The sequence below is a fragment of the Variovorax sp. VaC1 genome (assembly GCF_043658315.1).
In the GTDB taxonomy this organism is placed as follows: Bacteria; Pseudomonadota; Gammaproteobacteria; order Burkholderiales; family Burkholderiaceae_C; genus Variovorax.
Window position 1 is genome coordinate 1 of the sequence record NZ_JBIGLT010000006.1, and the last position, 57,146, is coordinate 57,146.

General features: G+C 65.3%; 50 protein-coding genes and 1 tRNA gene (1 of these 51 running past the window's edge). 11 read left to right on the forward strand and 40 right to left on the reverse strand.

What is annotated here, in order from left to right:
• Positions 1-45: 45 nt before the first annotated feature.
• The 5 genes from ACGLHS_RS22965 to ACGLHS_RS22985 all read left to right on the forward strand — a co-directional run bounded on the left by ACGLHS_RS22965 (position 46) and on the right by ACGLHS_RS22985 (position 11,806).
• A complete protein-coding gene (locus ACGLHS_RS22965; RefSeq protein ID WP_394483563.1) occupies positions 46-7,230 on the forward strand; it encodes an amino acid adenylation domain-containing protein in 7,185 nt (2,394 codons plus the stop codon).
• A 34-nt stretch (positions 7,231-7,264) separates the two neighbouring features.
• Complete coding sequence (locus ACGLHS_RS22970) at positions 7,265-9,106, forward strand: ABCB family ABC transporter ATP-binding protein/permease (RefSeq protein ID WP_394483565.1); 1,842 nt, start codon at positions 7,265-7,267, stop codon at positions 9,104-9,106.
• An 11-nt stretch (positions 9,107-9,117) separates the two neighbouring features.
• On the forward strand, positions 9,118-10,197 hold the full coding sequence (locus ACGLHS_RS22975) for a PLP-dependent cysteine synthase family protein (protein ID WP_394483567.1): 1,080 nt from the start codon (positions 9,118-9,120) through the stop codon (positions 10,195-10,197).
• Entirely contained in the window at positions 10,197-11,261 is a 1,065-nt protein-coding gene (locus ACGLHS_RS22980; protein WP_394483569.1) for a lipocalin-like domain-containing protein, read from the forward strand. The genes ACGLHS_RS22975 and ACGLHS_RS22980 overlap by 1 nt, the downstream gene beginning before the upstream one ends.
• A gap of 92 nt (positions 11,262-11,353) precedes the next feature.
• Positions 11,354-11,806, forward strand: coding sequence for a hypothetical protein (locus tag ACGLHS_RS22985; RefSeq protein ID WP_394483571.1), 453 nt, complete (start codon positions 11,354-11,356; stop codon positions 11,804-11,806).
• A gap of 147 nt (positions 11,807-11,953) precedes the next feature.
• Here the strand turns inward: ACGLHS_RS22985 and ACGLHS_RS22990 are convergent, their stop codons facing one another.
• The 8 genes from ACGLHS_RS22990 to ACGLHS_RS23025 form a co-directional block, all read right to left on the reverse strand.
• Entirely contained in the window at positions 11,954-12,565 is a 612-nt protein-coding gene (locus tag ACGLHS_RS22990) for a hypothetical protein (protein WP_394483573.1), read from the reverse strand.
• 184 nt (positions 12,566-12,749) lie between these two features.
• A complete protein-coding gene (locus ACGLHS_RS22995) occupies positions 12,750-13,736 on the reverse strand; it encodes a branched-chain amino acid ABC transporter permease (RefSeq protein WP_176801072.1) in 987 nt (328 codons plus the stop codon).
• Between the two features lie 10 nt (positions 13,737-13,746).
• Positions 13,747-14,622, reverse strand: coding sequence for a branched-chain amino acid ABC transporter permease (locus tag ACGLHS_RS23000; RefSeq protein ID WP_394483575.1), 876 nt, complete (start codon positions 14,620-14,622; stop codon positions 13,747-13,749).
• A 45-nt stretch (positions 14,623-14,667) separates the two neighbouring features.
• The gene (locus ACGLHS_RS23005) at positions 14,668-15,816 is read right to left on the reverse strand and encodes an ABC transporter substrate-binding protein (RefSeq protein WP_256327269.1); all 1,149 of its coding nucleotides are present in this window, start codon (positions 15,814-15,816) and stop codon (positions 14,668-14,670) included.
• A gap of 106 nt (positions 15,817-15,922) precedes the next feature.
• Positions 15,923-17,119: an ABC transporter substrate-binding protein gene (locus ACGLHS_RS23010; protein WP_093239321.1), complete on the reverse strand. Its 1,197-nt coding sequence runs from the start codon at positions 17,117-17,119 to the stop codon at positions 15,923-15,925.
• Between the two features lie 69 nt (positions 17,120-17,188).
• A complete protein-coding gene (locus ACGLHS_RS23015) occupies positions 17,189-17,896 on the reverse strand; it encodes an ABC transporter ATP-binding protein (RefSeq protein ID WP_093239319.1) in 708 nt (235 codons plus the stop codon).
• A complete protein-coding gene (locus tag ACGLHS_RS23020) occupies positions 17,896-18,666 on the reverse strand; it encodes an ABC transporter ATP-binding protein (RefSeq protein ID WP_093239318.1) in 771 nt (256 codons plus the stop codon). Before ACGLHS_RS23020 ends, ACGLHS_RS23015 begins: the two co-directional genes overlap by 1 nt.
• A 149-nt stretch (positions 18,667-18,815) precedes the next feature.
• Positions 18,816-19,049, reverse strand: coding sequence for a hypothetical protein (locus ACGLHS_RS23025; protein WP_394483578.1), 234 nt, complete (start codon positions 19,047-19,049; stop codon positions 18,816-18,818).
• Positions 19,050-19,094: 45 nt separating this feature from the next.
• Between ACGLHS_RS23025 and ACGLHS_RS23030 the strand changes: the two genes are divergently transcribed.
• From ACGLHS_RS23030 to ACGLHS_RS23040, 3 genes are all read left to right on the forward strand, one after another.
• Positions 19,095-20,345 carry a YbiU family protein gene (locus tag ACGLHS_RS23030; RefSeq protein ID WP_394483580.1) on the forward strand — a complete coding sequence of 417 codons (1,251 nt, stop codon included), beginning with the start codon at positions 19,095-19,097 and terminating at the stop codon, positions 20,343-20,345.
• Between the two features lie 15 nt (positions 20,346-20,360).
• On the forward strand, positions 20,361-21,569 hold the full coding sequence (locus tag ACGLHS_RS23035) for an AGE family epimerase/isomerase (RefSeq protein ID WP_394483582.1): 1,209 nt from the start codon (positions 20,361-20,363) through the stop codon (positions 21,567-21,569).
• Between the two features lie 120 nt (positions 21,570-21,689).
• A complete protein-coding gene (locus ACGLHS_RS23040) occupies positions 21,690-22,334 on the forward strand; it encodes a cysteine hydrolase family protein (RefSeq protein ID WP_394483584.1) in 645 nt (214 codons plus the stop codon).
• A 26-nt stretch (positions 22,335-22,360) separates the two neighbouring features.
• Here the strand turns inward: ACGLHS_RS23040 and ACGLHS_RS23045 are convergent, their stop codons facing one another.
• The 5 genes from ACGLHS_RS23045 to ACGLHS_RS23065 form a co-directional block, all read right to left on the reverse strand.
• Positions 22,361-23,275, reverse strand: a complete 915-nt coding sequence (locus ACGLHS_RS23045; RefSeq protein WP_394483586.1) for a LysR family transcriptional regulator — start codon at positions 23,273-23,275, stop codon at positions 22,361-22,363.
• A gap of 98 nt (positions 23,276-23,373) precedes the next feature.
• Positions 23,374-24,936, reverse strand: coding sequence for a DHA2 family efflux MFS transporter permease subunit (locus ACGLHS_RS23050; protein WP_093239310.1), 1,563 nt, complete (start codon positions 24,934-24,936; stop codon positions 23,374-23,376).
• A 59-nt stretch (positions 24,937-24,995) separates the two neighbouring features.
• Positions 24,996-26,342 carry an efflux RND transporter periplasmic adaptor subunit gene (locus tag ACGLHS_RS23055; RefSeq protein WP_093239309.1) on the reverse strand — a complete coding sequence of 449 codons (1,347 nt, stop codon included), beginning with the start codon at positions 26,340-26,342 and terminating at the stop codon, positions 24,996-24,998.
• 43 nt (positions 26,343-26,385) lie between these two features.
• Complete coding sequence (locus ACGLHS_RS23060; RefSeq protein WP_394483589.1) at positions 26,386-27,861, reverse strand: efflux transporter outer membrane subunit; 1,476 nt, start codon at positions 27,859-27,861, stop codon at positions 26,386-26,388.
• Entirely contained in the window at positions 27,854-28,390 is a 537-nt protein-coding gene (locus ACGLHS_RS23065) for a MarR family winged helix-turn-helix transcriptional regulator (RefSeq protein WP_093239306.1), read from the reverse strand. Before ACGLHS_RS23065 ends, ACGLHS_RS23060 begins: the two co-directional genes overlap by 8 nt.
• A 76-nt stretch (positions 28,391-28,466) precedes the next feature.
• Here ACGLHS_RS23065 and ACGLHS_RS23070 point away from each other — a divergent pair, with 76 nt between their 5' ends.
• Positions 28,467-30,251 (forward strand): ABC transporter transmembrane domain-containing protein, encoded by a 1,785-nt coding sequence (locus ACGLHS_RS23070; protein WP_394483591.1) that lies wholly within the window; start codon positions 28,467-28,469, stop codon positions 30,249-30,251.
• A gap of 39 nt (positions 30,252-30,290) precedes the next feature.
• Here the strand turns inward: ACGLHS_RS23070 and ACGLHS_RS23075 are convergent, their stop codons facing one another.
• The 26 genes from ACGLHS_RS23075 to ACGLHS_RS23200 all read right to left on the reverse strand — a co-directional run bounded on the left by ACGLHS_RS23075 (position 30,291) and on the right by ACGLHS_RS23200 (position 55,260).
• The gene (locus ACGLHS_RS23075) at positions 30,291-30,752 is read right to left on the reverse strand and encodes a DUF1178 family protein (RefSeq protein WP_394483593.1); all 462 of its coding nucleotides are present in this window, start codon (positions 30,750-30,752) and stop codon (positions 30,291-30,293) included.
• 7 nt (positions 30,753-30,759) lie between these two features.
• Complete coding sequence (locus tag ACGLHS_RS23080; protein ID WP_394483595.1) at positions 30,760-31,377, reverse strand: NUDIX domain-containing protein; 618 nt, start codon at positions 31,375-31,377, stop codon at positions 30,760-30,762.
• A 5-nt stretch (positions 31,378-31,382) separates the two neighbouring features.
• Positions 31,383-31,688, reverse strand: a complete 306-nt coding sequence (locus ACGLHS_RS23085) for a DUF2818 family protein (RefSeq protein ID WP_093239300.1) — start codon at positions 31,686-31,688, stop codon at positions 31,383-31,385.
• 13 nt (positions 31,689-31,701) lie between these two features.
• A complete protein-coding gene (gene nuoN / locus ACGLHS_RS23090) occupies positions 31,702-33,189 on the reverse strand; it encodes an NADH-quinone oxidoreductase subunit NuoN (protein ID WP_093239298.1) in 1,488 nt (495 codons plus the stop codon).
• 24 nt (positions 33,190-33,213) lie between these two features.
• Entirely contained in the window at positions 33,214-34,689 is a 1,476-nt protein-coding gene (locus ACGLHS_RS23095) for an NADH-quinone oxidoreductase subunit M (RefSeq protein WP_093239297.1), read from the reverse strand.
• Between the two features lie 25 nt (positions 34,690-34,714).
• The gene (gene nuoL / locus ACGLHS_RS23100) at positions 34,715-36,748 is read right to left on the reverse strand and encodes an NADH-quinone oxidoreductase subunit L (RefSeq protein WP_093239295.1); all 2,034 of its coding nucleotides are present in this window, start codon (positions 36,746-36,748) and stop codon (positions 34,715-34,717) included.
• Between the two features lie 7 nt (positions 36,749-36,755).
• A complete protein-coding gene (gene nuoK / locus ACGLHS_RS23105; RefSeq protein ID WP_019653383.1) occupies positions 36,756-37,064 on the reverse strand; it encodes an NADH-quinone oxidoreductase subunit NuoK in 309 nt (102 codons plus the stop codon).
• A complete protein-coding gene (locus tag ACGLHS_RS23110; protein WP_394483599.1) occupies positions 37,061-37,717 on the reverse strand; it encodes an NADH-quinone oxidoreductase subunit J in 657 nt (218 codons plus the stop codon). Before ACGLHS_RS23110 ends, nuoK begins: the two co-directional genes overlap by 4 nt.
• Before the next feature lie 38 nt (positions 37,718-37,755).
• Positions 37,756-38,277 carry an NADH-quinone oxidoreductase subunit NuoI gene (gene nuoI / locus ACGLHS_RS23115; RefSeq protein WP_093239292.1) on the reverse strand — a complete coding sequence of 174 codons (522 nt, stop codon included), beginning with the start codon at positions 38,275-38,277 and terminating at the stop codon, positions 37,756-37,758.
• Between the two features lie 17 nt (positions 38,278-38,294).
• Positions 38,295-39,374, reverse strand: coding sequence for an NADH-quinone oxidoreductase subunit NuoH (nuoH, locus tag ACGLHS_RS23120; protein ID WP_371126624.1), 1,080 nt, complete (start codon positions 39,372-39,374; stop codon positions 38,295-38,297).
• The gene (gene nuoG / locus ACGLHS_RS23125; RefSeq protein ID WP_394483602.1) at positions 39,371-41,533 is read right to left on the reverse strand and encodes an NADH-quinone oxidoreductase subunit NuoG; all 2,163 of its coding nucleotides are present in this window, start codon (positions 41,531-41,533) and stop codon (positions 39,371-39,373) included. Before nuoG ends, nuoH begins: the two co-directional genes overlap by 4 nt.
• A gap of 20 nt (positions 41,534-41,553) precedes the next feature.
• Positions 41,554-42,894, reverse strand: a complete 1,341-nt coding sequence (gene nuoF, locus ACGLHS_RS23130; RefSeq protein ID WP_394483604.1) for an NADH-quinone oxidoreductase subunit NuoF — start codon at positions 42,892-42,894, stop codon at positions 41,554-41,556.
• Positions 42,894-43,448: an NADH-quinone oxidoreductase subunit NuoE gene (nuoE, locus tag ACGLHS_RS23135; protein ID WP_394483606.1), complete on the reverse strand. Its 555-nt coding sequence runs from the start codon at positions 43,446-43,448 to the stop codon at positions 42,894-42,896. The genes nuoF and nuoE overlap by 1 nt, the downstream gene beginning before the upstream one ends.
• A 10-nt stretch (positions 43,449-43,458) precedes the next feature.
• A complete protein-coding gene (locus ACGLHS_RS23140; protein ID WP_093239286.1) occupies positions 43,459-44,712 on the reverse strand; it encodes an NADH-quinone oxidoreductase subunit D in 1,254 nt (417 codons plus the stop codon).
• A gap of 1 nt (position 44,713) precedes the next feature.
• Positions 44,714-45,325 carry an NADH-quinone oxidoreductase subunit C gene (locus ACGLHS_RS23145; protein WP_093239284.1) on the reverse strand — a complete coding sequence of 204 codons (612 nt, stop codon included), beginning with the start codon at positions 45,323-45,325 and terminating at the stop codon, positions 44,714-44,716.
• A 13-nt stretch (positions 45,326-45,338) separates the two neighbouring features.
• Entirely contained in the window at positions 45,339-45,818 is a 480-nt protein-coding gene (locus ACGLHS_RS23150; RefSeq protein WP_007837763.1) for an NADH-quinone oxidoreductase subunit B family protein, read from the reverse strand.
• Positions 45,819-45,833: 15 nt separating this feature from the next.
• Positions 45,834-46,193 carry an NADH-quinone oxidoreductase subunit A gene (locus tag ACGLHS_RS23155; RefSeq protein ID WP_055805154.1) on the reverse strand — a complete coding sequence of 120 codons (360 nt, stop codon included), beginning with the start codon at positions 46,191-46,193 and terminating at the stop codon, positions 45,834-45,836.
• A gap of 67 nt (positions 46,194-46,260) precedes the next feature.
• Positions 46,261-46,345, reverse strand: a tRNA-Leu gene (locus ACGLHS_RS23160).
• Between the two features lie 119 nt (positions 46,346-46,464).
• The gene (secG, locus tag ACGLHS_RS23165; protein ID WP_394483609.1) at positions 46,465-46,875 is read right to left on the reverse strand and encodes a preprotein translocase subunit SecG; all 411 of its coding nucleotides are present in this window, start codon (positions 46,873-46,875) and stop codon (positions 46,465-46,467) included.
• Positions 46,876-46,912: 37 nt separating this feature from the next.
• Positions 46,913-47,677, reverse strand: a complete 765-nt coding sequence (tpiA, locus tag ACGLHS_RS23170) for a triose-phosphate isomerase (RefSeq protein WP_394483611.1) — start codon at positions 47,675-47,677, stop codon at positions 46,913-46,915.
• 13 nt (positions 47,678-47,690) lie between these two features.
• Positions 47,691-48,689, reverse strand: coding sequence for an NAD(P)H-quinone oxidoreductase (locus tag ACGLHS_RS23175; protein WP_394483613.1), 999 nt, complete (start codon positions 48,687-48,689; stop codon positions 47,691-47,693).
• 89 nt (positions 48,690-48,778) lie between these two features.
• Entirely contained in the window at positions 48,779-51,103 is a 2,325-nt protein-coding gene (gene pnp, locus ACGLHS_RS23180) for a polyribonucleotide nucleotidyltransferase (RefSeq protein WP_394483615.1), read from the reverse strand.
• Positions 51,104-51,308: 205 nt separating this feature from the next.
• On the reverse strand, positions 51,309-51,575 hold the full coding sequence (rpsO, locus tag ACGLHS_RS23185; protein ID WP_093239278.1) for a 30S ribosomal protein S15: 267 nt from the start codon (positions 51,573-51,575) through the stop codon (positions 51,309-51,311).
• A 197-nt stretch (positions 51,576-51,772) separates the two neighbouring features.
• Positions 51,773-52,696, reverse strand: coding sequence for a DMT family transporter (locus ACGLHS_RS23190; RefSeq protein WP_394483617.1), 924 nt, complete (start codon positions 52,694-52,696; stop codon positions 51,773-51,775).
• An 86-nt stretch (positions 52,697-52,782) separates the two neighbouring features.
• The gene (locus ACGLHS_RS23195; RefSeq protein WP_394483619.1) at positions 52,783-53,952 is read right to left on the reverse strand and encodes a pyridoxal phosphate-dependent aminotransferase; all 1,170 of its coding nucleotides are present in this window, start codon (positions 53,950-53,952) and stop codon (positions 52,783-52,785) included.
• Between the two features lie 24 nt (positions 53,953-53,976).
• Positions 53,977-55,260, reverse strand: coding sequence for a branched-chain amino acid ABC transporter substrate-binding protein (locus tag ACGLHS_RS23200; protein WP_394483621.1), 1,284 nt, complete (start codon positions 55,258-55,260; stop codon positions 53,977-53,979).
• A gap of 124 nt (positions 55,261-55,384) precedes the next feature.
• Here ACGLHS_RS23200 and ACGLHS_RS23205 point away from each other — a divergent pair, with 124 nt between their 5' ends.
• Together ACGLHS_RS23205 and ACGLHS_RS23210 are read left to right on the forward strand one after the other, a co-directional pair.
• Positions 55,385-55,756, forward strand: coding sequence for an Hsp20/alpha crystallin family protein (locus ACGLHS_RS23205; protein WP_394483623.1), 372 nt, complete (start codon positions 55,385-55,387; stop codon positions 55,754-55,756).
• A gap of 188 nt (positions 55,757-55,944) precedes the next feature.
• On the forward strand, positions 55,945-56,703 hold the full coding sequence (locus tag ACGLHS_RS23210) for an alpha/beta hydrolase-fold protein (RefSeq protein WP_093239270.1): 759 nt from the start codon (positions 55,945-55,947) through the stop codon (positions 56,701-56,703).
• Here the strand turns inward: ACGLHS_RS23210 and tsaD are convergent.
• Positions 56,642-57,146 carry the 3' portion of a tRNA (adenosine(37)-N6)-threonylcarbamoyltransferase complex transferase subunit TsaD gene (gene tsaD, locus ACGLHS_RS23215; protein ID WP_394483626.1) on the reverse strand. Its footprint extends 554 nt past the window's final position, so only the last 505 of its 1,059 coding nucleotides appear in the window; its start codon lies beyond the right edge, outside the window; its stop codon occupies positions 56,642-56,644. The genes ACGLHS_RS23210 and tsaD overlap by 62 nt on opposite strands.

Genomic DNA, 57,146 nt, shown 5'->3' on the forward strand with positions numbered 1-57,146 from the left:
TTTGCAGAGGACGACATCAGCGACCTGGCCCACACGTGGTTCCGGGTGCTGCAGACCTTGGTCTCGCATGCCCAGCAGGCCGGCGCCGGCGGCTTCACGCCGTCCGACTTCCCGCTGCTGGCCATCGATCAGGCCGGGATCGAGCAACTGGAGGAAGCCTGCGACCCACTGGAGGAGGCGCTGCCGCTGTCGCCCCTGCAGCAGGGCTTGCTGTTCCATGCCCTGTTCGATGAACGGGAGGCGCACGCCTATGTCTTGCAGCAGGGCTTCGAGCTCACGGGAGCGCTGGACACGGCAGCGCTGCGCGCTGCCGCCACCGCGCTGCTGCAGCGCCATGCCAACTTGCGTGCGGCCTTCTTGCAGCATGACCTTCGCGAGCCCGTGCAGGTCATCCCGCGCCAGGTCACGCTGCCCTGGCAGGAGATCGATCTCTCGTCGCTCGAGCCCGAGGCACGCGAGGCCGCGCTCAGGCTGTGGCTGCAGGAGGATCGGGTGCGTCCGTTCGATCCCGCCCAGGCCCCGCTGCTGCGCTTTGCGCTCGTGCGCCTGGCACCGCAGCGCGCGCGCTTCGTCTTTACCAGCCACCACATCCTGCTGGATGGCTGGTCGATGCCGATCCTGCGCAAGGAGTTGTTCTCGCTGTATGCGAGCAAGGGGGATGCGCGCGCGCTGGCTCCGCTGGCGCCTTATCGCAATTACCTGTCGTGGCTCAGGCAGCAGGACCGCGCGGGCGCCGAGCACGCCTGGCGCACGGCCTTCGCGGGCCTGCAGGAGCCCACCCGGCTGGTCACGACCGCGGCCTCCTCATCGGGCAGGCAGGAGATGCTCTCGCTGAGCCTGCCCCAGGCCCTGGGCGAGGCGCTGGCGCGCCAGGCCCGCCAGCACAGCCTGACGATGAACACGCTGATGCAGGGCGCCTGGGGGGCGCTGCTCGCGCGGCTCACGAGCCGCCAGGATGTGGTCTTCGGCATCACGGTCTCCGGGCGTGCGCCGGAGTTGCCAGGCGTGGAGGGCATGGTGGGGCTGTTCATCAACACCTTGCCGGTGCGCATGCAGTTCGAGCCCTGGGAGCCGATCGCGCAGGTGCTCGCGCGGCTGCAGGACGAGCAGTCTTCCCTGATCGCTCACCAGCACCTGGGCCTGACGGATATCCAGCGCCTGACGGGCTTCAGCGCGCTGTTCGATTCGCTGCTGGTCTACGAGAACTACCCGGTGGACCCGGCTGCGCGTCAGCCTTCGTACAACGGCCTGGTCATCGAGCATGCGGGCTCCAGCGGCGGCGACACCACGCACTATCCGCTGAGCATCACCATCGTGCCGGGCGCGCAACTGCAGTTGCGGGTGGGGTATCGGCCGGACCTGTGGGACCGCGCTGCGGTCGAGCAGTTGGTGGCCCGGCTGCAGCAGGTGCTCCAGGCCATCGCAGCCGATCCCTCGCAGCCCATCGGGAGCATCCAGATCCTGCAGCCCCAGGAGCGCGAGCAGATCCTGCTCGCATGGAACGACACCGCGCACCCCGTGCCCGAAGCGACCCTGCCCGCGCTCTTCGAGCAGCAGGTGGCGCGCGCGCCAGACGCCACCGCCCTGGTCTTCGAGGACACCTCACTGACCTACGGCGAACTCAATGCCCGCGCCAACCAGCTGGCCCATCACCTGATCGCCCAGGGCGTCGGCCCCGAGAGCTTCGTGGCCCTGGCCCTGCCTCGCTCCCTGGACCTGGTGGTCAGCCTCCTGGCCATCCTGAAGGCCGGCGCCGCCTACGTCCCCCTGGATGTGGACTACCCCAAGGACCGCCTGACGTTCATGCTGCAGGATGCCGCGCCGGTCTGCATGATCAGCAACCGCGCCACCGCAGCGGTGCTGCCTCCGGGCGTGCCCACCCTGTGCCTGGACGAGCCCGCCCTCATCGCGCAGCTGGCCTCGGCGCCCCTTGCCAACCCTACCGACCACGACCGCGTCCGGCCACTGCGCCCCGCCAACCCCGCTTACGTCATCTATACCTCCGGCTCCACCGGCAAGCCAAAGGGCGTGGTGGTTCCACAGCAGAACGTCGTGCGACTCCTCGGTGCAACGGAGCAATGGTTTGGATTCGGTCCGCAGGACGTATGGACCCTGTTCCATTCGCACGCCTTCGACTTCTCAGTCTGGGAGCTCTGGGGCGCTCTGCTTCGCGGCGGGCAGTTGATCGTCGTTCCGAGTTTGATCAGCCGTTCCCCCGCAGAGTTCTTGAGCCTGCTCGTGCGCAAGCAGGTGACCGTCCTCAATCAGACACCATCGGCATTCCATCAACTGGCGCAGGCCGAGCGGGAGCACCCGGAGCTGCAGGCCGGCCTGGCTTTGCGCTGCGTGATTTTCGGCGGCGAAGCGCTTGAACTCCGGCTCCTGAAGGACTGGTATGAGAGACACGGCGATGAAGCACCGTCACTCATCAACATGTACGGCATCACAGAAACGACCGTTCATGTCACCTACGCCGCGTTGAGCAAGGCGCTCGTGGGCAGCGACGCCAACAGCCTCATCGGCCGCGGCATTCCGGATCTGCAGACCTACGTTCTGGACGCGGCACTGCAGCCGGCGCCCGTAGGCGTGACGGGTGAGCTGTACATCGCAGGCGCGGGCCTGGCGCGCGGCTATCTGAACAGGCCCGCCCTGAGCGCCGAGCGCTTCGTGGCCAACCCCTTCGGCCCACCGGGCAGCCGCATGTACCGCTCCGGCGACCTGGCGCGCTGGCGAACCGACGGCGTGCTCGACTTCCTCGGACGCGCCGACCAGCAGGTCAAGATCCGGGGGTTCCGCATCGAACTCGGCGAGATCGAGGCAGCCCTGTCCCGGCAGCCTGGTGTCGCTCAGACCGCCGTCATCGCGCGCGAGGACGCACCAGGAAACAAGCAACTGGTGGGCTACGTCGTGGCTGCCACCGGACAGAGCATCGACACCGCAGCCCTGCGCCGCGCGCTGTCCACCGATCTGCCCGACCACATGGTCCCCGCAGCCATCGTCGTACTCGATGCCCTGCCCCTGACACCCAACGGCAAGCTCGACCGCAAGGCCCTGCCCGCACCCGACTTCACGCCGCGCAGCATTCGCGCCCCGCGCACTCCGCAGGAAGAAATCCTGGCCAACCTCTTCGCCGAGGTCCTGCGCCTGCCCCAGGTGGGTATCGACGACAACTTCTTCGACCTGGGCGGCCACTCGCTGCTGGTCACCAGGCTCGTGAGCCGCATCCGCTCTGCACTGGGCGTGGAGCTCGCCATCCGCGTGCTGTTTGAAGCGCCCACGGTCGCACAGTTGGGCCACAGGCTCGTCGGTGCGCAGTCTGCCCGTGCGGTCCTGCAGCCGATGGCGAGGCCCGAACTTATTCCAGTGTCGCTTTCCCAACGACGGCTCTGGCTCCTGTACCAGATCGACGGCCCCACGCCCACCTACAACGTGGCCATGGCCTTGCGGCTGAAGGGGCGGGTTGACGATTCAGCGCTGGCACTGGCCTTGGGCGACCTGGTCGACCGTCACGAAAGCCTGCGCACCGTCTTCAGGGACACGGACGACGCAACACCCTTGCAGCAGATTCTTGCGCCCGAAGACGCGCATCTTGCGATGCAGGTAGAAACGGCGTCCGAAGCCACGCTGGCGCAACGACTCGCCGAGGCAACCGCGCATTGCTTCCAGCTGGGCAGCGAGATTCCGTTTCGCGCCTGGTTGTTCCACCTTGATGCGGATCAGCACGTGCTGTTGCTGCTGTGCCATCACATCGCCAGCGACGGATGGTCGCTCGCACCGCTGGCACGCGATTTGTCCCTGGCCTACGCCGCGCGTGGCCAGGGACAGCCACCGGCATGGACACCCTTGCCGGTGCAGTACGCCGACTACACGCTCTGGCAGCACGAACTGCTGGGCAGCGAACGCAATCCCGACAGCGTCATCACCAAGCAACTGCGCTATTGGCAACGCAGCCTCGCCGGCCTGCCCGAGCAGTTGGAACTCCCGACCGACAGGCCGCGCCCCACGGTGTCCAGCCACCACGGCGAGAGCGTCGCGTTCCGGCTCGACGCGGGCCTGCATCAGGAGCTGCTGACCCTTGCACGCGAGGGGCAGGCCAGTCTGTTCATGGTGCTTCAGGCTGCACTGGCCACCTTGTTCACCCGCCTGGGCGCAGGCACCGACATCCCGCTGGGCAGCCCGATCGCTGGGCGCACGGATGAAGCGCTCGACGACCTGGTGGGCTTCTTCCTGAACACCCTGGTGCTGCGCACCGATACTTCCGGCAACCCGAGCTTTCGCGAGTTGCTGGCACGCGTGCGCGAGACCAACCTGAGTGCCTACGCACACCAGGACCTGCCGTTCGAGCGGCTGGTGGAGGTGCTCAACCCCGCGCGTTCCATGGCTCGCCATCCCCTGTTCCAGGTCTCGCTGGTGCTGCAGAACAATGCCCGCGCCAGCTTCGCATTGCCGGGACTGGAGATCAGCGCCCAACCCATCGGCCTGAACACCGCCAAGTTCGACCTGTCGTTCGAGCTGTGGGAACAGCGTGCCAAGGACGGCTCGCCGCAAGGCATTTCGGGCCGGCTCGAGTTCGCCACCGACCTGTTCGACCGCGCCACTGTCGAATTGCTCGGCGCCCGGTTGCGGTACGTTCTTGCTGCCGTTGCACAGGACCCCGCCCAGCCCATCGGGCAGATCGGAATCCTGCAGCCCGGGGAGCGTGAGCAGATCCTCCAGGGATGGAACGACACCGCGCACCCCGTGCCCCTCGCTACCCTGCCCGCGCTCTTCGAACAGCAAACGGCACGTGCGCCGGACGCGATCGCACTCGTGTTCGACGACGCCTCGCTCAGCTACGGCGAGCTCAACACACGCGCCAATCGCCTCGCCCACCATCTGATCGCGCAAGGCGTGGGACCGGAGAGCTTCGTGGCGCTCGCACTGCCGCGCTCACCGGGAATGATTACGGCGATCCTGGCGATCCTCAAGGCTGGCGCCGCTTACCTGCCGCTGGACGTGGACTACCCCAAAGAGCGCCTGGCCTTCATGCTGGAAGACGCGGCGCCCGTCTGCACGATCACCGACATCGCCACCGCGCAATTGCTGCCGACGGGCGTGCCCAGCCTGTGCCTCGACGACCCGTCCCTCGCGGCCGAGTTGGCCCGGTCATCCGGGCTCGACGTCAGCGATGCCGGGCGCCTAGCGCCGCTCGCCGTGCTCAACCCGGCCTACGTCATCTATACCTCGGGCTCCACCGGCAGGCCGAAGGGCGTGGTCACCACCCACGAAGATGTCGCCCATCTGGCGCTCAATTCCCGTTGGCAGGGGAACGGCCCGGCCAGGGTCCTTCAGCACTCGACGCACACCTTCGACGCGTCCACCTTCGAGCTGTGGATGCCTCTCTTGAGTGGAGGGCAGGTCATCCTCGCGCCTGCGCGAGAGCTCGACATTCCCACGCTGCGAGACTTGATCGCCCATCAGCGCATCAACACCCTGTGGCTCACCGCAGGCCTGTTCCATCTCTTCGCCGAAGAAGATCCAAGCTGCTTCGAAGGATTGCAGCATCTGCTCGCGGGGGGCGATGTGTTGCTCCCCACGGCCGTCCGGCGGGTGCTTGCGCGTTGCCCGTCCCTCACGCTGACGAACGGCTACGGACCGACGGAGACGACCACCTTCGCCACGCTGCATTCCCTTCGCCATCCGCTCCAGGCAGATCGGGGCATCCCGATCGGCTCTGCGCTGGGCAACACCCAGCTCTACGTGCTGGACGCACAGCTGAACCCGGTCCCCGCGGGCGTACCGGGTGAGTTGTATATCGCAGGCACCGGGCTGGCGCGCGGCTATCTGAACAGAGCCGGCCTGAGCGCCGAGCGCTTCGTGGCCAACCCCTTCGGCGCGCCGGGCAGCCGCATGTACCGCAGCGGCGATCTCGCGCGATGGCGCACCGACCGGGTACTCGACTTCCTTGGGCGCGCCGATCAGCAGGTCAAGATCCGCGGGTTCCGCATCGAGCTCGGCGACGTCGAGACGGCCCTGACTGGCTTGCCCGACATTGCCCAGGCCGTCGTCATAGCCCGTGAGGAGCAGCCCGGGCACAAGCAGCTCGTGGGCTATGTCGTGGCACAGGATGCCCAGCGCGTGGAGGCGCAGGCCGTGCGCCGCACACTGGCAGATCGGTTGCCCGACTACATGGTGCCCGCGGCCATCGTGGTGCTGGACAGCCTGCCGCTCACACCCAACGGCAAGCTCGACCGCAAGGCACTTCCAGCGCCGGACTTCACATCCCGGAGCGTTCGAGCCCCTCGCACGCCACAGGAAGAGACTCTGGTGGCGCTTTTCGCGGAAGTCCTGCGCCTGCCCCAGGTGGGCATCGACGACAACTTCTTCGACCTGGGCGGCCACTCGCTGCTGGCCACCAAGCTCGTTGGCCGCATCCGCTCGGCACTGGGCATCGAGCTGGCCATCCGGACGCTGTTCGAGAGTCCCACCGTCGACCAGTTGAGCGAAAGCATCAACTCGAGCCGCCAGTCGAACTCCTTCGATGTGATGATTCCGCTGCGCCTGACCGGCCACCTGCCGCCGCTCTTCTGCATTCATCCGGCAGCCGGACTCAGTTGGGGGTTTTCGTCGCTCATCAAGCACCTGGGGAAAGACCGTCCGGTCTACGGACTTCAGGCACGCGGATTCACGGAATTCGATCGCATGCCAAAAACGATCGAGGAAATGGCGGCCGACTACCTCGACCAGATCATGAAGGTCCAACCGACGGGCCCCTACAACATATTGGGCTGGTCATTCGGCGGCTATGTGGCCTACGAGATCATTCACATCCTTTCGAAGAAGAAGGAAGCCAACAACAGGCTCATTCTTCTGGACACGTATCCGCCCACGGATCGCACGCACGTGCAGTCCTCGCCGGAAAAAAGAGCGAGGACCTACAACGAATACAGGAAATTCTTCGTGAACCAGGCAACCTATTCCAAGGATCAGGGAGAGGAATCGGTCGAAAAGATGTGGCAGGTCGTCAAGAACAACATCTCGATGTTCGACAGGTACAGGCCGCCGACGATCAACGAGAACCTCACCCTCTTTGTTGCCGCCAAGACATTCCGCCTTCCCAATCCTGACGCATGGTCTCCCTACGTGAGCGGGCAAATAAACATCCACGAAATTCCATGCCCTCACGGAACAATGACAGCGCCGGAATCGATGGCTCAGATCGGCCGGATTCTGACCACGCATCTGGACTGAGTTCGGGCAGGCGACTTTCCAACAGCCAGGCAGCATGAACCGCAGCGACCCCATCCCCTCGCTCTCCACCGCCGCGCGAGACAGGCAGCCCGTGCAGAGCAAGGACTCCGAATGGCATGTGCTGCGCCGGCTTTTTCCGTACCTGTGGCACTACAAATGGCGTGTGGTGGCGGCGCTTACGCTGATGGTGGGTTCCAGGCTCGCCAACATCGGCGTCATCGTCGTTTTCAAGATACTCATCGACACCGTCACCCCCCACCTGAACAAGACGCAGAGCATGCTGGTGGTGCCGGTTGCTCTGCTCACGATCTACGGGGTGCTGCGGTTTTCGAGTTCGCTGTTCAACGAGTTGCGCGAACTGGTGTTCGCGAAGGCCACCGAGGGCGCAGCGCGCAGCATCGCGCTGGAGGTGTTCGAACACCTGTATGCGCTATCGCTGCGCTTTCACCTCGAAAGGCGCACCGGCGGCATGACGCGCGACATAGAGCGCGGGACACGCGCGGTGCGCTCGCTGATCGCCATGTCGCTCTACAGCATCGTGCCCACGATCATCGAATTGGCCTTGGTGCTGGCCATCCTCGGCGTGAAGTTCGGCGTGCTCTTTCTGCTGATCGCGGCGATGTCGCTGGCGCTCTACATGGTCTTCACCAAGGTGGTGACCGATTGGCGCACGCAGTTTCGCAAGGTCATGAACGAGATCGACTCGAAGACGCACAGCCACGCGATCGATTCGCTGCTCAACTACGAGACGGTCAAGTATTTCAACAACGAAGCCCTTGAGGCGCGCCGCTACAAGGACGGGTTGGGGCAACTGAGCGAGGCGGCGCTGAAGAGCCAGATCTCCTTGAGCCTGCTCAATGCCGGGCAGCAGTTTCTCATTACCGTGGGCATGTCGCTCATTCTTTGGCGCGCGGCCGCGGGCGTGGTCGAGGGCCATCTGACGCTGGGCGACCTGGTGATGGTCAACGCCTTCATGATCCAACTGTTCATTCCACTCAATCTGCTGGGTGCGGTCTACCGCGAGATCAAGCAGAGCCTGACGGATCTGGACCGGATGTTCGTGCTGCTCGGCACGAAGTGCGAGGTACTGGATGCCCCGGATGCGCATGCACTCTCGGGCAGCAACTCCGAGGTGCGTTTTGACGACGTGAGCTTTGGGTACGACCCGAGTCATCCGCTTCTCAGGCACATGAGCTTTGAGATTCCCGCCGGCAAGACCGTGGCGGTGGTCGGTGCATCGGGCGCGGGCAAGTCGACACTGGCGCGGCTCCTGTACCGCTTCTACGATGTTCAGGAAGGCCGCATCACCATCGGTGGCGAAGACATCCGGCAGGTCACGCAGTCGAGCTTGCGGCAGGCCATCGGCATCGTGCCGCAAGACACCGTGCTGTTCAACGACACGGTGGCCTACAACATCGCCTACGGCCGCCCGGACGCCAGCCACGACGAGGTGGTGGCTGCAGCCACGGCGGCGCGCATCCACGACTTCATCATGGCCACGCCCAAGGGCTACGAAACCCCCGTGGGCGAGCGCGGCCTCAAATTGTCGGGGGGCGAAAAACAGCGCCTCGCCATCGCACGCACCTTGCTGAAGAACCCGCCGCTGCTGATCTTCGACGAGGCCACGTCGGCGCTGGACTCCGCCAACGAGCGCGCCATCCAGGCCGAACTGGCCAGCGCCTTGCGCGGCAGAACCACGCTCGTGATCGCACACAGGCTCTCGACTGTCGTGGACGCACACGAGATCCTCGTGATGAACGCAGGCAGCATCGTGGAGCGCGGCACCCATGCCCAGTTGCTTGCCAAAGGCGGGGACTATGCCCACATGTGGGCGCTGCAGAAAGAGGGGCGTGTACCCGCCGAAAAGGGCGAATAGACTGGCACGCTATGCAGCAAACGCCCTCTTCTTCCTCCTTCAGCAGCGGCTGGCTCGGTGGTGCGATCCGCCGCATCGAGGCCGACTACCAGCGCAGTGCCGACACGCACCTCATCCCGCTGCCGCTGCCCGCGCTCGCCGCGCAGGGCATCGACCTGTACCTGAAGGACGAATCGACGCACCCGACCGGCAGCCTCAAGCACCGGCTCGCGCGCTCGCTGTTTCTCTATGCGCTGTGCAACGGCTGGGTGCGCGAAGGCACGACCATCGTCGAGGCGTCCAGCGGCTCGACGGCCGTGAGCGAGGCCTACTTCGCGCGGCTGCTGGGCCTGCCCTTCATCGCGGTGATGCCGCGCACCACCTCGCCCGAGAAGATCGCGCAGATCGCCTTCTATGGCGCGAGCTGCCACTTCGTCGACCATGCGGCGCAGGTCTATGAAGAAGCGCGCGCGCTGGCCGAGCGCACCGGTGGCCACTACATGGACCAGTTCACGTATGCCGAGCGCGCGACCGACTGGCGCGGCAACAACAACATCGCCGAGAGCATGTTCCAGCAGATGGCGCGCGAGCGGCATCCGGTGCCGCGGTGGATCGTGGTGGGCGCCGGCACCGGCGGCACCAGCGCCACCATCGGGCGCTACCTGCGCTTTCGCGGCCACGACACGCAGGTGTGCGTGGCCGACCCCGAAGGCTCGGTGTTCTCGGCCTACCACCGCACGGGCGACGCCGCGCTCACCGCCGCGGGCTCGCGCATCGAAGGCATCGGCCGTCCGCGCGTGGAGCCCAGCTTCATCCGCACGCTGGTCGATCGCATGATCGAGGTGCCGAACCTCGACTCGGTGGCGGCGATGCATGCGCTGTCGGCACTGCTCGGGCGCAAGGTCGGCCCGTCGACCGGCACCAACTTCATCGGCATGCTCGCCGTGGCGCAGGAGATGCGCGCGGCCGGCCAGCAAGGCTCGATTCTTTCGCTGCTGTGCGATGCGGGCGAGCGCTACCTGCCGAGCTACCACGATGCGGCGTGGGTGCGAAACGCCTTCGGCGACCTCGGCCCGGTGCAGCAGCGCGTCGACGCGTTGGTTGCTGCCTGATGCCCGCGTCTTTCACGCTGTCGCGGCGCGGCCTGCTGCTGGCCGCGCTGTGCGCGGGGCCGGCCGCCTGGGCCTTGCCTGCGCGCACGCTGCAGTTTCCGCGCGACTTCGGCAGCCACCCCGACCTGAACACCGAGTGGTGGTACATCACCGGCCACGCGAAGACCACGGCCGGACGCGAGTTCGGTTTTCAGGTCACCTTCTTCCGCTCACGCATCGAGGCCACGCAGGACATGCGCTCGGCCTTCGCGGCCAAGAACCTCGTGTTCGCGCACGCGGCCATCACCGACCTCGAAGGCCGCGTGCTGCTGCACGACCAGCGCATCGCACGCGCGGGCTTCGGCGTTGCGTCGGCGAGCGAGGCCGACACCGACGTGCGCATCCGCGACTGGTCGCTGGCGCGCAAGGACGGCGGCTATTCGGCGCGCATCCCCGCTGGCGAGTTCACGCTCGACCTGCGCTTCACGCCGACGCAACCGGTGCTGCTGCAAGGCAATGCCGGCCTCTCGCGCAAGGGCCCTGACGAAGCACAGGCCAGCTACTACTACAGCGAGCCGCAGCTCAAGGCGCAGGGCAAGCTGATGCTCAAGGGCCAGGCCTTCGAGGTCGACGGCGCGGCCTGGCTCGACCACGAATGGAGCGAGGCGTTGATGCACCCCGAGGCCGTGGGCTGGGACTGGATCGGCATGAACCTCGACGACGGCAGCGCCCTCACCGCCTTCCACCTGCGCCGCGCCGACGGCAGTGCGCTGTGGGGCGGCGGCTCGTTCCGTCCGCGTGACGGTGCGGCGCGCATCTTCAAGAACGACGAGGTGCGCTTCGAGGCCCTCAATGCGTGGACCAGTCCGCGCACGCAGGCCAAGTACCCGACGCAATGGCGCGTGCAAACGCCTTCGGGCAACTTCGAGGTGCGCGCGCTGCTCGACGACCAGGAACTCGACAGCCGCGGATCGACGGGCGGCGTGTACTGGGAAGGCCTCAGCGACCTGCTCGATGCGCAGGGCCGCCGCGTGGGGCGCGGTTACCTCGAAATGACCGGTTACGCCGCCCCCCTTCGCCTGTAACGGTTGTAGCGCAACGCAAGCCCCGACAACCGGCCACGGGCCGCGTGCGTTGGGAGTCGTGCATTGCATGACTTGAAAAAGAGAGGACCCCCATGACGATTCGAATCACCGCACTGGCACTGGCCGGCGCCTGTTCACTGCTGGCCGTTCCGATGGCCGCGAACGCGCAGGTCTCGGTCAACATCAACGTACCCGGCCTGGTCATGACGGCACCGCCGCCGCCACGCTACGAGCCCGCGCCGCCACCGCGCGGCGGCTTCGTCTGGGTGCCCGGCCGCTGGGCCTGGGACGGCCGCGCCTATGCATGGCAGCGAGGCAGCTGGCAGCCCGAGCGCGTGGGCTACGCCTACGCACCGGGCCGCTGGGTGGAAGACCGCGGCGGCTGGCGCTGGGCCGATGGCGACTGGCGCCGGCGCGAAGAGCGCCGCGAGCGCGAATGGAACGACGACCACCGCCGCCATGACCGCGGCGACGATCGCCGTGGACATGATCGCGACCGGGGCGACTTCTGCCCGCCCGGCCAGGCGAAAAAGGGCAACTGCTGACAGCAATGAAAAAGGGAGCCAGACGGCTCCCTTTTTTTGCGTCGGCCGGTCTGCCTACTTCGCGCGCCGCCGCTCGATGAACGCGATGAGCTCGGGGCCGATCGATGAATGCCGAATCCGTTTTGCTTACGGCATCACGGCCATCGATCAGCAGGGAGGCAAGGGAAGACGCTCCGAGAACTCGATCCGGGTGGCGTCGTTGGAGGGTTCTTCATCCACATAGCCGTTTGGAAGAGCGGCCGTTGCGCGTCCCAGTACATAGACATAGTCTCTGTTCGTTGACACGGGATTCAGGCAGCTCCCGGTCCGGAATGCCTGTGAAGCGCGCACCTCCACCGTACTGGCGGGGGCCAGCTCGTTGACCAGGCTGCAGCGCACGTCGAACAACAGGCCCTCGCCGGGGACACTGGGACCTGGCACGGGTTGACCCACATTCACGCCGGGGCACTTCAGGTTCTGGTCGATGGAAGTGATAGTGGCCTCCACATAGCCGTTGTACGTACCCGCCTTGGTACGGCCGTCAAAGTTCGTGTAGATCTGGATTCGCAGCTCGGTGCCGATCGGCAACGGCTTGGTGCCTGCGTTGGTCAACTTCGCCGTGCCCAGTCCGAGGCTCGAGACCTGGGCGTCATACCCTGTGTATCCAGCTTGCGCATGCGACAAGGCCGCCGAAGCGGCCAGTGTGGATGCCAGGAAAACACGGACCATTGCCCGTGCCACTCCGACATCATGCAAGCGTGCGAACGTCTTCACTCTCATGATTGCACTCCCTTTGGTTGGTTGATTGGCTGGCCAAAACCAGCCGTCCAAATTCTAGTTCTGGCCCTGGATCGGGGAGCTCGAAACGAGGGTGATGCCGCCGCTGTCGGCACTCAAGAGGGCTGGCTGGACGCCCAAAAAAAAGGAGCCATGCGGCTCCTTTTTCTGCTTGATCGGGGTCTGCCTACTTCGCGCGCCGCCGCTCGATGAACGCGATGATCTCGCCCATGATCCCCTTGCGGAAGGCGAGCACGCAGATCACGAAGATCAGGCCCGTGACCATGGTCACCGACTCGCCCAGCGTGTTGAACCAATCGACCGTCGTGATGCGCGCGAGGAAGCTGCCGAGTTCGCCGATCTTGTTCTCCAGCAGCACCACCACGGCTGAACCGACCAGCGGACCCGACAGCGTGCCGAGGCCACCCACCAGCGTCATCAGGATGACCTGGCCCGAAGCGGTCCAGTGGACGTCCGACAGCGTGGCGAAGCCCAGCACCAGCGTCTTGAGTGAACCGGCCAGGCCCGAAAGCGCGGCCGAGATCACGAAGGCCAGCAGCTTGAAGCGATTCACGTCGTAGCCCAGCGACAGCGCGCGCGGCTCGTTCTCCTTGATGCCCTTGAGCACCTGGCCGAACGGCGAGTGGATGGTGCGCACGATGAGCAGGAAGGCCGCCACCACGATCACCAGCGCGACGTAGTACATCGTGAGGTCGCCCGACAGGTCGATCAGGCCGAAGAGCTTGCCGCGCGGCACGCCTTGCAGGCCGTCTTCGCCGCCGGTGAACTTGGCCTGCAGCGCGACGAAGAACATCATCTGCGCCAGCGCCAGCGTGATCATCGCGAAGTAGATGCCCTGGCGGCGGATGGCCAGCACGCCGAACAGCCAGCCGAGCAATGCGCCGGTGAGCGTGCCCGCGAGCAGCCCCAGTTCGGGCGTGAGGCCCCAGACCTTCATGGCATGCCCCGCCACGTAGGCCGAGCCCCCAAGAAAGGCCGCATGCCCGAACGACAGCAGGCCAGTGAAGCCCAGCAGCAGGTTGAAGGCCGCGGCGAACAGCGCGAAGCACATGAGCTTCATCACGAACACCGGGTAGGCGCCGAAGAACGGCGCGACGATGAGCGCGAGCAGCAGCAGGCCGTAGACGACGGTGGAGATCTTTTTCATGTTCATGCCGTCCGCCTTATTTTTCTTTGCCGAACAGGCCGGCCGGACGGATGAGCAGCACGATGACCATGATCACGAACACGACGGTGGAAGAAGCCTCGGGATAGAAGACCTTGGTGAAGCCCTCGATCACGCCCAGGCCCAGGCCGGTGAGGATGGCGCCCATGATCGAGCCCATGCCGCCGATCACCACCACCGCGAACACCACGATGATGAGGTTCTGCCCCATCAGCGGCGACACCTGGATCACCGGTGCCGCCAGCACGCCGGCGAAGGCGGCGAGCGCGCAACCGAAGGCATAGGTCAGCGTGATCATCAGCGGCACGTTGACGCCGAAGGCTTCCACGAGCCGCGGGTTCTCGGTGCCCGCGCGCAGGTAGGCGCCCAGGCGCGTCTTCTCGATCACGTACCAGGTGGCAAAGCAGACCACGAGCGATGCGACCACCACCCAGGCCCGGTAGTTGGGCAGCACCATAAAGCCCAGGTCGGTGGCGCTCGACAGCGCCTCGGGCGCGTCGTAGGCCAGGCCCGACACGCCATAGACCGAGCGGAACACGCCTTCGATCAGCAGCGTGAGGCCCAGCGTGAGCAACAGGCCGTAGAGGTGGTCGAGCTTGTAGATCCAGCGCAGCAGCAGCCGCTCGATCAACACGCCGAAAAGGCCGATGACGATGGGCGCCACCAGCAGCATCACCCAGTAGTTGATGCCGAAATATTCCATGGCCATCCAGGTGAGGATGGCGCCCATCATGAACAGCGCGCCGTGCGCGAAGTTGATGACGTTGAGCAGGCCGAAGATCACCGCGAGCCCGAGGCTCAGGATCGCGTAGAACGAGCCGTTGACCAGCCCCAGGAGGAGCTGGCTCAACAGGCCGGGTAGGGAAATGGTCATAAGCGTTTCAACGAACCCGGGCGCCGCGGCGGCGCCCGCGGGAGATCATTTCCAGAGGGCGCACTTGCTCTCGGCCTTGGTCGTGAAGACTTCTTCACCCTTGAGCTTCTGGACCACCTTGTAGTAGTCCCAGGGCTGCTTCGATTCGGCCGGCGACTTGACCTGCACCAGGTACATGTCGTGCACGAAGCGGCCATCGGCGCGCACGGTGCCCTTGGCGTAGAAGTCGTCGATGGGCGTCTTCTTGATGGTCTCCATGACCTTGTCGGCATCGACCGTCTTGGCGGCCTGCACGGCCTTCAGGTAGGTCATGGTGGCCGAGTAGTCGGCCGCCTGGATGTCGGTGGGCATGCGCTTGGTCTTCTCGAAGAAGCGCTTGCCGAAGGCGCGCGTCTTGTCGTCCAGGTTCCAGTCCCAGCTGGTGGTGAGCAGCAGGCCTTCGGTGTTCTTCAGGCCCAGGCTGTGCACGTCGGTCACGAACACCAGCAGGCCGACCATCTTCATCGTCTTGGTGATGCCGAATTCCTTGGCCGACTTGATGGCGTTCTGCGTGTCGCCACCCGCATTGGCCAGGGCCAGCACCTGGGCCTTGGAGTTCTGCGCCTGCAGCAGGAAGGACGAGAAGTCGGAGGTGTTCAGCGGATGCTTCACGCTGCCCACCACGGTGCCGCCCTTTTCCTTCACGACGCGGCTGGCGTCGGCCTCGAGCGCCTGGCCGAAGGCGTAGTCGGCGGTGAGAAAGTACCAGCTCTTGTCGCCACGCGCGATCACCGCGCTGCCCGTGCCCTTGGCCAGCGCCACGGTGTCGTAGGCGTAGTGCACGGTGTAGGGGCTGCACTGTTCATTGGTGAGCGCCGAGCTGCCCGCGCCGTTCACGATGAAGACGCGCTTTTTCTCTTGCGCCACCTTGGCCATGGCCAGCCCGGTGCTGGAGGTCGTGCCGCCGAACAGCATCGTCAGGCCCTGCGTGTCGATCCACTCGCGCGCCTTCGACGCCGCGATGTCGGCCTTGTTCTGGTGGTCGGCCTGCAGCAGCTCGATGGGCATGCCGTTGACCTTGCCGCCGAAGTCGTCGATGGCCATCTGGATGGCGATCGCACCGTTCTTGCCCTCCACGTCCGCGTAGAGGCTCGACATGTCGGTGATGAAACCGATCTTGACCTTCTCCTGGGCCTGCGCCGCGCCCGCCGCCATGAGGCAGGTGGCAACGAGGCAGGCGGAGGCGATGAGCGTGCGTTTCATGGAGTGATCCTCTTTTTTTGACTTCGATGGAAAGGTCTGCTGGCGCGGCTTCAGCCGTTTACTTCCAGAGGGCGCACTTGGTCTCGGCCTTGGTCGTGAAGACCTGGTCGCCCGGCAGCGTCTTGAGCACCTTCAGGTAGTCCCATGGCTTCTTGGATTCGGCGGGCGACTTCACCTCGACCAGGTACATGTCGTGGATGAAGCTGCCGTCGGCGCGGATCTGGCCCTTGCCGTAGAAGTCGTCGATCTTCATGCTCTTGAGCTGCGCCATCACCTTGTCGGAGTCGGTGGTCTTGGCGGCGGCCACGGCCTTCAGGTAGGTCATGGTGGCCGAGTAGTCGGCGGCCTGCACGTCGGTCGGCATGCGCTTGGTCTTCTCGAAGAAGCGGTTGGCGAACTTGCGCGACTCGTCGTTCAGGTCCCAGTACCAGCTGGTGGTGTGCAGCAGGCCTTCGGTGTTCTTCAGGCCCAGGCTGTGGATGTCGCTCAAGAAGACCAGCAGGCCGGCGGTCTTCATGGTCTTGTTGATGCCGAATTCCTTGGCGGCCTTGATCGAGTTGATGGTGTCGCCACCGGCATTGGCCAGGCCCAGGATCTGCGCCTTGGAGTTCTGCGCCTGCAGCAGGAACGAGGAGAAGTCCGACGCGTTCAGCGGGTGGCGCACAGCGCCCACCACGGTGCCGCCCTTTTCCTTCACGACCTTGGTGGTGTCGGCTTCGAGCGCATGGCCGAAGGCGTAGTCGGCCGTCAGGAAGAACCAGCTCTTGCCACCGCGATCGACCACCGCGGCGCCCGTGCCCTTGGCCAGCGCCACGGTGTCGTAGGCATAGTGCACGGTGTAGGGGCTGCACTGCTCGTTGGTGAGAACCGAGCTGCCGGCGCCGTTGTTGAAGTACACGCGCTTCTTTTCTTCCGCCACCTTGGCGGTGGCCAGCGCCACGCCCGAGTTGGTGCCGCCGAAGACCATGGTCACGCCGGCGGTGTCGATCCATTCGCGGGCCTTGGAGGCGGCGATGTCGGCCTTGTTCTGGTGGTCGGCCACCAGCAGCTCGATGGGCTGGCCCAGCGCCTTGCCGCCGAAGTCGTCGATGGCCATCTGGATGGCGGTGGCGCCGCCCTTGCCTTCCAGGTCGGCGTACAGGCTCGACAGGTCGGTGACGAAGCCGATCTTCACTTTTTCCTGTGCCTGCGCGGCGCCTGCGCCCAATGCGAGGATGCCGATGGCGGTTGCGATGAGGCCGAGTTTCTTGTTCATGCTGTTGTCTCCTGAAGAAATCTTTGTGGGACGAAAGGAACGGGTCTTGTGGACTTGATGGGGTTCAGTTCAGACGCCGAGCAGCTCGGTGAGCACCGGCATCTTGGCTTCGAGCTCGGCCGCGCCGAATTTCTCGACGATGCGGCCGTGCTCCATCACATAGAAGCGATCGGCCAGCGGCGCCGCGAAGCGGAAGTTCTGCTCCACCATGACGATGGTGTAGCCCTTGGCGCGCAGCATGGTGATCATGCGGGCCAGCGCCTGCACGATGACGGGTGCGAGGCCTTCGGAAATCTCGTCGAGCAGCAGCAGCTTGGCGCCAGTGCGCAGGATGCGCGCCACGGCCAGCATCTGCTGCTCGCCGCCCGACAGGCGCGTGCCCTGGCTGTGGCGGCGCTCGGCCAGGTTGGGGAACATGGTGTAGATCTCTTCGACCGACATGCCCTGCCCCGCGCCTTTCAGCTCGGGCGGCAGCATCAGGTTTTCTTCGCACGAGAGGCTGGCGAAGATGCCGCGCTCTTCGGGGCAATAGCCGATGCCCAGGTGCGCGATGCGGTGCGTCGGCAGGCTGATGGTTTCCTTGCCGTTGACCTCGATGCTGCCCTTGCGTGCACCGGTCAGCCCCATGATGGCGCGCAGCGTGGTGGTGCGGCCCGCACCATTGCGGCCCAGCAGCGTGACGACCTCGCCCGGCTGCACGACCATGTCGACGCCGTGCAGCACGTGCGATTCGCCGTACCAGGCTTGCAGGCCCTTGATTTCCAAGGCGGCGGTCATCAGTGGGCTCCCTGCAGCTGGCCGTCGGTGGTGCCCATGTAGGCCTCCATGACCTGCGGATTCTTCGAGACCTCGGCGTACGGGCCTTCGGCCAGCACGGCGCCGCGCTGCAGCACCGTGATGGTGTCGGCGATGGTCGAGACCACGCTCATGTTGTGTTCGACCATCAGGATGGTGCGCCCCGCCGATACGCGCTTGATGAGTTCGGCCACGCGGTGCACGTCTTCGTGGCCCATGCCCTGCGTCGGTTCGTCCAGCAGCATCAGCTCGGGCTCCATGGCCAACGTGGTCGCGATCTCGAGCGCGCGCTTGCGGCCATAGGGCAGGTTCACGGTCTGTTCGTCGGCGAGCTCTTCGAGGCCGACTTCAGCCAGCAACTCGCGTGCTCTGGCATCCAATGGCTTGAGCGACTTCTCGCTCTTCCAGAAGTGGTACGAGGTGCCCAGCCGCCGCTGCAGGCCCAGCCGCACGTTTTCGAGCAGCGTGAGGTGCGGGAACACCGCCGAGATCTGGAACGAGCGGATGACGCCGCGCCGCGCGATCTGCGCGGGGCGCTCGCCGGTGATGTCCTGCCCGTTGAAGAGGATCGTGCCGGTGGTCGGCTCGAGGAACTTCGTGAGCAGGTTGAAGCAGGTCGTCTTACCCGCACCGTTGGGACCGATGAGCGCGTGGATCGAACCACGCGCCACCGACAGGTTGACCTTGCTGACCGCGGTGAACCCTTTGAATTCCTTGGTGAGCTGGCGTGTTTCGAGAATGACGTCGCTCATCTCGCGAAGTCGCCCGGGTTCGGAAAAAAGAAGTCGGTCATGCGGTCCATCTCGGCGCGCCACCATGGAGCGCGGACCGATTGTTCGTGGGCGCCCTGCGCTTGCATACTGGGGCAAATGCCTATGCTGCACTGCAACCATTTCACGGTTCAGCCACCTTCAGGCGGCGCGACTGTCGTCGCGACGACAAAGGGCAGGTTCGCGGCACCTTCGCGATGCAGCCGGGGCCACCACCACGACTGCTGGCTTGTTGCGCTTGCTGCGCCGACTTTCGTCCGGGAAATCACAGCACGCCGCCGCGCGAACGCCCACCTAAACTGCCGCCGGACCTTTCCATCAAAGCCGATGCACAGCCTCATGAACCGCCTGTTGTCGAACGCCATGTTCTTCGACGCTCACGCCGAAGCGCCCGCGGCCGACCGGACGCCATGACCGACTGGATGAACGACATCCCGCGTGCCATCGTGCAGGCGCAGCGCGCACTGCGAGCGAGCGTTCCCGATCTGCAATGGCGCTTTCTGCACGAGAACGAGTGGCTGCGCGACGAAGTGGCGCTGGTGCATGCCGAGCAGGCGGCCGGCGGCGCGGTGCCCGAGATCGGCTATGCGGACATCGCGCAGGGCCGCGTGTCGGCGCGGCAGATCGAGCGCATTCGCCGGCGCGGCTGCGTCGTGGTGCGGGGCGTGTTCGATACCGCGCAGGTGCAGGCGTGGAACGAAGAGATCCACCACTACATCGACGACAACGGCTACTTCGAGTTGGCCCACGCGAAGGCCGGACTCGACAAGTACTTCAGCGCCCTGGCCTCGGGCCGGCCGCAGATCTTCGGGCTGTACTGGTCGCGCCCGCAGATGGAGACACGCCAGGCCGAAACCATGGACCGCACGCGCGCCTTTCTCAACCGGCTGTGGACGTATGAGAAGAACGGCGAGCGCTTCTTCGACCCCGACCGGCAGGCGAACTACGCCGACCGCATCCGCCGGCGCGAGCCCGGCGATGCGACGCTGGGCCTGTCGCCGCACTCCGATGGCGGCTCGGTCGAGCGCTGGTGCGAGCCGAGCTTCAGGCCCGTGTACCGCGACGTCTTCGAAGGCGAGCTTGCGCGCTTCGACCCTTTCGACGCCGAAGGCCGCATCGACACGCGCGAGATTCCGTCGCCCGCCGTGTGCTCGGCCTTTCGCACCTTCCAGGGCTGGACCGCGCTGTCGCGCCAGGGGCCGGGCGACGGCACGCTGCGGCTGGTGCCGGTGGCGCGCACCACGCCCTGGATGCTGCTGCGCGCCCTGCTGCCCGACGTGCCCGAAGGCAACCTCTGCGGCGCGCAGCCCGGCCGCGCACTCGGCGCCACGCCCGAATGGCATGCCACGCTGCGCGAAGGCCTGGTCTCGATCCCGCAGTTCGAGCCCGGCGACACCGTGTGGTGGCACCCCGACGTGATCCATGCGGTGGAAGACCATCACCGGGGCAGCGCGCACAGCAGCGTCATCTACATCGCCGCCGCGCCCTGGTGCAGGAAGAACCAAGACTTCATGGCACGCCAGGCCCCTGCATTCCTGGCCGGCCGCAGCAGCCCCGACTTCGCGCCCGAAGACTACGAAGTGAACTTCAAGGGCCGCGCCCGACTCGACGATCTCACGACCCTTGGCAAGCGCCAGATGGGACTGTGTCCCTGGGATTGAAAGACACCGCCTTCCATGCCGAACTTCCGCTCTCCCGATTTCCTGACCGACCACATCCTGCACACGCTCGCGTTCTATGAACCACGCTGCCTCGACGCCTCGGGCGGCTTCTTCCATTTCTTCAAGGACGACGGCACGGTGTACGACAAGCGCACCCGCCATCTGGTGAGCAGCGCGCGCTTCGTGTTCAACCATGCGATGGCCTACCGGCGCTTCGGCCGCCCGGAGCAGCTGGCGGCGGCGCGGCACGGCCTGGCCTTCCTGCAGCGCGCCCATGCGCAACCGCAGGGCGGCTACGCATGGCAGATCGACTGGCACGCGCAGCGCGCGACCGTGCAGGACGGCACGCAGCACTGCTATGGCCTGGCCTTCGTGCTGCTGGCGCACGCGCATGCACTGATGGCCGGCATCGAAGAGGCGCACGCCGGCCTCGACCGCACCTGGCAGTTGATGGAGCAGCACTTCTGGGAGCCGAGGCACCAGCTCTACGCCGATGAAGCCACCGCCGACTGGCGCGTGAGCGCCTACCGCGGCCAGAACGCCAACATGCACGCGTGCGAGGCCATGATGGCCGCCTGGGAGGCCACGCAGCAAACCCGCTACCTCGACCGTGCGCTGACGCTGGCGGAAGCCGTCACGGGCCGGCAGGCCGCGCTGGCCGACGGGCTGGTGTGGGAACACTACCGCCAGGACTGGTCGGTCGACTGGGCCTACAACCGCGGCGACAAGACGAACATCTTCCGGCCCTGGGGTTTCCAGACCGGGCACCTGACCGAATGGGCCAAGCTGCTGCTGCAGCTCGAACGCCACCTGGCCACCGCAGACCGGCAGGCGGACTGGATCCTGCCGCGCGCCCGTCACTTCTTCGACACCGCCATGTTCCGCGGCTGGGACGCCGACAACGGCGGCCTGGTGTACGGCTTCGGACCCGACGGCGCGGTGTGCGACGCCGACAAGTACTTCTGGGTGCAGGCCGAGAGCTTCGCCGCCGCCGCCCTGCTCGCGGTGCGCACCGGCGAGGCGAGCTACTGGAACTGGTACGACAGCATCTGGGCCTACAGCTGGGCGCATTTCGTCGATCACCGGTACGGCGCCTGGTACCGCATCCTCACGCCGCAGAACCAGAAGATCAGCGACGAGAAGAGCCCGGCCGGCAAGACCGACTACCACACGATGGGCGCGTGCTACGACGTGCTGAAGGCATTAGGCGACACCGCGAGGTAGCGACGCCACCGAGACAGCGGCCTTCACGATTCGCACAAATCTTGTGCGGCTGCGCATCTACACCGCGGCGCCGCCGGTTTGTACGCTTCGTGGCTTCTTTCACTCGCTCAGAGAAGCCGCATGAAGCACCCCAGCATCCGCGCCATCACCGGCGCACAGCCAACGACCCGCCTCGATCCCGCCACCACGGCGTTGGTCGCAATCGATTTCCAGAACGAATACTTCGACGGGCGCATGCCCATTCCCGATGGCCTCGCGGCACTGCGGCAGGCCCGGCGCCTGATCGACTGGGCCGACCGGCACGCGATGCCGGTGTTCCACGCGCAGCACCTAGCGCCGGCGGACAGCCCGATCTTTGCCGAGGGAAGCAAGGCCTTCGACATCCACGCCGAGCTGCGCCCTGCGCCTAGCCATGTCGTGCTGACGAAGGCAACGCCGAGTGCCTTCGCGGGCACACCGCTCGAAGCGGCGCTGCAGGCGCGAGGCATCAAGACGCTGATCCTGACCGGGCTCATGACGCACATGTGCGTGTCGGCCACCGCCTTTGACGCGGCACCGCGCGGCTACCAGAGCCTCATCGTGAGCGATGCCTGCGCGACGCGCGATCTGGACCTGGACGACGGCGGCCTGCTGGACCACCGCGAGCTGCATCGCGCGGCGCTGCGTGGCGTGTCGGACGTCGTGGCCGAAGTGCGCACGACCGACGACGTGCTGCGCCTGCTGGATGCCGGAGTCGAATCGGTGCCCGCCGCCGCGCTGAACTGATCGGCCAGCGCATTGCCGCAGGCAGCTCAGTCGTCGCCGTCCTGTCCGGATGACGACAGGTAGCGCGCGGCGGCGAAATCGACGAAGGCGCGCACCTTGGGCGACAGGTGCCTGTTCTGCGGATAGAGCGCGTAGAGCTTCAACGGCTGCTGGCGAAAGTCCGGCAGCACGCGCACCAGCTCGCCCCGCGCGACATGTTCGCGCACGAGGAACACCGGAGAAGCCGCGATCCCCGTGCCGGCAAGCGCGGCCGCACGCAGCACGATGCCGCTGTTGGCCTGCAACCGGCCGCCCACATCGACCGTGTGCACGCTGCCGTCTTCGGCGGTAAAGCTGGGCTGCCCGGCCTTGCCCGCCAGCGAATAGTTGAGGCATTCGTGCGCCGCCAGGTCGGCGGGCACCACAGGGGTTCCGTGCCGCTGGAGATAGGCAGGTGCGGCCACCCACCATTCTTCGAAGCTGGCCAGGCGCTTGACGATCAGCGTCGAGTCCGAGAGCGAATAGGCAAGGCGCAGGCCCACGTCGAACCCCTCTTCGATCAGGTCGACGAAGCGGTCGTTGCACACGAGGTCGACCTTGACCCGCGCATGCGCATCGAGAAAGTCGGGCAGCCATTGCGCCAGCTCTTCCAGGCCGAACGACATCGGCGCGTTGATGCGCAGCAGGCCCGTCGGCTCGACCTGGTGCTGCGCAACGAGCAGCGCCGCCGCCTCGACCTGGTCGAGGATCTGCCGGCAGTGTTCGTAGTAGGTCTGGCCGGCCTGCGTGAGCGCAAAGCGCCGCGTGGTGCGGTTGAGCAGTTGCACGCCCAGCGAGGCTTCGAGCTGCTTGACGTGGCGCGAGACGACCGTGTGCGAGACATCCATCGCCTCGGCCGCGGCCGTGAAGCCACCAGCCTCCACGACCGCGCGAAAGGCCTTCATGGCGGCAAGTTGATCCATGTGCGGGGCTCTGGGCTCTTTGTTTCGAAAGAAAGAAACCCCCAGGGTTCTCGAAGAAGCCTGGGGGTTGCGATGGGGGACGGGAAAGCGCGTGGTGGTCAGTGCGCGCCGGCTGCGGCGTCGCCGCCCGCACCGCCCTTTTGCGGCTTGGCCAGCCACACCAGCGGAATCAGCAGCAGGAACAGGATCGCCGACGCATAGAAGATGTCGTTCGTGGCCAGCATATAGGCCTGCTGGTCGACGATGCGATTCATCTGCCCCAGCACCTGGTCGGTGCTGAAGCCATTGCTGGCGAGCCCGGCCATGGCACTGGTGGCCGTGTTGTTGCCCTGGTTGATCGTCTCCGCAAGCTGCGAGTGGTGCAGCGTCGCGCGGTTGTCCCACAGCGTGGTCGTGAGCGACGTGCCCATGGCGCCGGCCGTGATCCGCAGGAAGTTCGACAGGCCCGAGGCGGCGGGAATGCGATCGGGCGTCAGGCCCGAGAGCGTCAGCGTCACCAGCGGGATGAAGAAGAACGCCATGGCAATGCCCTGGATCACCGTCGGGATGATGATCGTGCCGAAGTCGGCCTGGGTGTTGAAGTTCGAGCGCATCCACAGCACCAGCGCGAACACCAGGAACGAGAACGTGGCATAGCGGCGCGGATCGACCTTGCCCACCGTGAGCCCCACCACAGGCGACAGGAAGATCGCCAGCAGCCCCACGGGCGCCATGATCATCCCCGCCTGCGTGGCGGTGTAGCCCATCCATTGCTGCAGCCACAGCGGCAGCAGCACCACGTTGCCGAAGAACAGGCCGTAGGCCACGGCCGTTGCCACGGCGCCCGACCAGAAGTTGCGGCGCTTGAACAGCGACAGGTCGACCACCGGATGCTTGTCGGTCAGCTCCCAGATCAGGAAGAACCCGAAGCCGACCACCGCCACCACGGCCATCGCGACGATCTGCGGCGAATGGAACCAGTCGAGCTCCTTGCCCTTGTCGAGCATGAGCTGCAGCGAGCCGACCCACAGCACCAGCAGCGCCAGGCCGATGGCATCGATGGGCACCTTGTGCGTGACGCTCTCGCGCTTGTGATAGAGCGCCCACGTGATGGAGGCCGCGACGATGCCGACCGGGATGTTGATGTAGAAGATCCACGGCCACGAGATGTTGTCGGTGATCCAGCCGCCCAGCAGCGGCCCCATCACCGGCGCGACCAGCGTGGTCATGGACCACATCGCCATCGCCAGGCCGGCCTTGGCCTTCGGATAGCTCGACAGCAGCAGCGTCTGCGACAGCGGGATCATCGGCCCCGCGACGAAGCCCTGCAGCGCGCGGAACAGGATCAGCGTCGTCATGTTCGGCGCCAGGCCGCACAGCAGCGAGCTGATCATGAACAGGATCACGCTGGCCATGAACAGGCGGACCTGCCCGAAGCGCTGCGTCATGAAGCCGGTGAGCGGCACCGCGATGGCGTTGGCCACCGCGAAGCTGGTAATGACCCAGGTGCCTTGCGTGGTGCTCACGCCAAGGTCGCCCGAGATGGCGGGCAACGACACGTTCGCGATCGACGAATCGAGCACGTTCATGAACGTTGCCGCGGACAGCGCAACCGTACCCCAGACGCGGGCGGCGCCTTCGAGCGGTGGATGCGCAACGTATGCAGGAGCGGCGGTGGCCATTGCGGTCGCGCGAGCTGTTGTGTTTGTGTGGCGGGGTTACCCGGTGCAGGCGCGGGCGATCAGCCCGGCTGCCCCGACACGGCCACCGACGCCGCACCAGGCGCGGCCGTCGGTGCGGCCGAGCCCTTCGACGGGGCCGACGGGCTCGACGGAGCGACGGCCGGCGCGCTGCGTCCGATGTTGGCCGCGACGATGCGCTCCACTTCGGCATCGGCACCGCGGTCGAGCTGGCTGTACACCGCCGTCTGCGTCAGCGCGGTGGGGCGCGGCGCGTCGGCGAGCATCTTGCCACTCTTGGACGAGATGTCGATCTCGGCGTCCATCGACAGGCCGATGCGCAGCGGGTTGGCCTTGAGCTGCTCGGGGTCGAGCGCGATGCGCACGGGCACGCGCTGCACCACCTTGATCCAGTTGCCGGTGGCGTTCTGCGCAGGCAGCAGCGCGAACGCACTGCCGGTGCCCACGCCCAGGCCCGCGACCTTGCCGGTGTACTCGACCTTCTTGCCGTACACGTCGGCCGTGAGCTTCACGGGCTGGTCGATGCGGATGTTGCGCAGCTGCACTTCCTTGAAGTTGGCGTCGACCCACAGCTGGTTGAGCGGCACGATCGACATCATCGGCGTGCCGGCGGCCACGCGCTGGCCAAGCTGCACGGTGCGCTTGGCGACGTAGCCGTCGACCGGCGCGGGCATGGCCACGCGCTGCGTGGCCAGGTAGGCCTCGCGCACCTTGGCGGCGGCGGCCAGCACGCTCGGGTGCTGGGCCACGCTGGTGCCTTCGGTCAGCGACTGGTTGCTGACCAGCGCTTCCTTCGCGGCGACCACGCCGGCCTGTGCCGCGGCGAGCGCGCTCTTGGCGGTGTCCAGCTGCGTCTCGGCGTGGTTGAGTTCTTCCTTCGACACGGCGCCGTTGCCAGACAGCGCGCGGCGGCGTTGCAGGTCGTCCTGCGCCTTGGCGATGTCGCTCTGCGCCTTCACGATGTCGGACTGGCGCAGCGTGACTTGCGCGGCCAGCGAACCGTTGTTGGCGTACAGCGTGCGCACCTGGCGCACGGCCTGCGCAAGCGCGGCTTCGGCCTGCTCCAGCGCCACCTTGGCGTCGGCGGGGTCGAGCTGCACGAGCGGCTGGCCGGCCTTCACGAAGTCGGTGTCGTCGGCGCTGATGGCCATGACGGTGCCGCCGATCTGCGGCGTGATCTGGATGACGTTGCCCTGCACGTAGGCGTTGTCGGTGTCCTCGTAGTGGCTGGCAACGAGCCATTCATAGAGGCCCCAGCCGCCGCCGGCGACGATCACCACGGCCGCCAGCGCGGTCAGCGCGCGGCGGCGCTTGCCGTTGCCGGCAGGTGCTTCAGGTGCAACAGAGGCTGCGGAAGCAGCGGGCGTCGGAGTGTTGTTATCGCTCATGGTGAAGTTCTTTCCGAAGACGAGGAAGTCGGGTCAGTTCAATTCAGTTCGTTGCAACGGCGGGGGCCGATGCGGTGGCCGTGGCCGGGGGCTGCCAGCCGCCGCCCAGGGCGCGCGCCAGTGCCACCTGCGTGTCGAGCGCGCGCGCGGCGAGATCGACGGCCAGCCGGCGCTGTGCGAGCACGGCGGTTTCGGCCGTCAGCACGTTGAGGTAGTTGCCCAGGCCCGCGCGATAGCGCTGCACGGCAATGTCGTAGGCGCCTTCGGCGGCCGTTTGCGCGGCGCGCTGTTCGGCCTGCTGGCGGGTGATCGATTGCGCGCTCGTGACCTGGTCGGCCGCGTCGCGCACGGCGTCGAGCACCGTGGCGTTGTAGCTTTCGATGGCCACGTCGAGGTCGGCCGACTTGCCGCGCAGGTTGGCGCGCAGCTTGCCGCCTTCGAAGATCGGCAGGCTGATGGCCGGGCCCACGCCCCACTGCTCGCTGCCGGACTTGAGCAGCTTGCCGAAGCCCAGGCTCTGGAAGCCGACGAAGGCCGTGAGGTTGACGTTCGGATAGAACAGCGTCTTGGCATTGGCCACGTCGCTCGTGGCCGCTTCGACGCGCCAGCGCGCGGCGGCGATGTCGGCGCGGCGGCCGAGCAGGTCGGCCGGAATGTTGGCTTGCAGCGCCATCGGCTTGACGCCGGCCAGCACCGGCGGCTTCAGCGATTGCGACACGTTGGGCTGGCCCACGAGCGCGTCGAGCGCGTGCTGCTGCAGCGCGATCTGCTCGTTGAGCGCTTCGATCTGCTGGCGGGCTTCGGGCAGGCCGCCTTCGCTCTGGCGCAGTTCGAGGCGGGTGTCGAGGCCGGCGGACACGCGGTCGCGCACGAGCTTCAAGGTTTCGTCGCGCTGCGCCAGCGTGCGGCGGGCCACCGTGAGCTGGTCGTTCAGGCGCGCCCACTGGAAGTAGCTGCGCGCCACGTTGCTCGCGAGCAGCACGCGCGCCGCGTCGGCATCGGCGGCGGCGGCGTTGGCCGAACCGATGGCCGCGTCGAGCGCGCTGCGGTTCTTGCCGAAAAAGTCGAGCTCCCAGCTTGCGCCGAGCTGCAGCAGGCCGATGTTCTGGATCGAGCCACCCAGCGGTGCGGGGTAGATGTAGTTGCTGTTGAACTTCTGGCGGTTCAGGTCGAGCTCGCCATTGACCTTGGGCTTGAGGGCCGAGTCGGCGATGTCCGCCGAGGCTTGCGCGCGCACGAGGCGCGCACGTGCCACCTGCAGGTTCGGGTTGCCGGCAACGGCCTGGTCGATCAGCGTGTTGAGCTGCGCATCGCCGAAGGCGAGCCACCACTCGCTGTCGAGGCGCGACACCGTGGCGGCGGCCGGGTCCGCGGCGATGCCGAGCGACGAGGCGTCGCGCAGCTTGGCCTGCGAGCCGATGCCGGCCATGTCGGCACAGCCGGCCAGCGCGACCACCAGCAACGCAGCGGCCACGACGGGAGTGCGACGCAGCGCGCGCACGGCGAGGGAATCAGTCATTTTTATCTCCACGGGCCGCGAGGGCCTGCGCGTTGTCGAGGATGCGGCGCAAGTAGCCCTTGAGCTGCACCCATTCTTCGGTGGTAAAGCCTGCAAGATGTTCGTTCTGCACACGGCTGAGCACGTACGGCACTTCCTTGGCGGCGGCACGGCCCTCGTCGGTGAGTTCGATGTTGACCACGCGGCGGTCTTCGAGCGACCGCACGCGACGGCACAGGCCCTTGGCTTCCAGGCGGTCGAGCAGGCGCGTCATGGCGCCGGTATCGAGCTCGCAGGCGCGGGCCAGTTCGGCCACGGTGGTCGCCGCGCCGATGTGCAATTTGTAGAGAGGTACCCATTGCGGGTAGGTCGGGCTGCCGGGCTCGCACATACGGGTTTCCACCGACTGCCCCACCGCAGTCACGATGCGGCGCATCAGATACCCGATGCTTTCTTCCGCCCGATAGTTCTCGGCGCGGTAGAAGATGTGCGGGCGACGCTCCGCTTCGGCGGAGGCCGGCGGTGTTTCGGGAGTGTTGGCATCGCTCATGGCCGAAATATTAGTTGCCGCGGCAGTTATTGTCAAGGCTGCCTTTGTAGGGGCAAGGGCTCGCTAGAATTGGCCCATGGCTTCTACCCCACCGTCTTCCATGGCCAAGGGCTCGCCCCGGTCGCTGTCGGGCCTGAGCCCTTTTCTTCGCCCCTACCGTGTCCAGATCGTGCTGGCGGGCCTCTTTCTGGTGATGGCAGCAGTCACCACGCTGGTTTTTCCTATTGCCTTGCGCAGTCTGATTGACGGTGGCTTAATCAACCCCGACAAAGGCGCGCAGACCATGGCGCTGCGCGAGCACTTCGGCGCCCTCTTCGCCGTGGCCGTCGCGCTGGGCCTTTTCTCGGCGGCGCGCTTCTATACGGTGAGCTGGCTCGGTGAGCGCGTGACCGCCGACATCCGCAACGCGGTCTACGGCCACGTGCTGAAGCAGAGCCCCGCGTTCTTCGAGACGACCCAGACAGGCGAAGTGCTGTCGCGCCTGACGGCCGACACCACGCTGGTCCAGACGGTCGTCGGTTCTTCGCTGAGCATGGGGCTGCGCAACGCCGTGATGGGTGTCGGCGCGCTGGCGGTGCTGGTCTGGACCAATCCTTACGTGATGGTGCAGGTGCTGGGCATCCTCGTGCTGGTGGTGCTGCCGAGCATGTGGTTCGGCCGCCGCGTGCGCAAGCTGTCGCGCGCCAGCCAGGACCGCGTGGCCGACTCCAGCGCCATCGCCGCCGAAGTGCTGAACGCGATCCCGGTGGTGCAAAGCTATACCGCCGAAGGCCGCGAGGCTGCCCGCTTCGATGCGTCGACCGAGAACGCCTTTCGCACCGCCGTGCGCCGCACCAGGGCGCGGTCGGTGCTGGTCGCCTTCATCATCATCGCCACCTCGGCGGCCCTGCTCTGGGGCTTGTACCAGGGCACGCAGGCTGTGCTGCGTGGCGACATCACGGCCGGCCACCTGGGCCAGACCGTGGTTTACGTCGCGATTCTGGCCAGCGCCACAGCCGTGCTCGGTGAGGTCTACGGCGACCTGCTGCGCGCCGCCGGCGCGACCGAGCGCCTGATGGAGCTGCTGCACGCGCCCACGGCGATCTTTTCACCCAAGACGCCGGCCGTCACGGCCATCCCCGTCGCGGGCAGCGCCATCCGCTTCGATGCCGTGACCTTCCACTATCCGTCGCGCTCCGGCACGCCGGCGCTGCGCGACTTCAGCCTCGATGTGGCTCCGGGCGAGACGGTGGCATTGGTGGGGTCGAGCGGTGCAGGCAAGAGCACCGTCTTCCAGCTGCTGCTGCGCTACTACGACCCGCAGTCGGGCCGCCTGCTGCTCGACGGCACGCCGCTCGCCTCCCTCGCCCTGGACGACCTGCGCACGCGCATCGGCCTTGTGCCGCAGGACGCGGTCATCTTCTCGACCAGCGCCTTCGAGAACATCCGCTACGGCCGCCCCGATGCGACAGCCGATGAAGTGCATTCCGCCGCCCGCGCCGCCTTCGCTCACGACTTCCTGCAGGCCCTGCCCGAGGGCTACGACACCTTCCTCGGCGAGCGAGGCGTGCGCCTGTCGGGCGGCCAGCGCCAGCGCATTGCGATCGCACGCGCGATCCTGAAGAACCCACCGCTGCTGCTGCTCGACGAAGCCACCAGCGCGCTCGATGCGGAGAGCGAACGCATGGTGCAGGCCGCACTCGAATCGGCCATGGAAGGCCGCACCACGGTCGTCATTGCGCATCGACTGGCCACTGTGCAGAAGGCTGACCGCATCGTGGTGCTGGACCACGGCGGCATCGTCGAACAGGGGACGCATGCGACGCTGGTCGCACAGGGCGGCGTGTACGCGCGCCTCGCGGCGCTTCAGTTCACGGCCTGAACACCTTGCCCGGCTCGGACCCAAGGCCGGCCGAGCCGATTACTGAAGTGTTTCCTTGAGCGCCGCAGGAATCGGCAGCGGTATCACCGCAATGCCTTCATCGAGCAGCGCTTCGGTCTGCTCGGGCGTCGCTTGACCACGAATGCCACGCTCTTCGGTCTCGCCGTAGTGCATCTTGCGAGCCTCGTCGGCGAAACGGTCGCCGACGTCCTCGGTCTTTGCCATGACCTCACGCACGGCGCGCATCCAGCGGGCTTCGGGCGACAGCGGTGCGGGAACGTTCGAGGAAGAAGCGGCAGATGGTGCCGTGGCCGCCTCTTGCGGCGCCTTGGCATTGCCGAGATTGAGGCGCGGCGCGCTCAGCAGCTTGACGATGGCGGTGTCGCCGCAGACCGGGCATTCGACCAACCCACCGGCCAGTTGCGTCTCGAAGGCCTCGTTGGACGCAAACCAGCCCTCGAAGCCGTGGCCATGCGTGCAGCGGAGATCGAGAACCTTCATGCGCGGATTATCCCGCGCCGCCTTGCGGCGGCAGCGCTTGCCAGTCCAGAGCCCATGCGCCCGACAGAACGTTCTGCAGCCAGAGCGTGCAGGTCAGCGTCTTGGCATCGGTCACGGTGCCGTCGCGGCACCAGCCAGCCAACTCGGCGGGCGTGGCCGTGAACACATCGAGAAACTCGCCGTGATCGAGCTGGCGCTCGCCGAGCGTGAGCCCGCGGGCGAAGTAGATGTGGATGATCTCGGTCGAATACGCCACCGCCAGATGCATCGCGCCGGCATGGGCCCACTCGCGTGCGGTGTAGCCGGTTTCTTCGAGCAGTTCGCGCCGGCCGCAAACGAAGGGGTCTTCACCCGCATCCAGCTTGCCCGCTGGAAACTCGACCATCACATGCCCGACCGGGTAGCGAAACTGGCGCTCCAGCACCACGCGGCCATCGTCGAGCATCGGAATCACCACCACGGCGCCGGGGTGCACCACGTACTCGCGCGTGGCGCTGTGGCCATCGGGCAGGCGGATGGTGTCGCGCCGGGCCTCCAGGAACTTGCCCTTGAACAGCTCCTCGCGGCTCGTGAGCTCTTCCTTCAGATGCGAATCGGTGGTGTCGATGGGCGGCGAAGAAGTCATGTCGGTCAGTGCCTGTGCTTCATCAAATAGCGCCAGGTGAACCCTGGAAAGGCCAGCACGATGAAGAGCGCGCCGGTCACCGCATAGAACTCCCAGCCCTGCGGTGCAATCTGCCCTGCCCTGCGCTCGAACAGCAGGCCGACGCCGCCGGCCAGAAAGTACAAGACCACCAGTTCGGCGAAGCGCACCGCGAGCGACTTCGGTCGGCTAGGCAACGGCACGGCGCCGAACAGGCGGTCGTTGAAGAACGGCAGGTTGGCGGCCACCAGGGCCACCAGCAACACAACCCAGACCGACGCGGTTTGCGACACCGGGCGCGCTGCGTCAGTGAGCCAGCGTGGCCACGATCGCGTCGTAGCAGAGCGTCATCAGGCCGCCGGGCACGATGCCCAGGATCAGGATGAGTGCACCGTTGATCGTGAGCACGGTGCGCACGTCACGCGGAGCCGACACGGTGGTGGCCGTGACGGGTGCGTCGAAGTACATGACCTTGACCACGCGCAGGTAGTAGAACGCGCCGATCAGCGACATCATCACGGCGAACACCGCCAGGCCGATGTAGATGGCCTGGCCCGAGGCGATCAGCGCCTGCAGCACGGCCAGCTTGGCGTAGAAGCCGACCAACGGCGGCAGACCGGCCAGCGAAAACATCGCGATGGCCATCACGCCGGCGTACAGCGGGCTGCGCTGGTTCAGGCCTGCGAGGTCGGTGATCTCTTCGCTCTCGAAGCCTTCGCGTGCCAGCAGCAGGATGATGCCGAAGCTGGCCAGCGTGGTCAGCACGTAGGTCACGATGTAGAACATCGAGGCGCTGTAGGCGTACTGTGCGTTGTAGGTGCCCTGGTGGTCCGAGCCGGCGACCAGACCGAGGAGCATGAAGCCCATCTGCGAGATCGTCGAATAGGCCAGCATCCGCTTCAGGTTGCTCTGCGCAATGGCGGCCAGGTTACCGACCAGCAGCGAAGCGATGGCGAGCACGGCCAGCATCTGCTGCCAGTCGATGGCCAGAGGCTGCAGGCCGTCGACCAGCAGGCGAATGATGATCGCGAAGGCAGCCAGCTCGGGCGCCGCGCCGATCAGCAGCGTGATCGCCGTCGGTGCGCCCTGGTAGACGTCGGGCACCCACATGTGGAAAGGCGCTGCCCCCACCTTGAATGCCAGGCCGGCCACGATGAACACCAGGCCGAACACCAGCACCTGGTGGTTCACCTTGCCGCTCGCGATGGTCTTGAACACTTCATTGACGTCGAGCGAACCGGTGGCACCGTACATCATCGACAGGCCATAGAGCAGGAAGCCGCTGGCCATCGCGCCGAGCACGAAGTACTTCATGGCGGCTTCGCTGGCGATCGCGTTGTCGCGACGCAGCGCGACCAGCGCGTAGCTCGACAGCGTGAGCAGTTCGAGGCCCAGGTAGATCAGCAGGAAGTTGCTGCCCGAGATCATCACGAACATGCCCAGCAGCGCGAACATGCTCATCGTGAACATTTCACCGCCGCGCAGCATGTCGCGGTCTGCCGCATAGGGGCGGCCGTAGACCAGCGTGACCATGAGGGCCAGGGTGGCGAAGCACTTGAGCCAGTTGCCCATCGGGTCGCTGACGACCATGCCGCCGAAGCCGTAGATGGTCTTGGCGTCGAGGGCCTGCAGGCCCGACAGCACGGCGACCACGGCCAGCGTGAGTAGCGTCAGCACATAGGTGCGGGTACGGCGATGGCTCGTAGTGGACAGGTCGACCAGCGCAATGATGCAGGTCATGACCAGCAGCACGATTTCGGGGTAGATCGTGACCCAGCTGAGTTTGTCAATCATCTAGTTCTCTTCTTCAGCGTGGAATCAGGGCAGCTTCGAAATCGCCGTGTGGCGCAGGAGCCCGCTCACCGAAGCGTCCATCGCATCGGTGAAAGGCTTCGGATACAGGCCCATCCACAGCACGGCAATGGCAAGCAGCGACAGCATCAGGAATTCGCGGGCATTGATGTCCTTGAGTTCCTTGACGTGATCGTTGCCGACCGGGCCGAGGTACACGCGCTTGTACATCCAGAGGGTGTAGGCCGCGCCGAAGATCAGCGCGGTGGCAGCGCCAAGGCCGATCCAGAAGTTGGCCTTCACGGCACCCAGGATCACCATCCACTCGCCCACGAAACCGGCGGTGCCCGGCAGGCCGCAATTGGCCATGGCGAACAGCAGCGCGAACGCGGCGAACTTGGGCATGGTGTTGACCACGCCGCCGTAGTCGGCGATCTGGCGCGAGTGCACGCGGTCGTACAGCACGCCGATGCCCAGGAACATGGCGCCCGACACGAAGCCGTGGGCAATCATCTGCACGATGCCGCCGGACACGCCCAGCTCGTTGAAGATGAAGAAGCCGAGCGTCACGAAGCCCATGTGGGCCACGGACGAGTAAGCCACCAGCTTCTTCATGTCCTGCTGTACCAGTGCCACCAGGCCCACGTAGATCACGGCGATCAGCGACAGCGCGATCATGAGCCAGGCCCACTCATGCGACGCATCGGGGGCAATGGGCATCGAGAAGCGCAGGAAGCCGTAGGCACCCAGCTTCAGCATGATCGCGGCCAGCACGGCGGAGCCACCGGTGGGCGCCTCGACGTGCACGTCGGGCAGCCACGTGTGGACCGGCCACATCGGCACCTTGACGGCGAAGGCCGCGAAGAAGGCGAAGAACAGGAAGGTCTGCGCGGTCGAGCCCAGCGGCAGCTTGTGCCATGCCAGGATGTCGAAGCTGCCGCCCGACTTGTTGTACAGGAAGATCAGCGCCACCAGCATCAGCAGCGAGCCGAGCAAGGTGTACAGGAAGAACTTGAACGCCGCGTAGATCTTGTTCGGGCCGCCCCAGATACCGATGATCAGGTACATCGGGATCAGCGTGGCTTCGAAGAACACGTAGAACAGCACGCCGTCAAGCGCGGCGAACACGCCGATCATGAAGCCCGACAGGATCAGGAACGCGCCCATGTACTGGTTCACACGCTCGGTGATCACTTCCCAGGCGGAAATGACGACGATGACCGTGATGAACGAGGTCAGCAGCACCAGCCAGAGCGACAGGCCGTCGATCCCGAGGTGATAGTTGACGTTGAAACGCGAGATCCAGCTCGTCTTCTCGACGAACTGCATGGCGGCGGTACCGTTCTGGAAGCGCGTGAACAGCGGCACCGTGACCAGGAAGCTCACGATGGCACCGACGAGCGCGACCCAACGCACGCCCTTGGCGTGCTCGTCGCGGCCAAACGCCAGCAGCACGGCGCCGAATGCGATCGGCACCCAGATGGCAAGGCTCAACAAACCCATTTTTCTTTTTCTCCAGCGTTCAGGCTCAGCGTTTGAACCAGACGAAGTACGTCATCAGGATGAAGATGCCGAGCAGCATCGCGAAGGCGTAGTGATAGATGTAGCCCGACTGCATCCAGCGCACCACACCCGAAATACGGCCGATCACTTTCCACGAACCGTTGACGACGGCACCGTCGATCAGTGCCTGGTCGCCGCCCTTCCAGAGGCCGGTACCCAGCGCACGCGTGGCGCGGGCGATGACGTTCTCGTTGAACCAGTCCATGTAGTACTTGTTCTCGAGCAGGCGGTAGATCGGTCCGCAGGCGCGCTTAATGGCGGCCGGCAGCGCCGGGTTCTTCATGTACATGTACCAGGACAGGACCACGCCAGCCAGCGCCAGCCAGAACGGTGCAGCCTGCAGGCCGTGGATGGCCATGGCCACCGGACCGTGGAAGGCTTCTTCGAGTTCCTTCATCGCGTGGTGCTTGCTGACGTCCACGAAAATCGCGTTCTTGAAGAACTCGCCGAACAGCATCGGCTCGATCGTCATGAAGCCGATCACCACCGAGGGGATCGCCAGCAGCACCAGCGGCAGCCAGACCACCATCGGCGACTCGTGCGGCTTGTGGTCGTGGTGACCATGGCCGTGATCGTCGCCATGGCCATGGTCGTCATGGTGGGCGTCGGGGTTCTGGTCGTAGCGCTCTTCGCCATGGAAGACCAGGAAGTACATGCGGAACGAATAGAACGCCGTGATGAACACGCCGGCCAGCACCGCGTAGTACGCGAAGTTCGCGCCCCACAGGTGGCTTTCGTGCACCGCTTCGATGATGCTGTCCTTCGAGTAGAAGCCGGCGAAGAACGGCGTACCGATCAGCGCGAGCGAACCCAAGAGCGACGTGATCCAGGTGATCGGCATGTACTTGCGCACGCCACCCATCCAGCGGATGTCCTGGTTGTGGTGCATGCCGATGATGACCGAGCCCGCACCGAGGAACAGCAGCGCCTTGAAGAACGCGTGCGTCATCAGGTGGAACACTGCGACCGAATAGGCCGAGGCACCGAGCGCCACCGTCATGTAGCCGAGCTGCGAGAGCGTCGAGTACGCGACCACGCGCTTGATGTCGTTCTGGATGATGCCGAGGAAGCCCATGAACAGTGCGGTGATGGCACCGATCACGAGGATGAAGCTCAAGGCCGTGTCGCTCAGCTCGAACAGCGGCGACATGCGCGCCACCATGAAGATGCCGGCCGTCACCATCGTTGCCGCGTGGATCAGCGCCGAGATGGGGGTCGGGCCTTCCATCGAGTCAGGCAGCCACACGTGCAGCGGGAACTGCGCGCTCTTGCCCATCGCGCCGATGAACAGGCAGATGCAGATCACCGTGATGAGCATCCACTCGGTGCCCGGGAAGGTGATGCCTGCCAGCGTGCCGGCCTTGGCGAAGGCTTCGGTGTAATTCAGCGTGCCGGCATAGGCCGCGATCAGGCCGATGCCCAGGATGAAGCCGAAGTCGCCCACGCGGTTGACCAGGAAGGCCTTCATGTTCGCGAAGATCGCGGTCGGCTTGTTGAACCAGAAACCGATCAGCAGGTACGACACCAGGCCCACTGCTTCCCAGCCGAAGAACAGCTGGAGCATGTTGTTGCTCATGACGAGCATCAGCATCGAGAAGGTGAACAGCGAGATGTACGCGAAGAAGCGGTTGTAGCCGTCGTCTTCTTCCATGTAGCCGATGGTGTAGATATGGACCATCAGCGACACGAAGGTCACGACGCACATCATCATGGCCGTGAGACCGTCGACCATGAAGCCGACTTCCATCTTCAGACCGCCCACGACCATCCACTCGTAGAGCGTGGCGTTGAAGCGGGCACCGTCGACCACCACGCTCTTGAGCGTCATGGCCGAGATGATGAAGGCGACCAGCACGCCCAGGATGGTCAGCGAATGCGTGACCTTGCGGCCGATGTGATTGCCGCCGAACTTCGTGCCGAACAGGCCTGCGACGGCAGCGCCGACCAGGGGTGCCAGCGGCACGGCCAGCAAGGTGGATGCGGAAAGGGTTGCGCTCATGTTGCTGTCAACCCTTGAGCGAGTTGAGTTCGTCGACGTTGATGTTCGACTTGTTGCGGAACAGCAGCACCAGCAGCGCCAGCCCGATGGCCGACTCGGCCGCAGCCACCGTCAGGATGAAGAACACGAAGATCTGGCCGTGCATGTCACCCAGGAAATGCGAGAACGCCACGAAGTTCATGTTGACCGCGAGCAGCATCAGCTCGATGGCCATCAGCAGAACGATCAGGTTCTTGCGGTTCAGGAAGATGCCGATTACTGACAGCGCGAAGAGCATCGCGCCGAGCGAAAGAAAGTGTCCGAGCGTGAGCGTCATGCCTTGTTTTCCTTTGCCGCGTCCGCAGGTGCTGCTTCAGCCACGGGTTCGGCCGCGCGCGTTGCCGGCATCTGCACGATGCGCACGCGGTCACGTGCCTTCACACGAACCTGGTCGGCCGGGTTGGTGTACTTGCTGTCCTTGCGCGTGCGCAATGTCAGCGCAATGGCGGCCACGATGGCCACGAGCAGGATGACGGCGGCAATTTCGAGCGGATACAGATATTGCGAATACAGCAGCTTGCCGAGTTCGAGCGTGTTCGAGCTGTCGGCGGCCATCGCGCCGCTGGGTGCGCGCGCTTCACCGAGGCGGAAGCCGCCCATCAGCACGGCCGCCATTTCGAGCGCGATCAGTGCACCGACGCCTGCTGCCAGCGGAAAATGCTTCCAGAAGCCCTCTCGCAAGCTGTCGACATTGATGTCCAGCATCATCACCACGAACAGGAACAGCACCATCACGGCACCGACATACACGAGCACGAGCGAGATCGCGAGGAACTCGGCGCGCAGCAGCAGCCAGATGGCCGATGCCTGGAAGAAGGCCAGAACCAGGTACAGCGCGGCGTACACGGGGTTGCGGGCGGTGATGACGCGGAAGGCTGCAAACAGCAGCACCACGGCAAACAGATAGAACAGACCGGTCTTGACGTCCATTGGAATTCGAGTTGGTACGGGTTTCGGGCTGAACCGGATCAGCGGTACTTGGCGTCGGCCGCCTTGTTCGCTGCAATTTCTTTTTCGTAGCGATCGCCCACGGCCAGGAGCATGTCCTTGGTGAAGTACAGGTCGCCCCGCTTTTCGCCGTGGTATTCGAAGATGTGCGTCTCGACGATCGAGTCGACCGGGCAGCTTTCTTCGCAGAAGCCGCAGAAGATGCACTTGGTCAGGTCGATGTCGTAGCGCGAGGTGCGACGCGAGCCGTCGTCGCGCACTTCGGATTCGATCGTGATGGCGAGCGCCGGACAGACGGCTTCGCAGAGCTTGCAGGCAATGCAGCGCTCTTCGCCGTTTTCATAACGACGCAGTGCGTGCAGGCCGCGGAAACGCGGCGACAGCGGAGTCTTCTCTTCGGGGAACTGCACCGTGATCTTGCGGGCGAAGGCGTACTTGCCCGTGATCGCCAGGCCCTTGAACAGTTCGAACAGCATGAAGCTGCCGAGGAAGTCCTTCAGCGAGAACGGCGCGGACGGTGTTGCGGTGTGCGCAGCAGACATGATGTTGGCGCTTCCAGTTATTTCCAGATGTTGAACGGCGTCTGCATCCAGCCACCGACCACGACCAGCCACACCAGGGTGACCGGAATGAAGATCTTCCAGCCCAGACGCATGATCTGGTCATAGCGGAAGCGCGGGAACGTCGAGCGCACCCACAGGAACATGGTGACCACGCAGAAGGTCTTGGCACCCAGCCAGATCCAGCCCGGAATGAAGCTCAGGAACTCGAACGGTGGCAGCCAGCCGCCGAGGAACAACACGACGGTCAGGATCGAGACCAGCCACATGTTGGCGTACTCGGCCAGGAAGAACATCGCGAAGCTCATGCCCGAGTACTCGATCATGTGACCGGCAACGATTTCGGACTCGCCTTCCACCACGTCGAACGGGTGGCGGTTGGTTTCGGCCAGGCCCGAGATGAAGTAGACGACGAAGATCGGCAGCAGCGGCAGCCAGTTCCACGACAGGAAGCCGACGCCCATGTTGGCGAACATGCCCTTGCCCTGAACGTTCACGATCTCGCTCATGTTCAGGCTGCCGGTGACCATCAGCACCACGACGAAGCAGAAGCCCATCGCGATTTCGTAGCTCACCATCTGTGCCGAGGCGCGCAGCGCGCCCAGGAAGGCGTACTTCGAGTTCGAGGCCCAGCCGGCGATGATCACGCCGTACACCTCGAGCGAGGTGATGGCCATCACGAACAGCAGGCCGGCATTGATGTTGGCCAGCGCCACGTCGGGACCGAAGGGAATCACGGCCCATGCGGCCAACGCCGGCATGATGGTCATGATCGGGCCCAGCAGGAACAGGCCCTTGTTGGCGACCGTCGGAAGAATGATTTCCTTGGTCATCAGCTTGAGCGCGTCGGCGATCGGCTGGAGCAGGCCCAGCGGTCCGATGCGGTTCGGGCCGATACGAATCTGCGTGAAGCCGATGGCCTTGCGCTCCCACAGCGTGAGGTACGCCACGGCCAGCATCAGCGGGATCACGACCACGATGATCTTGATCAGCGTCCAGATCACGGGCCAGACCACGGTGGTCCACCAACCTGCGGCGACCAGCCCCTGGCCGAAGCCATGAATTGCGTCGACGATCATGCCAATGCCTCCTCGGCACGGGCCGGTGCGACCGATGCATGGCGTGCATCGGCGGTCAGTTGCAGCGACGGTGCACGGCGCACGATCGAGTCGAGCTGGTAGATGCTCGCGACCACGGGTGCCGGCACAGCGCCGTTGGATGCGACGACGCTCGCAGCGGTCGCGTTGTTCAATGCGTTGGCCGGAACGGCACCGCCCTCGCCCACCGTCTTGAGCACGTCAGCGGTCGATTCGAACGCGAAGCCAGGCAGGCCGAGCAGATTCGCCAGCACGCGCAGCACCTTCCACGCCGGACGCGTTTCGCCTTGCGGCTTCACGACGGCATGAAAACCTTGCAGGCGGCCTTCGGCATTGATGAAGGTGCCAGGCGTTTCGGTGAACGGCGCGATGGGCAGCAGCACGTCGCTGAATTCGAGGTTGGCCTTGAACGGGCTCAGCGTGACGACCATCTGTGCATTGCCGATGACGTCGGCAGCGGCAGCGCCGGCGGCCGAGTCGAACACCGGCTCGGTGTTCAGCAGCAGCACGGCCTTCAGGCCGGAGCCTGCGGCGAGCATGCGGCCGGCATCGAGGCCGCCGTTCTTCGGGAAGGCGCCAACGATCTGCGCACCCACGGTGTTGGCCGCTTCGGTCAGGTAGCCGACGCTGGCGCCGGTCTGCGCACCGATCCAGTTCGCAAGGGCCAGCAGGCTGCTGGCTTGTGCGTGATGGGCGGCGGCGTTGCCAAGCAGGATGGCCTTGCGCTCGCCGCTCAGCAGCGAAGCCGCGATGGCCTGTGCAGCGGCATCGGGGGCATTCTTCGGTGCCAGCGGTGCAGCGGCACCGTTGGTCTGAGCGATGGCGGCAGCAACGGCAGCCAGCGCTTCGACCCACTGGTCGGCACCGACGATCGTCGATTGCGCCACGTCGATGGCCCAAGCATCGCGGGTGGCCATCAGGTTGGCCGAGGTGATCACCGACAGCGCGGCGCCCTTGCGCACGGCCTGGCGGATGCGCTGCGCGAACAGCGGATGTTCCTTGCGCAGGTTCGAACCGACGACCAGCGCGCGCTGCACTTGCGTGAGCGAGGCGATCGAGGTGCCGAGCCAGCGGACGCCTTCGAAGGCCGTGAATTCGGCGTTGCGCAGGCGATAGTCGATGTTGTCGCTGCCGAGTTCACGCGTGAGCATGGCGGCCAGTTGCAGCTCTTCGAGCGTGCTGTGCGGGCTGACCAGCGTGCCGATGCTCTTGGCACCGTGGTCGGCCTTGATCTGCTTGAGGCCGTTGGCCACGTACTCGAGCGCCGTCTGCCAGTCGACCTGCTGCCATTGGCCGCCCTGCTTGAGCATGGGCTGGGTCAGGCGCTCCGTGCCGTTGAGCGCTTCGTAGGAGAAGCGGTCGCGGTCGGCGATCCAGCATTCATTGACGTCTTCGTTCTCGAGCGGCACCACGCGCATCACGCGGTTGTTCTTGACCTGGACGATCAGGTTGGCACCCGTCGAATCGTGCGGGCTCACCGACTTGCGGCGCGACAGTTCCCAGGTGCGGGCGCTGTAGCGGAACGGCTTGCTCGTGAGCGCGCCGACCGGGCAGATGTCGATCATGTTGCCCGACAGTTCGGAGTCGACTGAATCGCCGAGGAAGGTTTCGATTTCGGAATGCTCGCCGCGGTGCGACATGCCGAGCTCCATCACGCCGGCCACTTCCTGGCCGAAACGGACGCAGCGCGTGCAGTGGATGCAGCGGCTCATTTCTTCCATGCTGATCAGCGGGCCGACGTCCTTGTGGAACACGACGCGCTTTTCTTCTTCGTAACGCGAAGAAGAGCCGCCATAGCCCACGGCCAGATCCTGCAGCTGGCATTCGCCGCCCTGGTCGCAGATCGGGCAATCCAGCGGGTGGTTGATCAGGAGGAACTCCATGACCGACTGCTGCGCCTTGATGGCCTTTTCGCTCTTTGTGCGAACGATCATGCCCTGCGTGACGGGCGTGGCGCAGGCCGGCATCGGCTTGGGCGCCTTTTCCACGTCGACCAGGCACATGCGACAGTTGGCCGCGATGCTGAGTTTCTTGTGATAGCAGAAGTGCGGGATGTACGTGCCCGCCTTGTCGGCCGCATGCATCACCATGCTGCCTTCGGTCACTTCGACCTTCTTGCCGTCGAGTTCGATTTCGATCATGAGTATGTTTCTTCTCGCGCTCAGGCCTTGACGGGCGCCGCCGGGACGTAGCCCGGAATCAGGGCCTCGAACTCGTGACGGAAGTGCTTGATCATGGCGCGCACGGGCATTGCGGCCGCATCGCCGAGCGCACAGATCGTGCGGCCCATGATGTCGCCGGCCACGGAGTCCAGCAGTTGCAGGTCGCTGGGCTTGCCCTGCCCGTTGTGGATGCGGTCCACCACGCGGTAGAGCCAGCCCGTGCCTTCGCGGCAAGGCGTGCATTGGCCGCAGGACTCGTGCATGTAGAAGTACGAGAGGCGCTTGAGCGACTCGACCATCGAGCGGCTGTCGTCCATGACGATGACCGCGCCCGAACCCAGCATCGAGCCGGCCTTGGCGATGGAGTCGTAGTCCATGGTGCAGGCCATCATGATGTCGGCCGGCAGCACCGGCGCCGACGATCCACCGGGGATCACGGCCTTCAGCTTGCGGCCCTTGCGGACACCGCCAGCCAGTTCGAGCAGCTTGGAAAACGGCGTGCCCATGGGCACTTCGTAGTTACCGGGCAATTCGACGTCACCGCTCACCGAATAGATCTTGGTGCCGCCGTTGTTCGGCTTGCCGCATTCGAGGTAGGCCGGGCCGCCATTGCGGATGATCCAGGGCACCGCCGCGAAGGTCTCGGTGTTGTTGATGGTGGTCGGCTTGCCGTACAGGCCGAAGCTTGCCGGGAACGGCGGCTTGAAGCGCGGCTGGCCCTTCTTGCCTTCGAGCGACTCGAGCAGCGCGGTTTCTTCGCCGCAGATGTAGGCACCGAAGCCGTGGGCTGCGTGCAACTGGAAGTTGTACGTGCTGCCCATGATCTTGTCGCCGAGGTAGCCCGCGGCGCGCGCTTCTTCGAGGGCTTCCTCGAAGCGGTCGTAGCTCTGGAAGATCTCGCCGTGGATGTAGTTGTAGCCCACGCTGATGCCCATCGCATACGCGGCAATGGCCATGCCTTCGATCACGATGTGCGGGTTGAACTGCAGGATGTCGCGGTCCTTGCAGGTACCCGGCTCGCCTTCGTCGGAGTTGCAGACGAGGTACTTCTGGCCCGGGAACTGGCGGGGCATGAAGCTCCACTTCAGGCCGGTCGGGAAACCTGCGCCGCCACGGCCACGCAGGCCCGAAGCCTTGACTTCGGCGATCACCTGGTCGGGCGTGAGGCCCTCGGTAAGGATCTTGCGCAGCGCCTGGTAGCCGCCACGCGCTTCGTAGTCGGCCAGTCGCCAGTTGGTGCCATTGAGACCCGCATAGATCTGCGGCTCGATGTGGCGGTCATGGAAGCAGGTCTGGACGCCGGTGGCCTGGAACTGCTGGAGCACTTGTTCGGGTGACATCACGAAGCCTCCCCCTTGGTGGCCGGCGCGGCAGTGCGCAGGCCGTCGATCAGCTGGTCGAGCTTTTCGTTGCTCATGAAGCTGCACATGGTGCGGTCGTTGACCAGCATCACGGGCGAATCGGCGCAGGCGCCCAGGCATTCGCTCTGCTGCAGCGTGAACAGGCCATCGGCCGTGGTCTCGCCCATCTTGATGCCCAGCTTCTTCTCGAGGTGCACGAGCGCCGTGACACCGTCGCGCAGCTGGCAAGGCAGGTTGGTGCACACGTTGAGCTTGAACTTGCCCACCGGGTGCTGGTTGTACATGTTGTAGAAGGTCGTGACTTCATGCACGGCGATAGGCGCCATGCCGAGGTACTCCGCGATCTCGCGCTCGCGCTGCAGGCTCACGAAACCCTCGTCCTGCTGGACGACGGCAAGGCAGGCCATCACGGCCGACTGCTTGCCTGCTTCGGGGTACTTGGCCACCTCGCGCGCAAAGCGCTCGAGGATCGCAGGCTTCAAAGGGGAAGAAGGCGCCGAAGGCGCCGTGTCATGGTGGGTCGAGGAAGTCATTCGCTCTTTCTCACCTGTCGATCTCGCCGAACACGATGTCCATCGTGCCGATCACCGCGACAGCGTCGGCGATCATGTGACCGCGCGACATTTCGTCGAGGGCGGCGAGGTGCGGGAAACCAGGGGCGCGGATCTTCAGGCGGTACGGCTTGTTGGCGCCGTCGCTCACGAGATAGATGCCGAACTCGCCCTTCGGATGCTCGACGGCGGCATACGCCTCGCCTTCGGGCACATGGAAGCCTTCGGTGAAGAGCTTGAAATGGTGGATCAGCTCCTCCATGTTCGCCTTCATCGATTCGCGCGCGGGCGCGGCGACCTTGTGGTTGTCGGTGATGACCGGGCCGGGGTTGGCACGCAGCCACGTCGAACACTGTTGGATGATCCGGTTGGCCTGGCGCATCTCTTCGACGCGCACGAGGTAACGGTCATAGCAGTCACCGGTCTTGCCGACCGGCACGTCGAACTTCATCTGGTCGTAGACGTCGTAGGGCTGCTTCTTGCGCAGGTCCCATTCGATGCCCGAGCCACGCAGCATCGGGCCGGTGAAGCCGAGGTTGAGCGCGCGCTCCGGCGTGACCACGCCGATGCCCACGGTGCGCTGCTTCCAGATGCGGTTGTCGGTGAGCAACGTTTCGTACTCGTCGACCATCTTCGGGAAGCGCTTGCAGAAATCGTCGACGAAGTCGAGCAGCGAACCCTGGCGGTTTTCGTTGAGACGCTCGATCGCCTTGGCGTTCTTGATCTTGCTGACCTTGTACTGCGGCATGGCATCCGGCAGGTCGCGGTAGACACCGCCCGGACGGAAGTACGCCGCGTGCATGCGCGCGCCGGACACGGCTTCGTACATGTCGAACAGGTCTTCACGCTCGCGGAAGCAGTAGATGAGCATGTTCATCGCACCGCAGTCCAGACCGTGCGCACCGAGCCACAGCAGGTGGTTCAGCAGGCGGGTGATCTCGGCGAACATCACGCGGATGTACTGCGCGCGGATCGGCACTTCGAGGCCCATCATCCGCTCGATGGCGAGGCAATAGGCGTGCTCGTTGGACATCATCGACACGTAGTCGAGGCGGTCCATGTACGGCAGCGACTGGATGAAGGTGCGCGACTCGGCGAGCTTCTCGGTCGCTCGGTGCAGCAGGCCGATGTGCGGGTCGGCACGCTGGATCACTTCGCCGTCCAGCTCGAGCACCAGGCGCAACACGCCGTGCGCGGCCGGATGCTGAGGGCCAAAGTTGAGGGTGTAATTCTTGATTTCGGCCATATCAGTGCAAACCGCCGCCGTAGTTGTCTTCGCGGATCACGCGCGGCGTGATTTCTCGCGGCTCGATCGATACCGGCTGGTACACGACGCGCTTTTGCTCTTCGTCGTAACGCATTTCGACGTGACCCGACACCGGAAAGTCCTTGCGGAACGGGTGGCCGATGAAGCCGTAGTCGGTCAGGATGCGGCGCAGGTCGTCGTGGCCATCGAACACGATGCCGTAGAGGTCGAAGGCTTCGCGCTCGAACCAGGTGGCGGCATTCCAGACGGGCTGGAGGGAATCGACCACGGGCAGGTCTTCGTTCGGCGCGAACACCTTCAGGCGCACGCGTTGATTGAGGCTCACCGACAGCAGGTGCGAGACGACGCCATAGCGCTCGCCTTGCCACTCGCCTTCGCGGTAGTCGGAATAGTCCATGCCGCAGAGGTCGATCAGCTGCTCGAAACGGCAACCGGGCGCGTCGCGCAGGATGGTTGCAGCCTCGATGTAGTCAGCCGCCCCCACCACCACGGTCACTTCGCCGAGGGCGAGCGTGACGCTCTTGGCCTTGGCGCCGAGCGTCTCGGCGATGGTGGCGCGCAGCACCTCCGGCGAAATTGCAAAGTCAGTCATCGTCGGCAATCTCTCAGGCACGGGCAATGGTGTTGGTGCGGCGAATCTTCTGCTGCAGCTGGATCACGCCATAGAGCAGCGCTTCGGCGGTGGGCGGACAACCCGGCACATAGACGTCGACCGGCACGATGCGGTCGCAGCCGCGCACGACCGAATAGCTGTAGTGGTAGTAGCCACCGCCATTCGCGCACGAGCCCATCGACAGCACCCAGCGCGGCTCGGGCATCTGGTCATAGACCTTGCGCAGAGCGGGCGCCATCTTGTTGCACAGCGTGCCGGCCACGATCATCAGGTCGGACTGACGCGGGCTGGGGCGGAACAGCATGCCGAAACGGTCGATGTCGTAGCGGGCAGCGCCCGCGTGCATCATTTCCACCGCACAGCATGCGAGGCCGAAAGTCATCGGCCAGAGAGATCCGGTCTTCGCCCAGTTCACCACCGAGTCGTAGGTCGTGGTGACGAAGCCTTCTTTGAGAACGCCTTCAATGGCCATTGTGTAGCTTCCTTGTCATTCCCAGTCGAGCGCGCCTTTTTTCCACTCGTAGACGAAGCCCACGACGAGGATGGCGAGAAAGATCATCATGGCCCAGAAGCCGACAGCACCGATCTCCTTGAGCGCAATGGCCCACGGAAAGAGAAAGGCAATTTCGAGATCGAACAGGATGAAGAGAATTGCGACGAGGTAATAGCGCACGTCGAACTTCATGCGCGCATCCTCGAAGGCCTCGAAGCCACACTCGTAGGGAGCGTTCTTCGCAGCGTCGGGCCGATTGGGGCCCAGGATGTATCCGATGACTTGGGGGGCGACGCCTACGCCGACTCCGACCAAAATGAACAAAAGGACGGGAAGGTAGGAATCGAGGTTCATCGAGAAATTTTTCACCGCTTGCCACCGGCAGAAGAACCTCTGAATGAGATTTTCTGCCGATGAGATTTGGTGCGGTCGGCGAGACTCGAACTCGCACAGCTTTCGCCACTACCCCCTCAAGATAGCGTGTCTACCAATTTCACCACGACCGCGGTTTTTGCTGCTCAGATGGCATGAGGTACCTGTTAAGGCATTTGGCTTTCTGAACAGCTTTAGAGTTTACCCTGAAATGAAGCCGTTTCTCGCTGGCGGCTGCACGAAAACTCTTTGATTATTTGTTGGGAATCTGACCCGCACCCGAAACAGGGGCTGCAGGAGCCGAAGCAGGGGCACTCGGAGCTGCCGCACCGGGGATTTCACCAGCCGCACCAGGGGTGGGCGCAGCAGGCGTTGCAGGTGCACCCACGGCGGCGCGCTCGAGAAGGCTGCCGCCGCCCGCAGGCCGTGCATGGCTGAAGTAAGCCAGCAGCAGCGTGCATGCAAAGAACACAGCGGCGAGCACAGCCGTGGTGCGCGACAGGAAGTTCGCACTGCCACTGGCACCAAACAGGCTACCGGCACTGCCGCTACCGAAGGCGGCGCCCATGTCGGCACCCTTGCCGTGCTGGATCAGGATCAGGCCGATCATTGCCAGGGCTGCCAGCATCTGCACGCCGACCAGAAGGTTGAGGACCACGTTCATTCGTTCTTACTCCTAATTGATAGCAGCCGTTGCGCGTTCAGCGCGCAGCGGCAGAAATGATCTGCAGAAAATCGGGGGCCTTGAGCGACGCGCCACCGATGAGGCCGCCGTCGATGTCGGCCTGCGCAAGCAGTTCCGCGGCATTGGCCGCGTTCATGCTTCCGCCATAAAGAATGTTGATGCCAGCCGCATGCTCGCTCGCCGCATGGTGCAGCTGCGCTCGCAGCACGGCGTGCACAGCCTGCGCCTGCTCAGGCGTTGCCGTCTTGCCCGTGCCGATGGCCCAGACCGGCTCGTAAGCCACGACGATTTCGCTGATGCAGTGCCCATTGACATGGATCACCGCAGCCAGTTGGCGCTTGACGACCTCTTCGGTCTGCCCTGCCTCGCGCTGCGCCAGCGTTTCGCCAACGCAGACGATCGGCGTGATGCCGTTGGCCAGTGCCGCGGCCGCCTTCGCAGCCACGACCTCGTCAGTCTCACCGTGATACTGCCGACGCTCGGAGTGCCCGACGATGGCATAGCGCACGCCGAAATCCTTCAGCATCGCCGCCGACTGTTCGCCGGTGAACGCCCCTTGCGGGTGCGCCGAGACATCCTGCGCACCGAGCGCCATCGCCGCAGAGCCCGCCAGCAGCGACTGCAGCTGGGCGAAGTAAGGCGCAGGCACGCACAAGGCGACATCGCAACCCGCCGGGCTGGCAGCCAGGCCTTGTTGCAAGGCTTTCACCAGCGCTTCATTGGCGGCAAGGCCGCCATTCATCTTCCAGTTGCCGGCGATCAGTTTCTTCTTGGTTGTCATCGCGTTCTTCTTGTCACCATGTCAGCACGATCTTGCCGATGTGCTGGTTCGATTCCATCAGCGTGTGAGCCTGGGCTGCACCGCTCGGTTCACCCACTGCCGCAAAGGCGCTGTGAATCACAGGCTTGATCGCGCCGCTCTCCAGCAGCGGCCACACCTTCTCGCGCAGTGCCTTGGCAATGGCGCCCTTGAACGCCACCGGACGCGGACGCAATGTCGAGCCGGTGATCGTGAGCCGCCTGCGCAGCACGAGGCCCGCATTGATCTGGCTCTTCACACCACCCTGCACCGCAATGATCACGAGCCGGCCATCTTCGGCCAGGCACTCGATCTCGCGCGCCACGTAGTCGCCCGCGACCATGTCGAGCACCACATCCACACCCTTGCCACCGGTGAGCCTCTTCGCCTCTTCAACGAAATCGGTCGTGCGGTAGTTAATGGCGTGGTCGGCGCCGAGCTTCTTGCAGGCTTCGCACTTGTCGTCGCTGCCGGCCGTGACGATCACGATGGCACCCAGCGCCTTGGCGATCTGGATCGCCGTGACGCCGATGCCGCTCGAGCCACCCTGGATCAGCAGTGTCTCGCCCTTTTGCAGGCGACCGCGCTCGAACACATTGCTCCAGACGGTGAAGAAGGTCTCTGGCAGCGAAGCCGCATCGACGTCGCTCCAACCCTTGGGCACCGGCAGGCACTGCGCCACAGGCGCCACGCACAGCTCGGCATAGCCACCGCCCGCAATCAGCGCACAGACGCGATCACCGACCTTGAAACCCGCCTCGGCCAATGCCGCAGCATCGCCCGACACGATCTCGCCAGCCACCTCGAGGCCCGGCAGATCGGATGCGCCGGGCGGCACCGGATAGTTGCCCATCCGCTGCAGCACGTCGGGACGATTGACGCCACTCGCCGCAACGCGGATCAGCAGCTCGCCCGCACCCGCAACCGGATCGGGACGCTCTGCGACGCGCAGCACCTCGGGGGCGCCGAACGAAGTGATTTCAATGGCTTTCATGGTCTTTCGGCCTCCAACGCCCGCATGTGGGGCGAAGCTAGCTGTTCAAAAGATAGCAACGGCAGGGAAAACCTGCCGCTGCGCCCTTCTTACTCCTGAGGCTCGCGCGGGGCCTGCTGCTGCTCGCCGGCCGGAGCCTGCGATTGCTCATTGCGCGGCTGTTGCTGCTGGTCGTTGAAGCGCGGTGCGCGCTCGCCACGATCACCACCACGGTCGCCGCCGCGATCGCCACGGTCCGAACGCTCACGGCGGTCGCCGCCACGGTCACCGCGATCGCCGCGGTCTTCACGCGGCGGGCGCTCGCTGTATTCCATGCCAGCCGGACGCTCGGTCAGGGCCTTCATGGACAGCTTGACGCGGCCCTTTTCGTCGGTTTCCAGAACCTTGACCTTCACGATCTGGCCTTCGCTCAGATAGTCGGTCACCTTCTCGACGCGTTCGTGCGCGATCTGGCTGATGTGCAGCAGGCCGTCCTTGCCGGGCAGCAGGTTGATGAGCGCACCGAAGTCCAGGATCTTGGTGACCGGGCCTTCGTAGACCTTGCCGATTTCGACTTCGGCGGTGATCTGCTCGATGCGCTTCTTGGCCAGTTCGGCCTTTTCCGGATCGGTCGAGGCGATGGTGATGGTGCCGTCTTCGTCGATGTTGATCGTCGTGCCGGTTTCTTCCTGCAGGCCACGGATGACCGAACCGCCCTTGCCGATCACGTCGCGGATCTTCTCGGGGTTGATCTTCAGCGTGGTCAGGCGCGGCGCGAAGCTGGAGACTTCGGCCTTGGCTTCGCCCATCGCTTCCTGCATCTTGCCCAGGATGTGCATGCGCGCTTCCTTGGCTTGTGCCAATGCGACCTGCATGATTTCCTTGGTGATGCCCTGGATCTTGATGTCCATCTGCAGCGCGGTGATGCCGTTGGTCGTGCCGGCCACCTTGAAGTCCATGTCGCCCAGGTGATCTTCATCGCCCAGGATGTCGGTCAGCACGGCGAAGCGGTTGTCTTCCTTGATCAGGCCCATGGCGATACCGGCCACGTGCGCCTTCATGGGCACGCCGGCGTCCATCATCGAGAGGCAGCCGCCGCAGACCGAAGCCATCGACGACGAACCGTTCGACTCGGTGATTTCAGAAACCACGCGCACGGTGTACGGGAACTCTTCCTTCGACGGCAACACGGCGACGAGCGCGCGCTTGGCCAGGCGGCCGTGGCCGATTTCGCGGCGCTTGGTCGAACCCATGCGGCCCACTTCACCGGTGGCAAAGGGAGGCATGTTGTAGTGGAACAGGAAGCGGTCTTCGTACTCGCCCGCCAGCGCGTCGATGCGCTGTGCGTCACGTTCGGTGCCGAGCGTGGTGATGACCAGCGCTTGCGTTTCGCCACGCGTGAACAGGGCCGAACCGTGGGTGCGGGGCAGCACCGAGTTGCGGATTTCGATGGGGCGCACGGTGCGCGTGTCGCGGCCGTCGATGCGCGGCTCGCCCGACAGGATCTGGCTGCGCACGATCTTCGATTCGATGGCGAACAGCAGGTCATTGACCTTGCCTGCATCGAAAGGCTCGCCGCTTTCCTTCAGCGTGTTCATCACGCTGGCATTGGCTTCGCGCAGGGCCTGCGTACGGGCTTGCTTGCTGCGGATCTGATAAACGGCGCGCAGCTTTTCTTCGGCCAGGCCCTTGACCTTGGCGACGAAGGCTTCGTCTTCGGCGGGCGCTTGCCAGTCCCACACCGGCTTGCCGGCGTCACGCACGAGTTCGTGGATCGCGTTGATTGCGACGTTGGCTTGCTCATGGCCGAACACCACGCCACCCAGCATGATTTCTTCGCTGAGTTGCAGGGCTTCGGACTCGACCATCAGCACGGCGGCTTGCGTACCGGCGACGACAAGGTCCATCTGCGAATCCTTGCGGGCCGTCTGGCCCGGATTCAGCACGTACTGGCCGTTGATGTAGCCCACGCGGGCGGCACCGATCGGGCCGTTGAACGGCACGCCGGAGATCGAGAGCGCAGCGCTCACGCCGATCATGGCGGCGATGTCGGCATCGACTTCAGGGTTGAGCGACACGGTGTGGATGACCACGTGCACTTCGTTCAGGAAGCCTTCGGGGAACAGCGGGCGGATCGGACGGTCGATCAGGCGGCTGGTCAGCGTTTCGTGTTCGCTGGGCTTGGCTTCGCGCTTGAAGAAGCTGCCGGGGATCTTGCCGGCGGCATAGGTCTTCTCGATGTAGTCGACGGTCAGCGGGAAGAAGTCCTGGCCCGGCTTGGCGGTCTTGGAGGCGACCACAGTCGCCAGGATCACGGTGCCGTCGATGTCGACGAGCACGGCGCCGCTGGCCTGGCGTGCGATTTCGCCCGTTTCCATGACGACAGTCTTGTCACCCCATTGGAAGGACTTGATAACTTTGTTGAAGAGGCTCATGTTTGCTCCTGTTTTAGTAGCAGGCCACACAGGACCCGCAAAGGACGGAGGCTTCTCAGAACACGATGCCATTCCAGTGAAGCTCGGGACGAACTTCATTGGAATGACACAGCTTCGCTCTGTTTTGGCACTCCGAAAGTGGATCGCGAAGTAAAAAACGCCTGAGCTAGCGGACTAACCCAGGCGTTTTTTCATGCGATTCGGTTTACTTGCGCAGACCCAGCTTGGCGATCAGCGCGGTGTAACGGTCGGCGTTCTTGGACTTGAGGTAGTCGAGAAGCTTGCGACGGCGGCTCACCATGCGCAGCAGGCCGCGACGACCATGGTGGTCCTTGGCGTGCGTCTTGAAGTGGGGGGTGAGCTCGTTGATACGGGCGGTCAGCAGTGCGACTTGCACTTCGGGGCTGCCAGTGTCGTTGGCGGCGCGGGCGTTGTCTTTGACGACTTCGGCCTTGATGGAGGCTGCGATCATGTTGAATTTCCTTGTTCCGGGATGTTTGACTTGCGGTAAGCGCTGGAACTGCCCTCACCGTGCGCCTTGCGGCATGCAAAGCCTCGGGATTATAGCCCGAGCTGTGCTCACCCCCCAGGCTACGCGCACTTCGTGTCGCTTCTCCTTCCCTGCCGGGGGCAACACCAGCGGCCCGGCAGAGCCGGTTCCGCGGTGTTTCACGAAGGGGCCGTGACTTCGTCGGGCCGCGCGCCGGGTCTGCCGTCGAGGGACGCCAGGGCCACCGCACCCAGCACGCAGGCGGCTCCGCCCACCTGCGCCATGCTGATACTTTCACCCAGCCAGAGGGCCGCCAGTATCAGCGCGGAAACCGGCAGGATTGCCGTGAACAGAGCCGCTTCCGCCCCCTTCAGCCGCGCCGATCCGGCAAACCAGAGCACAAAACCCAGCACCGTCGGCACCAGCGCGTAGTAGGCGACGCCGACCAAGGCGGCCGTCGGCAACGGCTGCTCCCAGGCGCGCTCGAACAGCGCCGGAATCAGCGACAGCAGGAGCCCGAAGGCCGTCATCAACGTCGACAGCGCCAGCGGCCGCACCGGCACCCGCAGGCGCTTGTTGAGCAGGATGAACATCGCTTCGCAGACGACCGCGCCCAGTACCAGCAGATTGCCGACCATCGCGGCAGGGGATTTCGAGCCCCCTGCGGCGCCCTCCCCCGGCCAACTGATCGCCAGCACCCCCGCCGTCGCCAGCAGGATGCTGCCCACCAGATACCGCCCCGGCCGCTCGCGCAAGGCCAGCACCGCCACCAGCGCAGCAACCGCCGGCAGCGTGCCTGCCACCACGCCCGCGCTGGCGGCAGGCGCCCATCGAACGCCCAGGATCAGCAGCACCGTGTAGCCGACGCTGCCCAGCCCGGCCTGGCACAAGAGCAGCGCGAGGTCGCGCCGGTCCGGGCGAGGCCATGAGGTACGGGTCAGCCGCAGCAGCAGGAGAAACACCGGCAACGCCATCGCAAACCGCAGCGCCGTCGCCGTGAACGGCGGCAAGCCGCCGGCGATCACCTTGCTGGCGACCACGGTGCTGCCCACCGTGACCATCGCCAGGGCGCACAGCGCCATTCCCTTGAGCCGTTCCGACATGCATGACCTTTCGCTCTCGATGAAAGAAAGGTCGAGCTTCGCGGGCCGCTCGCGCCGCGTATTGAACGAAATTGCAGCCGGCCGGATCAGGCCTTGCGCGGCTGCGCCGCCAGCCAGTGGCGCAGGCGCTCCACGCCTTGCACCAGCCGCTGCGGGTCTTTGGAGGCAAAGCACCAGCGCAGCCAGCCCTGTGCCTCGGGTGCGAAGGCATTGCCCGGCGCGAGGCCCAGCCCCGCCTCGACCACCAGCCGCTTGGCGACGTCGAGCGAGTCGCCAAACCCTTCGAGCCGGAAGAAGGCGTACATGCCGCCCTTGGCCGATGCCACCTGCACGCCCGGCACGGCCGCCAGCAGCGGCACCAGCGTGTCGCGGCACAGCTTCAGGTGCGCCACCACGCGCGGCGTGATCTCGCCGGTGTGCGCGATGGCCGCGATGGCTGCACGCTGCGTGAACACGCTGGCGCACGAGGTGTTGAACTCGATCAGCTTGCCGATGCCCTCCACCATGGCGGGCGGCAACACCAACCAGCCAAGGCGCCAGCCGGTCATGAGGAAGCTCTTCGAGAAGCTGTGCGTGACGACCAGCCGATCGTCAGGCTTCGAAATGTCGAGGAAGCTCGGCGCGCAGCCATTGGGCGTTGGCTCGAAGTACAGCCGCTCGTACACCTCGTCGGCCAGGATCCAGGTGCCGGTCTGGCGGCAATGGTCGAGCACGGCCTGCTGCTCGTCGCGCGTCATGGTCCAGCCGGTCGGGTTGTTGGGCGCGTTGACGATCAGCAACTTGGTCTTCGAGGTGACCGCCGCGCGCAACGCGGCCAGGTCGAGCGTCCATTGCCCCGCCACCGGCACCAGCGGCACGGTGCGCACATGCGCGCCCATGATCGCGGGCTGCGCCGTGAGGTTGGGCCACACCGGCGTCACGGCGACCACGTCGTCGCCCGCATCGACCAGCGCCTGCACCGCCAGCATCAACGCGCTCACACCGCCCGAAGTCACGGCGATGCGCGAGGCATCGACCGCCGGGTGCAGCGCGCTGGTGTAGCGTGCGATGGCCTCGCGCAACTCGGGCAGGCCGAGGTTGTGCGCATAGAAGGTTTCGCCGCGCTGCAACGAGTCGATGGCCGCCTGCCGAATCACCTCGGGCGTGACCTCGTCGCTTTCGCCGAACCAGAAGGCCAGCACGTCGTCGCGGCCCATGCCGGCATTGGCGACTTCGCGGATCTTCGATGCTTCGAGGTTGTGGATGGCTTCACGCATGTCTTGTCGTCCTGTTCTTCGTCATCAAGGTCTCTTCATCTTGCACGAGGTGGGCAACTCGGCGCGCTCGGGGGCGATGGTCTTGATCACGCGAAAGCCGTAGCCCGAGCCTTCGACATCGAACTGCACGCCCGGCTTGCCCTGCCTGTCCATCACGCCCACCACGAGTTGCTGCTGGAACTGGTGGTCCGTCGCGCGCATGCGGCCGCGCTGGCCATACAGGCTGACATCGGCCTGCTCCAGCGCACGCGCCAACGCCACGGTGTCGACGCTGCCCGCACGCTCGACGGCCTGCACCAGCGACTCGATGAGCAATTGCAGCCGCATGTGCACGTAGTCGTCGGCGGGCTTCGGAAAGCGCGAACGGAAGGCGCGATAGAAAGCCTCCGACTGCGATGTCTGCACATTGGGCAGCCAGTCGGCCACCGCCACCACGCGGCCGATGCCCGCATCGCCGATGGCCGCGGGCGCACCGAGCGCGTTGCCGTAGAAGGTATAGAAGCTGCCGTTGAAACCCGCCTCGCGCGCGGCCTTCACGAGCAGCGTGAGGTCGTTGCCCCAGTTGCCGGTGATCACGGCCTGCGCACCGCTGGCGATGATCTTCGTGGCGTAGGGCGCGAAGTCTTTCACCTTGCCCATCGGATGCAGTTCGTCGCCGACGATCTCGACGTCAGGCCGCTGCACGCCGAGCTGCCGGCGCGATTCGCGCAGCACCGCCTGGCCGAAGCTGTAGTCCTGCCCGATCAGGTAGACGCGCTTGAGCGCCGCATCGTCTTTCAGCACGTCCATCAGCGCGGCCACGCGCATGTCGGCATGCGCATCGAAGCGGAAGTGCCAGAAGCTGCAGCGCTCGTTGGTGAGCACCGGATCGACCGCCGCGTAGTTCAGGAAGATCACGCGCCGCGCGGGGTCGCGCTCGTTGTTCTTGTCGATGGCATCGACCAGCGCCGCGGCAGTGGCCGACGAGTTGCCCTGCAGCACGATGCGCGCGCCGTCGTCCATGGCGGCGCGCAGAGCGGAAAGCGCCTCCTCGTTCTGCCCCTTGCTGTCGTAGCGGTCCAGTTGCAGGGGCCGCGCACCGCCGGGCAGCTTCACGCCGCCGCGCGCGTTCACGCGCTCCACCGCCCACAGCAGATTGCGAAACACCGCCTCGCCCGTGTTGGCAAACGGACCGCTCATGCTTTCGATCAACGCGAGGCGGATGGGCGCCGCTTGCGGTGCCTGCGCGAGCGCCGCGAAAGGCCTCGCGCATAGCGCCAGCGCCGCGAATTTCAAGGCCTGGCGGCGCCAAATAAAGGGGGGATTCATTGTCTTGAAACGCTTGCCGATGCGCCTAGATGAGGTGTCAAGCGGCACTCACGATTGAACGGCCGCGCAGTGTAAGGGACACACATTCCTTGTCCCCATTGTGTTCATCCAGGAGCTTTTCATCATGTTCTTCGCACCCACGCTTCGCACCGCCCGCTTCACGCCCCGCACGCACGACCACGCCTTCGAGCGCTTCGTGAACGACGCCTTCGCCGGTGCCCGCCGTTCCCCGCTCGTCGAGCAGGACGACAAGAGCTGGACCCTCTCGCTCGACGTGCCGGGCCTCTCGCGCGAAGACCTGTCGATCAGCATCGAAGGCGCCGTGATCCGCATCGACAGCAAGGTCGAAGCCAAGCGCCAGTTCAAGGCCGCCTACGAGCTGCCGCAGGACATCGACGTGGCCGCCAGCAACGCCAAGATCGAGAACGGCGTGCTCACGCTCAAGCTCGGAAAACTGGTGCCGGCAAGCCAAGCCTCTCAGTTGCAAATTGACTAACTTTGCGGATGCCCACAAGAGGAAAATGTTAGTAGCGGCTTGTTTTTGACATTAAACAAGCACCCTATTCACAATAGCGCCGGATAACGTCACATGATGTGACGTTTTCTTAGTACTTTCTTCTTCGTGGGCGTCTCGTAAACGCATCGAGTTCCCGACGGTGCGGATCGGGTGCCCCCAAAGGCACCATGAAAACGCACTTTCAGCCAGCCAACGACCACCATCGTTCCGACACGCTCCTGATCTTTCTGCCTGGCGCGTACCTCAAGCCCGAAGAATTCGAGCGCGAAGGCTTCATCAGCGCCGTGCGGGAGCGCCACCTCGCAGCCGACTCGCTGCTGGTCGACGCGGACGTTTCCTACTACTACGACCAGACGCTCAGCGAGCGCCTGCATGCGGACGTCATCGAGCCGCAGCGTGCCAAGGGCTACACCTCGATCTGGCTCGTGGGCATTTCCATCGGTGGCTTCGGCGCATTGATCCACGAACTGGCGCGGCCAGGTTCGGTCGACGGCATCGTGGCACTGGCCCCATACCTGGGCCGCCGGGTGCTCGGCGCGGAGATCAAGAAGGCCGGCGGCCTGCGCACCTGGCAGGCACCCACCGGGCCGCAGCCCGACGAAGAACCCGATCGCAAGCTCTGGCCCTTCTTCCAGCAGTACCTGGAGCCGCAGCCTTCCAAGGACCTGCCTCAGCTCTACCTGGGTTTCGGCCTGGCCGACCGCTTTGCCAGCAACCACAAGCTGCTGGCGGACGCCCTGCCCCCGGGGCGCGTGTTCACCACCGAAGGCGGCCACGACTGGCCCGAGTGGCGCCAGCTCTGGCGCAATGTGCTCGACGTGCTGCCGCTGCCTTCTTCGCGCGGCCGCATACGCAACCAGTCGGTTACGCGCTTTCCGGTAGCGACGCCTCGGCCGTCAGCGATGCCATCGGCCATCGCGGCCTGACGTCGAAGGCATAGCGCTCGCTGGCCTGCGACAGGCCCGATTGCAGCCGCATGGCAGCGGCCATGGCGATCATGGCGCCGTTGTCGGTGCACAGGTGCAGCTCGGGGTAGTGCACGCGCACCTTGCGCTTGGCACACGCGGCATTCAGCTGTTCGCGCAGGTTCTTGTTCGCCCCCACGCCACCGGCCACGACGAGCCGCTTGAGCCCCGTCTGGTCGAGCGCGGCGAGCGATTTCTTCAACAGCACCTCGACGATGGCCGCCTGCGTGGACGCCGCCAGGTCGGCCTTGTTCGCTTCGAGCTGATCGCCCAGCTTCTTCGCCTGCGTGAGCACGGCCGTCTTCAGGCCCGCAAAAGAAAAATCGAGATCGCCACTGTGCAGCAGCGGCCGCGGCAGCTTGAAGGCAGTGGCGCTGCCGCCTTCGGCCAGCTTCGCGAGCCAG

Coding starts and splice junctions, on each gene's coding strand:
- ACGLHS_RS23145 (WP_093239284.1), bottom strand. CDS start 45,325: ATGACTGACTTTGCAATTTCGCCGGAGGTGCTGCGCGCCACCATCGCC.
- rpsO (WP_093239278.1), bottom strand. CDS start 51,575: ATGATCGCAGCCTCCATCAAGGCCGAAGTCGTCAAAGACAACGCCCGC.
- ACGLHS_RS23015 (WP_093239319.1), bottom strand. CDS start 17,896: ATGACCGCCGCCTTGGAAATCAAGGGCCTGCAAGCCTGGTACGGCGAA.
- pnp (WP_394483615.1), bottom strand. CDS start 51,103: ATGAGCCTCTTCAACAAAGTTATCAAGTCCTTCCAATGGGGTGACAAG.
- secG (WP_394483609.1), bottom strand. CDS start 46,875: ATGAACGTGGTCCTCAACCTTCTGGTCGGCGTGCAGATGCTGGCAGCC.
- ACGLHS_RS23095 (WP_093239297.1), bottom strand. CDS start 34,689: ATGGGTTTGTTGAGCCTTGCCATCTGGGTGCCGATCGCATTCGGCGCC.
- ACGLHS_RS23175 (WP_394483613.1), bottom strand. CDS start 48,689: ATGAAAGCCATTGAAATCACTTCGTTCGGCGCCCCCGAGGTGCTGCGC.
- ACGLHS_RS23200 (WP_394483621.1), bottom strand. CDS start 55,260: ATGAATCCCCCCTTTATTTGGCGCCGCCAGGCCTTGAAATTCGCGGCG.
- nuoH (WP_371126624.1), bottom strand. CDS start 39,374: ATGATCGTCGACGCAATTCATGGCTTCGGCCAGGGGCTGGTCGCCGCA.
- ACGLHS_RS23055 (WP_093239309.1), bottom strand. CDS start 26,342: ATGAGCGATAACAACACTCCGACGCCCGCTGCTTCCGCAGCCTCTGTT.
- nuoE (WP_394483606.1), bottom strand. CDS start 43,448: ATGACTTCCTCGACCCACCATGACACGGCGCCTTCGGCGCCTTCTTCC.
- ACGLHS_RS23155 (WP_055805154.1), bottom strand. CDS start 46,193: ATGAACCTCGATTCCTACCTTCCCGTCCTTTTGTTCATTTTGGTCGGA.
- ACGLHS_RS23035 (WP_394483582.1), top strand. CDS start 20,361: ATGCCGAACTTCCGCTCTCCCGATTTCCTGACCGACCACATCCTGCAC.
- ACGLHS_RS23205 (WP_394483623.1), top strand. CDS start 55,385: ATGTTCTTCGCACCCACGCTTCGCACCGCCCGCTTCACGCCCCGCACG.
- ACGLHS_RS23065 (WP_093239306.1), bottom strand. CDS start 28,390: ATGAGCGATGCCAACACTCCCGAAACACCGCCGGCCTCCGCCGAAGCG.
- ACGLHS_RS23190 (WP_394483617.1), bottom strand. CDS start 52,696: ATGTCGGAACGGCTCAAGGGAATGGCGCTGTGCGCCCTGGCGATGGTC.
- ACGLHS_RS22975 (WP_394483567.1), top strand. CDS start 9,118: ATGCAGCAAACGCCCTCTTCTTCCTCCTTCAGCAGCGGCTGGCTCGGT.
- ACGLHS_RS23025 (WP_394483578.1), bottom strand. CDS start 19,049: ATGGCGTTCGACAACAGGCGGTTCATGAGGCTGTGCATCGGCTTTGAT.
- ACGLHS_RS23010 (WP_093239321.1), bottom strand. CDS start 17,119: ATGAACAAGAAACTCGGCCTCATCGCAACCGCCATCGGCATCCTCGCA.
- ACGLHS_RS23060 (WP_394483589.1), bottom strand. CDS start 27,861: ATGACTGATTCCCTCGCCGTGCGCGCGCTGCGTCGCACTCCCGTCGTG.
- nuoF (WP_394483604.1), bottom strand. CDS start 42,894: ATGTCACCCGAACAAGTGCTCCAGCAGTTCCAGGCCACCGGCGTCCAG.
- ACGLHS_RS22990 (WP_394483573.1), bottom strand. CDS start 12,565: ATGAGAGTGAAGACGTTCGCACGCTTGCATGATGTCGGAGTGGCACGG.
- ACGLHS_RS22980 (WP_394483569.1), top strand. CDS start 10,197: ATGCCCGCGTCTTTCACGCTGTCGCGGCGCGGCCTGCTGCTGGCCGCG.
- nuoK (WP_019653383.1), bottom strand. CDS start 37,064: ATGACGCTCACGCTCGGACACTTTCTTTCGCTCGGCGCGATGCTCTTC.
- ACGLHS_RS23150 (WP_007837763.1), bottom strand. CDS start 45,818: ATGGCCATTGAAGGCGTTCTCAAAGAAGGCTTCGTCACCACGACCTAC.
- ACGLHS_RS22970 (WP_394483565.1), top strand. CDS start 7,265: ATGAACCGCAGCGACCCCATCCCCTCGCTCTCCACCGCCGCGCGAGAC.
- ACGLHS_RS23005 (WP_256327269.1), bottom strand. CDS start 15,816: ATGGCGGCGGGCGCGGCGCAGGCCCAGGAGAAGGTCAAGATCGGTTTC.
- ACGLHS_RS23045 (WP_394483586.1), bottom strand. CDS start 23,275: ATGGATCAACTTGCCGCCATGAAGGCCTTTCGCGCGGTCGTGGAGGCT.
- nuoI (WP_093239292.1), bottom strand. CDS start 38,277: ATGTCTGCTGCGCACACCGCAACACCGTCCGCGCCGTTCTCGCTGAAG.
- ACGLHS_RS23075 (WP_394483593.1), bottom strand. CDS start 30,752: ATGAAGGTTCTCGATCTCCGCTGCACGCATGGCCACGGCTTCGAGGGC.
- ACGLHS_RS23195 (WP_394483619.1), bottom strand. CDS start 53,952: ATGCGTGAAGCCATCCACAACCTCGAAGCATCGAAGATCCGCGAAGTC.
- ACGLHS_RS23030 (WP_394483580.1), top strand. CDS start 19,095: ATGACCGACTGGATGAACGACATCCCGCGTGCCATCGTGCAGGCGCAG.
- nuoN (WP_093239298.1), bottom strand. CDS start 33,189: ATGATTGACAAACTCAGCTGGGTCACGATCTACCCCGAAATCGTGCTG.
- nuoL (WP_093239295.1), bottom strand. CDS start 36,748: ATGAGCGCAACCCTTTCCGCATCCACCTTGCTGGCCGTGCCGCTGGCA.
- ACGLHS_RS23080 (WP_394483595.1), bottom strand. CDS start 31,377: ATGACTTCTTCGCCGCCCATCGACACCACCGATTCGCATCTGAAGGAA.
- ACGLHS_RS23110 (WP_394483599.1), bottom strand. CDS start 37,717: ATGGACGTCAAGACCGGTCTGTTCTATCTGTTTGCCGTGGTGCTGCTG.
- ACGLHS_RS23140 (WP_093239286.1), bottom strand. CDS start 44,712: ATGGCCGAAATCAAGAATTACACCCTCAACTTTGGCCCTCAGCATCCG.
- ACGLHS_RS23210 (WP_093239270.1), top strand. CDS start 55,945: ATGAAAACGCACTTTCAGCCAGCCAACGACCACCATCGTTCCGACACG.
- ACGLHS_RS23050 (WP_093239310.1), bottom strand. CDS start 24,936: ATGGCCACCGCCGCTCCTGCATACGTTGCGCATCCACCGCTCGAAGGC.
- ACGLHS_RS23040 (WP_394483584.1), top strand. CDS start 21,690: ATGAAGCACCCCAGCATCCGCGCCATCACCGGCGCACAGCCAACGACC.
- ACGLHS_RS23020 (WP_093239318.1), bottom strand. CDS start 18,666: ATGAGCGACGTCATTCTCGAAACACGCCAGCTCACCAAGGAATTCAAA.
- nuoG (WP_394483602.1), bottom strand. CDS start 41,533: ATGATCGAAATCGAACTCGACGGCAAGAAGGTCGAAGTGACCGAAGGC.
- ACGLHS_RS22985 (WP_394483571.1), top strand. CDS start 11,354: ATGACGATTCGAATCACCGCACTGGCACTGGCCGGCGCCTGTTCACTG.
- ACGLHS_RS23070 (WP_394483591.1), top strand. CDS start 28,467: ATGGCTTCTACCCCACCGTCTTCCATGGCCAAGGGCTCGCCCCGGTCG.
- ACGLHS_RS23000 (WP_394483575.1), bottom strand. CDS start 14,622: ATGACCATTTCCCTACCCGGCCTGTTGAGCCAGCTCCTCCTGGGGCTG.
- tpiA (WP_394483611.1), bottom strand. CDS start 47,677: ATGACAACCAAGAAGAAACTGATCGCCGGCAACTGGAAGATGAATGGC.
- ACGLHS_RS22995 (WP_176801072.1), bottom strand. CDS start 13,736: ATGAACATGAAAAAGATCTCCACCGTCGTCTACGGCCTGCTGCTGCTC.